This window comes from Helicobacter sp. NHP19-003, assembly GCF_019703305.1.
In the GTDB taxonomy this organism is placed as follows: Bacteria; Campylobacterota; Campylobacteria; order Campylobacterales; family Helicobacteraceae; genus Helicobacter; species Helicobacter gastrocanis.
In genome coordinates this window covers 906,420-964,090 of record NZ_AP024814.1, presented here as the reverse complement: position 1 = coordinate 964,090, position 57,671 = coordinate 906,420, and the positions used below count along the sequence as shown (strand labels likewise).

At 47.9% G+C, this 57,671-nt stretch carries 54 protein-coding genes, 4 tRNA genes and 1 pseudogene (2 of these 59 cut by a window edge); 23 read left to right on the top strand and 36 right to left on the bottom strand.

Annotation, left to right across the window (positions count from 1 at the left end; genetic code table 11):
* Positions 1-45 carry the final stretch of a hydroxymethylbilane synthase gene (hemC, locus tag K6J72_RS05040; RefSeq protein WP_221279046.1) on the top strand. The gene continues 867 nt to the left of window position 1, outside the view, so the window shows 45 of its 912 coding nt (coding positions 868-912); the start codon falls outside the window, past its left edge; its stop codon occupies positions 43-45.
* On the opposite strand, the gene K6J72_RS05035 is transcribed toward hemC, so the two are convergent.
* Together K6J72_RS05035 and K6J72_RS05030 are read right to left on the bottom strand one after the other, a co-directional pair.
* Entirely contained in the window at positions 35-694 is a 660-nt protein-coding gene (locus K6J72_RS05035) for a potassium channel family protein (RefSeq protein ID WP_221279045.1), read from the bottom strand. The two genes, hemC and K6J72_RS05035, sit on opposite strands and share 11 nt — an antisense overlap.
* Before the next feature lie 148 nt (positions 695-842).
* Positions 843-2,168 (bottom strand): TrkH family potassium uptake protein, encoded by a 1,326-nt coding sequence (locus K6J72_RS05030; protein WP_221279044.1) that lies wholly within the window; start codon positions 2,166-2,168, stop codon positions 843-845.
* Positions 2,169-2,769: 601 nt separating this feature from the next.
* On the opposite strand from K6J72_RS05030, the gene K6J72_RS05025 reads away from it, so the two are divergent.
* The 4 genes from K6J72_RS05025 (at position 2,770) to K6J72_RS08390 (ending at position 7,101) form a co-directional block, all read left to right on the top strand.
* Positions 2,770-2,988, top strand: a complete 219-nt coding sequence (locus K6J72_RS05025) for a hypothetical protein (RefSeq protein WP_221281222.1) — start codon at positions 2,770-2,772, stop codon at positions 2,986-2,988.
* A 44-nt stretch (positions 2,989-3,032) separates the two neighbouring features.
* The gene (locus tag K6J72_RS08400) at positions 3,033-6,617 is read left to right on the top strand and encodes an outer membrane protein (RefSeq protein WP_260320517.1); all 3,585 of its coding nucleotides are present in this window, start codon (positions 3,033-3,035) and stop codon (positions 6,615-6,617) included.
* A gap of 161 nt (positions 6,618-6,778) precedes the next feature.
* Entirely contained in the window at positions 6,779-6,931 is a 153-nt protein-coding gene (locus tag K6J72_RS08395; protein WP_260320516.1) for a hypothetical protein, read from the top strand.
* Between the two features lie 11 nt (positions 6,932-6,942).
* Complete coding sequence (locus tag K6J72_RS08390; RefSeq protein WP_260320515.1) at positions 6,943-7,101, top strand: hypothetical protein; 159 nt, start codon at positions 6,943-6,945, stop codon at positions 7,099-7,101.
* Positions 7,102-7,839: 738 nt separating this feature from the next.
* Here K6J72_RS08390 and K6J72_RS05010 read toward each other — a convergent pair.
* The 11 genes from K6J72_RS05010 to K6J72_RS04960 are packed head-to-tail and all read right to left on the bottom strand — an operon-like array spanning position 7,840 to position 18,029.
* Positions 7,840-8,811: an asparaginase gene (locus tag K6J72_RS05010; RefSeq protein WP_221279043.1), complete on the bottom strand. Its 972-nt coding sequence runs from the start codon at positions 8,809-8,811 to the stop codon at positions 7,840-7,842.
* A 55-nt stretch (positions 8,812-8,866) separates the two neighbouring features.
* Positions 8,867-9,100 (bottom strand): hypothetical protein, encoded by a 234-nt coding sequence (locus K6J72_RS05005; protein WP_221279042.1) that lies wholly within the window; start codon positions 9,098-9,100, stop codon positions 8,867-8,869.
* On the bottom strand, positions 9,084-9,467 hold the full coding sequence (gene fliS, locus K6J72_RS05000) for a flagellar export chaperone FliS (RefSeq protein ID WP_221279041.1): 384 nt from the start codon (positions 9,465-9,467) through the stop codon (positions 9,084-9,086). The genes K6J72_RS05005 and fliS overlap by 17 nt, the downstream gene beginning before the upstream one ends.
* A 12-nt stretch (positions 9,468-9,479) precedes the next feature.
* The gene (gene fliD, locus K6J72_RS04995) at positions 9,480-11,555 is read right to left on the bottom strand and encodes a flagellar filament capping protein FliD (RefSeq protein ID WP_221279040.1); all 2,076 of its coding nucleotides are present in this window, start codon (positions 11,553-11,555) and stop codon (positions 9,480-9,482) included.
* Between the two features lie 18 nt (positions 11,556-11,573).
* The gene (locus K6J72_RS04990; protein ID WP_221279039.1) at positions 11,574-11,954 is read right to left on the bottom strand and encodes a flagellar protein FlaG; all 381 of its coding nucleotides are present in this window, start codon (positions 11,952-11,954) and stop codon (positions 11,574-11,576) included.
* Positions 11,955-12,010: 56 nt separating this feature from the next.
* Positions 12,011-13,210 carry a murein hydrolase activator EnvC family protein gene (locus K6J72_RS04985; RefSeq protein ID WP_430886751.1) on the bottom strand — a complete coding sequence of 400 codons (1,200 nt, stop codon included), beginning with the start codon at positions 13,208-13,210 and terminating at the stop codon, positions 12,011-12,013.
* Positions 13,211-13,239: 29 nt separating this feature from the next.
* Positions 13,240-14,049 carry a cell division FtsX domain-containing protein gene (locus K6J72_RS04980; protein WP_221279037.1) on the bottom strand — a complete coding sequence of 270 codons (810 nt, stop codon included), beginning with the start codon at positions 14,047-14,049 and terminating at the stop codon, positions 13,240-13,242.
* Entirely contained in the window at positions 14,036-14,707 is a 672-nt protein-coding gene (locus K6J72_RS04975; RefSeq protein ID WP_221279036.1) for a cell division ATP-binding protein FtsE, read from the bottom strand. Before K6J72_RS04975 ends, K6J72_RS04980 begins: the two co-directional genes overlap by 14 nt.
* A gap of 1 nt (position 14,708) precedes the next feature.
* The gene (gene trmB, locus K6J72_RS04970; RefSeq protein ID WP_221279035.1) at positions 14,709-15,860 is read right to left on the bottom strand and encodes a tRNA (guanosine(46)-N7)-methyltransferase TrmB; all 1,152 of its coding nucleotides are present in this window, start codon (positions 15,858-15,860) and stop codon (positions 14,709-14,711) included.
* A complete protein-coding gene (locus K6J72_RS04965; RefSeq protein WP_260320514.1) occupies positions 15,860-17,110 on the bottom strand; it encodes a fibronectin type III domain-containing protein in 1,251 nt (416 codons plus the stop codon). The genes trmB and K6J72_RS04965 overlap by 1 nt, the downstream gene beginning before the upstream one ends.
* Positions 17,055-18,029 carry an RluA family pseudouridine synthase gene (locus K6J72_RS04960; protein ID WP_221279034.1) on the bottom strand — a complete coding sequence of 325 codons (975 nt, stop codon included), beginning with the start codon at positions 18,027-18,029 and terminating at the stop codon, positions 17,055-17,057. Before K6J72_RS04960 ends, K6J72_RS04965 begins: the two co-directional genes overlap by 56 nt.
* Before the next feature lie 83 nt (positions 18,030-18,112).
* On the opposite strand from K6J72_RS04960, the gene feoB reads away from it, so the two are divergent.
* The 3 genes from feoB (at position 18,113) to K6J72_RS04945 (ending at position 21,732) form a co-directional block, all read left to right on the top strand.
* A complete protein-coding gene (gene feoB / locus K6J72_RS04955; protein WP_221279033.1) occupies positions 18,113-19,987 on the top strand; it encodes a ferrous iron transport protein B in 1,875 nt (624 codons plus the stop codon).
* Positions 19,988-20,083: 96 nt separating this feature from the next.
* Positions 20,084-20,578 carry a ferritin gene (locus K6J72_RS04950; protein WP_221279032.1) on the top strand — a complete coding sequence of 165 codons (495 nt, stop codon included), beginning with the start codon at positions 20,084-20,086 and terminating at the stop codon, positions 20,576-20,578.
* 149 nt (positions 20,579-20,727) lie between these two features.
* Positions 20,728-21,732, top strand: a complete 1,005-nt coding sequence (locus K6J72_RS04945) for a formamidase (protein ID WP_221279031.1) — start codon at positions 20,728-20,730, stop codon at positions 21,730-21,732.
* Here the strand turns inward: K6J72_RS04945 and K6J72_RS04940 are convergent.
* Complete coding sequence (locus K6J72_RS04940) at positions 21,707-22,822, bottom strand: aminotransferase class I/II-fold pyridoxal phosphate-dependent enzyme (protein WP_221279030.1); 1,116 nt, start codon at positions 22,820-22,822, stop codon at positions 21,707-21,709. The two genes, K6J72_RS04945 and K6J72_RS04940, sit on opposite strands and share 26 nt — an antisense overlap.
* A complete protein-coding gene (locus K6J72_RS04935; RefSeq protein ID WP_221279029.1) occupies positions 22,823-24,133 on the bottom strand; it encodes a methyl-accepting chemotaxis protein in 1,311 nt (436 codons plus the stop codon). It lies immediately after the preceding gene.
* Between the two features lie 142 nt (positions 24,134-24,275).
* On the opposite strand from K6J72_RS04935, the gene fur reads away from it, so the two are divergent.
* Positions 24,276-24,731, top strand: a complete 456-nt coding sequence (fur, locus tag K6J72_RS04930) for a ferric iron uptake transcriptional regulator (protein ID WP_221279028.1) — start codon at positions 24,276-24,278, stop codon at positions 24,729-24,731.
* Here the strand turns inward: fur and pseI are convergent.
* Genes pseI through flgH form a run of 5 tightly spaced genes read right to left on the bottom strand, consistent with a single transcriptional unit; the run spans position 24,711 to position 28,593 of the window.
* A complete protein-coding gene (gene pseI / locus K6J72_RS04925; protein ID WP_221279027.1) occupies positions 24,711-25,721 on the bottom strand; it encodes a pseudaminic acid synthase in 1,011 nt (336 codons plus the stop codon). The genes fur and pseI overlap by 21 nt on opposite strands.
* Positions 25,718-26,284, bottom strand: a complete 567-nt coding sequence (pseH, locus tag K6J72_RS04920; RefSeq protein ID WP_221279026.1) for a UDP-4-amino-4,6-dideoxy-N-acetyl-beta-L-altrosamine N-acetyltransferase — start codon at positions 26,282-26,284, stop codon at positions 25,718-25,720. Before pseH ends, pseI begins: the two co-directional genes overlap by 4 nt.
* Positions 26,277-27,221, bottom strand: coding sequence for a hypothetical protein (locus tag K6J72_RS04915; protein ID WP_221279025.1), 945 nt, complete (start codon positions 27,219-27,221; stop codon positions 26,277-26,279). The genes pseH and K6J72_RS04915 overlap by 8 nt, the downstream gene beginning before the upstream one ends.
* The gene (gene pseF / locus K6J72_RS04910; RefSeq protein ID WP_221279024.1) at positions 27,218-27,889 is read right to left on the bottom strand and encodes a pseudaminic acid cytidylyltransferase; all 672 of its coding nucleotides are present in this window, start codon (positions 27,887-27,889) and stop codon (positions 27,218-27,220) included. The genes K6J72_RS04915 and pseF overlap by 4 nt, the downstream gene beginning before the upstream one ends.
* Positions 27,889-28,593, bottom strand: coding sequence for a flagellar basal body L-ring protein FlgH (gene flgH, locus K6J72_RS04905; protein WP_221279023.1), 705 nt, complete (start codon positions 28,591-28,593; stop codon positions 27,889-27,891). Before flgH ends, pseF begins: the two co-directional genes overlap by 1 nt.
* 90 nt (positions 28,594-28,683) lie before the next feature.
* Here flgH and K6J72_RS04900 point away from each other — a divergent pair, with 90 nt between their 5' ends.
* A complete protein-coding gene (locus tag K6J72_RS04900; RefSeq protein ID WP_221279022.1) occupies positions 28,684-29,415 on the top strand; it encodes an outer membrane protein in 732 nt (243 codons plus the stop codon).
* Here the strand turns inward: K6J72_RS04900 and K6J72_RS04895 are convergent.
* Positions 29,412-29,945, bottom strand: coding sequence for a phospholipase D-like domain-containing protein (locus K6J72_RS04895; protein ID WP_221279021.1), 534 nt, complete (start codon positions 29,943-29,945; stop codon positions 29,412-29,414). The two genes, K6J72_RS04900 and K6J72_RS04895, sit on opposite strands and share 4 nt — an antisense overlap.
* Positions 29,946-30,031: 86 nt before the next feature.
* Here K6J72_RS04895 and K6J72_RS04890 point away from each other — a divergent pair, with 86 nt between their 5' ends.
* The 5 genes from K6J72_RS04890 to hsrA all read left to right on the top strand — a co-directional run bounded on the left by K6J72_RS04890 (position 30,032) and on the right by hsrA (position 35,464).
* Complete coding sequence (locus K6J72_RS04890) at positions 30,032-32,137, top strand: hypothetical protein (RefSeq protein ID WP_221279020.1); 2,106 nt, start codon at positions 30,032-30,034, stop codon at positions 32,135-32,137.
* Positions 32,130-32,762 (top strand): guanylate kinase, encoded by a 633-nt coding sequence (gene gmk, locus K6J72_RS04885; protein WP_221279019.1) that lies wholly within the window; start codon positions 32,130-32,132, stop codon positions 32,760-32,762. The genes K6J72_RS04890 and gmk overlap by 8 nt, the downstream gene beginning before the upstream one ends.
* A gap of 2 nt (positions 32,763-32,764) precedes the next feature.
* Positions 32,765-33,001, top strand: coding sequence for a twin-arginine translocase TatA/TatE family subunit (gene tatA / locus K6J72_RS04880; RefSeq protein WP_221279018.1), 237 nt, complete (start codon positions 32,765-32,767; stop codon positions 32,999-33,001).
* 1 nt (position 33,002) lies between these two features.
* A complete protein-coding gene (gene argS / locus K6J72_RS04875) occupies positions 33,003-34,619 on the top strand; it encodes an arginine--tRNA ligase (protein WP_221279017.1) in 1,617 nt (538 codons plus the stop codon).
* 164 nt (positions 34,620-34,783) lie between these two features.
* Entirely contained in the window at positions 34,784-35,464 is a 681-nt protein-coding gene (hsrA, locus tag K6J72_RS04870; RefSeq protein WP_221279016.1) for a homeostatic response regulator transcription factor HsrA, read from the top strand.
* On the opposite strand, the gene dapE is transcribed toward hsrA, so the two are convergent.
* Positions 35,461-36,597, bottom strand: a complete 1,137-nt coding sequence (gene dapE, locus K6J72_RS04865) for a succinyl-diaminopimelate desuccinylase (protein WP_221279015.1) — start codon at positions 36,595-36,597, stop codon at positions 35,461-35,463. The two genes, hsrA and dapE, sit on opposite strands and share 4 nt — an antisense overlap.
* Positions 36,584-38,471, bottom strand: a pseudogene (gene mnmG / locus K6J72_RS04860) (tRNA uridine-5-carboxymethylaminomethyl(34) synthesis enzyme MnmG). The gene dapE and the pseudogene mnmG overlap by 14 nt, the downstream one beginning before the upstream one ends.
* 70 nt (positions 38,472-38,541) lie before the next feature.
* On the opposite strand from mnmG, the gene K6J72_RS04855 reads away from it, so the two are divergent.
* Positions 38,542-39,303, top strand: coding sequence for a hypothetical protein (locus K6J72_RS04855; RefSeq protein WP_221279014.1), 762 nt, complete (start codon positions 38,542-38,544; stop codon positions 39,301-39,303).
* Here the strand turns inward: K6J72_RS04855 and K6J72_RS04850 are convergent.
* The 9 genes from K6J72_RS04850 to K6J72_RS04810 form a co-directional block, all read right to left on the bottom strand.
* On the bottom strand, positions 39,293-40,222 hold the full coding sequence (locus K6J72_RS04850; protein ID WP_260320513.1) for a hypothetical protein: 930 nt from the start codon (positions 40,220-40,222) through the stop codon (positions 39,293-39,295). The two genes, K6J72_RS04855 and K6J72_RS04850, sit on opposite strands and share 11 nt — an antisense overlap.
* A gap of 44 nt (positions 40,223-40,266) precedes the next feature.
* Positions 40,267-41,439 carry an HD domain-containing protein gene (locus tag K6J72_RS04845; RefSeq protein WP_221279013.1) on the bottom strand — a complete coding sequence of 391 codons (1,173 nt, stop codon included), beginning with the start codon at positions 41,437-41,439 and terminating at the stop codon, positions 40,267-40,269.
* The gene (locus tag K6J72_RS04840; RefSeq protein ID WP_221279012.1) at positions 41,436-42,038 is read right to left on the bottom strand and encodes a TerD family protein; all 603 of its coding nucleotides are present in this window, start codon (positions 42,036-42,038) and stop codon (positions 41,436-41,438) included. The genes K6J72_RS04845 and K6J72_RS04840 overlap by 4 nt, the downstream gene beginning before the upstream one ends.
* Before the next feature lie 9 nt (positions 42,039-42,047).
* Positions 42,048-42,626, bottom strand: coding sequence for a TerD family protein (locus K6J72_RS04835; protein WP_221279011.1), 579 nt, complete (start codon positions 42,624-42,626; stop codon positions 42,048-42,050).
* A gap of 44 nt (positions 42,627-42,670) precedes the next feature.
* On the bottom strand, positions 42,671-43,576 hold the full coding sequence (locus K6J72_RS04830; RefSeq protein ID WP_221279010.1) for a tetraacyldisaccharide 4'-kinase: 906 nt from the start codon (positions 43,574-43,576) through the stop codon (positions 42,671-42,673).
* Complete coding sequence (locus tag K6J72_RS04825) at positions 43,573-44,370, bottom strand: NAD+ synthase (RefSeq protein ID WP_430886733.1); 798 nt, start codon at positions 44,368-44,370, stop codon at positions 43,573-43,575. The genes K6J72_RS04830 and K6J72_RS04825 overlap by 4 nt, the downstream gene beginning before the upstream one ends.
* Entirely contained in the window at positions 44,360-45,733 is a 1,374-nt protein-coding gene (locus K6J72_RS04820) for a multiheme c-type cytochrome (protein ID WP_221279008.1), read from the bottom strand. The genes K6J72_RS04825 and K6J72_RS04820 overlap by 11 nt, the downstream gene beginning before the upstream one ends.
* A 38-nt stretch (positions 45,734-45,771) precedes the next feature.
* Positions 45,772-46,374 carry a cytochrome c3 family protein gene (locus K6J72_RS04815; protein WP_221279007.1) on the bottom strand — a complete coding sequence of 201 codons (603 nt, stop codon included), beginning with the start codon at positions 46,372-46,374 and terminating at the stop codon, positions 45,772-45,774.
* 88 nt (positions 46,375-46,462) lie between these two features.
* A complete protein-coding gene (locus K6J72_RS04810) occupies positions 46,463-47,077 on the bottom strand; it encodes an XRE family transcriptional regulator (protein ID WP_221279006.1) in 615 nt (204 codons plus the stop codon).
* Positions 47,078-47,269: 192 nt separating this feature from the next.
* Between K6J72_RS04810 and K6J72_RS04805 the strand changes: the two genes are divergently transcribed.
* From K6J72_RS04805 to putP, 6 genes are all read left to right on the top strand, one after another.
* Positions 47,270-47,347 (top strand) — tRNA-Pro (locus K6J72_RS04805).
* Positions 47,348-47,363: 16 nt separating this feature from the next.
* A tRNA-His gene (locus tag K6J72_RS04800) sits at positions 47,364-47,440 on the top strand.
* 28 nt (positions 47,441-47,468) lie between these two features.
* Positions 47,469-47,545: transfer RNA gene (locus tag K6J72_RS04795), tRNA-Arg, on the top strand.
* A 1-nt stretch (position 47,546) separates the two neighbouring features.
* Positions 47,547-47,623: transfer RNA gene (locus K6J72_RS04790), tRNA-Arg, on the top strand.
* A 122-nt stretch (positions 47,624-47,745) separates the two neighbouring features.
* A complete protein-coding gene (locus K6J72_RS04785; protein WP_221279005.1) occupies positions 47,746-51,291 on the top strand; it encodes a proline dehydrogenase family protein in 3,546 nt (1,181 codons plus the stop codon).
* 99 nt (positions 51,292-51,390) lie between these two features.
* Positions 51,391-52,869: a sodium/proline symporter PutP gene (gene putP, locus K6J72_RS04780; protein WP_221279004.1), complete on the top strand. Its 1,479-nt coding sequence runs from the start codon at positions 51,391-51,393 to the stop codon at positions 52,867-52,869.
* A gap of 604 nt (positions 52,870-53,473) precedes the next feature.
* Here the strand turns inward: putP and K6J72_RS04775 are convergent.
* The 4 genes from K6J72_RS04775 to K6J72_RS04760 all read right to left on the bottom strand — a co-directional run bounded on the left by K6J72_RS04775 (position 53,474) and on the right by K6J72_RS04760 (position 56,099).
* The gene (locus K6J72_RS04775) at positions 53,474-53,755 is read right to left on the bottom strand and encodes a hypothetical protein (protein ID WP_221279003.1); all 282 of its coding nucleotides are present in this window, start codon (positions 53,753-53,755) and stop codon (positions 53,474-53,476) included.
* 103 nt (positions 53,756-53,858) lie between these two features.
* Positions 53,859-54,695, bottom strand: a complete 837-nt coding sequence (locus K6J72_RS08385; protein ID WP_260320512.1) for a hypothetical protein — start codon at positions 54,693-54,695, stop codon at positions 53,859-53,861.
* A gap of 184 nt (positions 54,696-54,879) precedes the next feature.
* Positions 54,880-55,356, bottom strand: coding sequence for a hypothetical protein (locus tag K6J72_RS08380; protein ID WP_260320511.1), 477 nt, complete (start codon positions 55,354-55,356; stop codon positions 54,880-54,882).
* A 41-nt stretch (positions 55,357-55,397) separates the two neighbouring features.
* The gene (locus K6J72_RS04760) at positions 55,398-56,099 is read right to left on the bottom strand and encodes a hypothetical protein (RefSeq protein ID WP_221279001.1); all 702 of its coding nucleotides are present in this window, start codon (positions 56,097-56,099) and stop codon (positions 55,398-55,400) included.
* 288 nt (positions 56,100-56,387) lie between these two features.
* Here K6J72_RS04760 and K6J72_RS04755 point away from each other — a divergent pair, with 288 nt between their 5' ends.
* Positions 56,388-57,671 carry the 5' portion of a methyl-accepting chemotaxis protein gene (locus K6J72_RS04755; protein ID WP_260320510.1) on the top strand. 459 nt of this gene lie beyond the right edge of the window, so only the first 1,284 of its 1,743 coding nucleotides appear in the window; it begins with the start codon at positions 56,388-56,390; the stop codon falls past the right edge of the window.

Here is a 57,671-nt window from a genome sequence, read left to right as displayed (position 1 = left end):
ATTGAAAAGGGCGCGCTGGAGATTTTGGCGCAAATTAGCCCTTAGGCTTGCTGGCTAAAAGAGCATCCACTTCCCTAGCCGCTCCGATCAAGAGCAAAATGTCCCCTTCAGTCAAGAGCGCACCCATAGGGACTTGGTAGTCCCACTGCGCCCCATGCTTGAGGGCCACGGCCTTTAAATCCGCCTTAGAGTTGTCTAAGAAGTCTTGCAAAGTCCTTTGGGCTTGCTCGGGGGTGATGAGTAGACGCACAAGGCGCATGTGCGTGGTGATCTCTATGATGTCTAAATGGGGGTTTAGACTAAGCCCCCTAACCAGCCTCTTAGCTGCATCCCTTTCAGGGTAAATCACCCTGTCTGTGCCGATTTTAGAGAGGATTTTGCCATGGATTAATGTGGAGGCTTTGGCGATCACTTCCTTAACTCCGCTTTCTTTCAGTGCCATCACTGTTAAAATGGAGGCTTCCACATTTTGCCCGATACTCACAATCGCAATGTCCGCCTCACTGATGCCTGTTTCTTTGAGAGCCACGCTGTCAGTCGTGTCTAAAATAAATAAATTGTCGCACACACTTTTAAAGAGCCTCACCCGCTCTTCGTTGACATCGGCGGCGATGATTTGCTCGCCATTTTCAATCAACCCTCTAGCGACATGCCCGCCGAACTTACCCAAACCCAAAACCGCATAAGTTTTCATTGTTGTTGGCCTTTAAAATCGTGAATTTGCAAGCGAGCTCCAAAGCTTAGGTTTAACGAGCGCGCAAAAATGTCCGCCACCCTCTTGCTAATAGCACTTCCATTGATGGCGCAAGCCGTGTGTGGCCACATCAAAAGTTGGTCAATATTTATAAAACCACCTCTTCTTCAGGGTAACGGACATGGTGGGTCTTGCTCTTACCCACTAACGCCATGCTAAAGACCAACACGCCCACCCGCCCCATAAACATTAAAAGCATTAAATACAACTTCCCAAAGCTGCCAAACTGCGCCACCAATGAGAGATCGCCCCCATTGCCTGTGCTCACCCCCACTGTGCCAAACGCCGAACAAATCTCAAAGAACAAATGCAAAAAGAATTTGTTTTGGCGGTCCTCAGTTGCGCTTAAAAACATGGCAGAAATGACAATGTAAAACATGGCGACAATGAAAATCAAAAAGGATTTTTTCACCGCACTTTGGGGGATAGTGCGCTTAAACAACACGACTTCCTGCCCCTTTAGGGCGTGGTAGGCGTAAACCAAAAGGATGGTTAAAGTGGTGATTTTAATCCCCCCAGCTGTGCTGCCCGGTGCCGCCCCGATCACCATGAGCAAAGAAGAGAAAAACAAACTCTCATCGTGCAAACTAGCCATATCAATGGTGTTAAAGCCCGCTGTGCGTAAATTGACAGAGATAAAAAACGCTGCCATCACTTTCGCCCACGCACGCAACCCCCCTATGCTCTTAGGGTTGTCCCACTCAAAGAGCAAGACCACCGCCACGCCAAGCAAAAGAAAACCCAAAGTCGCCCACAATACGATGCGCGTATGTACACTCAAACGGGTGTTTTTGCGGTGGTTGTAGCACTCGCTTAAGACCAAAAAGCCCAAACCCCCAAAAATGATGAGGGCGCAAACGATGAGGTTAATGGGAGCGTTGTTTTGATAGTCCACTAAATTAGAGGCAAAAATGCTAAAGCCGGCATTGTTGAAGGCAGAAATGGCATGGAAGAGCCCCGCCCAAAGGGCTTGCTTGAAGGGTAAATGCAGTGCAAAACACATGCTAAGAAGCACCGCCCCCACGCCCTCAATCGCCAAAGTGAAAATCAAGATTTTTTTAAGGTACAAGATCACGCCCTGCATGTTTGGGTAATCCAGCGACTCTTTAAGCATTAAACGCCCCTTAAAGCCCATTTTCTTCCCCAAAAGCAAGAACAAAAACCCCGCCAGCCCCATGTAGCCAAACCCCCCCGCTTGTATCAGCCCCAACAACACCGCCTGCCCATAGACACTAAAATCTGTCGCGGGGTTTGCCGTGATGAGGCCCGTGAGGCACACCGCAGAAGTGGCGGTGAAAAACAAATCCAAAAAGGCGATGGGTCTAGTGTGCATGGGGGCTAAATCCAGCACAAGTGCCCCCACAAGGGCTAAAAGTACATAACTACCCACAATCATGCCAAAGATTTTACGCAAGCGACCACCGCCTATGCTAGCCTAAATAAATCAAAAGGGAATCATGGCGACATTATAGCACAGCGTGGCGGAGTTTGTCGATATAATTTATGTAAAGCATTAAATTAGTTTTTTGTGCTAAAATGAAAAAAATGTATGGCGTGGCGTTGAGAGCTCGGCCACTTGTCCTCATTTGGGTTTATCCCTTGGGTTTATCCCTTGGGTTTATCCCTTGGGTTTATCCCTTGGGTTTATCCCTTGGGTTTATCCCTTGGGTTTATCCCTTGGGTTTATCCCTTGGGTTTATCCCTTGGGTTTATCCCTTGGGTTTATCCCTTGGGTTTATCCCTTGGGTTTATCCCTTGGGTTTATCCCTTGGGTTTATCCCTTGGGTTTATCCCTTGGGTTTATCCCTTGGGTTTATCCCTTGGGTTTATCCCTTGGGTTTATCCCTTGGGTTTATCCCTTGGGTTTATCCCTTGGGTTTATCCCTTGGGTTTATCCCTTGGGTTTATCCCTTGGGTGATAGGGGGTTTGCTTAAGGGGCGTAAAGCCCCCCCCGCAAGCCCCCCTATGTCTAGTTGCTCTTCGCTTGCCTTAAATCCAACAGCGAGGAGATCCTGTGCGCTTACATTCAATGTTTTTACCTCTCTTAGCCGCTCCGTTGCTTTTAGCTGAAAACAGCGGAGTTTATGGAGAAGCGGGGTTTCAATACTCCAACATGACAAAGGCAACTAAGGATAGCCAACAGGTGCCCACAAACCCACTTTGGCAACTAAATCCACTCAAGGGCATTGAGGCAACAAAGCCCATTTTAGTGCCCCCGCAACCGGATAAATAAGCTCCCTATGTCCAGACACAGCCCGATGAGGGCAAGGGGATTTGATGAAAAGACCTGTTTTTGTTAAAAAAGCCAGACCGCTCTTAAAAAGGTGCACCAAGCGTGCTTGTCCGTTAGGCCTTGTGATCGCTTCTGCGCTTTGCCCTCTAAAGGCTACACCTGTGCTACAGGCGCAAGTGAACTTTGGCATGTTTGTAAGCACCCCTGAGAGTGCGCAAAGCATCGCTAAAGCCCTTTTAGGCAACACGCAAGGCTGGGGTGTGAATCAAATTTTGCAAGACTTAGAGACATTAGATGGAAACTTTGGGAGTACTAAGAGCCGCTTAGAGGGCCTGGGCCAAGCACTATCACAAGTTGACACCAGCACACCTACAGTTCCAGACAGCCTAGATGGAGGTGTCCAAACATCGCAGATAGAAGGTGATTTCACTAGTGCGTTCAATGCGCTTAAAAACTACCCTCAAGCCCTTAAAGACTTGCAAAGCGCTTTGCAAAATGCCTTAAGCCCAAGTCCAGCCCCCGACCCCACAGCACCCCTACAAAATCTGCAACAAAACCTCCAACAACCCCTAGACGACATCAAGGGCATTTTACAACCCACCACCAAAAATGTAACAAGCACAAGTCAAGAGTTGGAACAGACCTACAATAAAGTCAATCAACAAGTGAAGGCTCTCGAGGATTTATACCCCATAAATGGAGCGTGGACTAAGGTGTCCACCGTCAAAAGTGTGGACGACACCCTAAAGGCCTTGGACAACCTCGCTGCCACCGCTAAACAAGATGCCCAAACCCTAAATTTAAGCCCGCAGGCCCAACGAGATTTAGCCAAAGCGCTTGCAAATTTAAACGACCTCAAAGGTGTTACAGACACACTGTGGGGCATAAATGTCAATAGTGCCCTAGTCAACGCAGTCGGCATTGCCGCCTTATTGAAGAAAGTTGGCAGCAATTACCAAGTAGCCCGCAGTGCCCTAGAAAAAGCACAAGTCGCAGCCGCACAAACGGCGAGTCAAGTGGGGCTTTTAAAACAAGTGGGCAACATTGTGGCAGATTTAAAAGACCTAAAGGGAATGGATACAGAGGCCAACAGCGCAGCCAGCGCGGTGCAAAGCATCAATGAGGTTTTACAAAAATACCAACAACAGTACAACGGCTACAATTCTACACTTAAGGGGATCAACACCAGCATTAAGAACATCAGCCAAGAAATCACACAGGCATACAACTACGCAACGGGGCAAACTAAGGGTGTAGATTCGACTCTTTGCGCCTCAGCCGATACCTGCTTAAACAGCGCCATCAAGGCTCTTGAAGGCATCACCGGCAACCAAACAAACCAAAAAGATGTGGCGGGTTTGCAAAACATCGCCAATAGTTTACAAGCCAATACGGATTTAACGCATTTCAATGTCAAGGCTTTAAACGACACCATCGCTAAACTCACTAGCAGCCTAACCCCCCTACAAAACATCAGCACGATCCTAAAAGACATACAGGCCATCAATGCATCTAGCGGTGCGGGTAGCACCGCCACAGACTTGAGCAACACCATTAAGGCCATAGAGGGTGTTCAAGACGCTTTAAACACAATCGATGCTAAGAGGACCACAGACACGACCCAGGACAGAATCAACGCTCTAGACCAACCCAGCGGTGCTTTGGGTCAAGCGGCAAACTCTTATGGTTCTGCAATGCGCTATCTAAAATTTTTGCCACTACAAATACAGAGTATTCTATCTGGCGGATTATTTGGTGGGCCATCGAGCGGGCAAAGCCGGACACAGAATCTTGCATACATTGAGGGCATTATGTCAAGTGCGGCCTCAACAATTCAACAGGTTTACACCCAATACCAAACTGCCCAAACCGCCATCAACACCGCCGCCACAGACACAAAAAACTTCACTAGCCTCCCCGCAACCATCAGCAACGCTCTAAACACAACCATGCAAGATTTGCAAAATTACATCAAGACCCTAACAGGACAGGACATCACCCAAGCCCTGCAACAAGCCAAGGCCAACCAAAGCAGGGCCGATTCTCTCGTGCAAACGGCCTTTGAAAATTACAAAAACGCCGCCAACGCCTTGAGAAATGTGGTGGATGACTACAGTGCTATCACCAACTCCATGCTCCCAACGGCCCAAAGCAACACCACCAGCAGCCAACAAAAATTAGCTAAGGCCCAACAACTCATCAAGGAAATCGAACAAGCCCTCACCGGTTATCAAAATGCCCTAAAGACCACCGCCAATACGCCCCCTAAACCCGCCCCAACGCCACCACCCACACAACCAAATGTCCACAATCAGCCAAACGATCCGGGCAAAGTGGCTAGCCACAATGCTAAGGCAGATCAACCCCTAAGCCCCGATGTTAAAGTGAGCGGTACAAAAACCAGCACAAACGACCCGACACCTCCCCTGCCTATTTACAACCCAACGCCCACTGACACCAGCCCCACAAACAGCAGTCCCCTACAAATCCTATCCAATGCCACAGACCCCGCAGAGCAAAGAGAAAATGCGTGGGAGCTCTATGTCAAAACCCAAAATCAAATCGTGGAGAGTGTCCAAGCAGAGTTGGAAGCCCAAGCCAAAGAGCAGGGCATGGACCTTGCCCAAACCCTCGTTAATCTCATGGCGGGCATGCAACAAAGCGTGGGGCAGAATTTAGGGCAAGGGTCAGAAAACTACATCAGTGCGGTCTTAATCGAGCACTACAACCACTTTTATAACGCCGTGTTAGACAACCCCAACATCAGCTTCTATGCGGTGCAAGAGAGCCTAAATAACCTCATCGGTGAAGTGGCTAACGCCCGCCAAAACTTATTTGACGATCTCAACCCAGACACCCCGCTCATCAGCCCTAAACTGCCTCCACAAACGGCCATGCTTTTAGCTCGAATCGATTTGCCTAAGTTAAACCTTGCGGTTGATGCGCTCCCTGTAGCTAAGAGCATCGGGGCGGCGGTGAAAGAGTTGAATATTCTGCTCGCCTACCTCAACACCATTAAAGCCGACTTGAAGCAGTATTTAAACGCCAGCCGCCAGCCCACCGCCGGTGCGCCAAAATTCATCACCCAAAACCTCAACCAAAGCCAAAACGGCAACATGTACGGCGTAAACGCACAAATGGGATACAAACAATTCTTTGGCAAGCAAAAGCGTTGGGGTGTGCGCTACTACGGGACCTTTAGCTACCAACACGGCACTTTTTACATGAGCGATTCTCTGGCGGTGGACAACTTTGTCTATGGGGCGGGGGTGGATGCGCTCTACAACTTCTATGAAAGTAAGGATGGCAGATACACTTCGGGCGTGTTTTTGGGCTTGATGCTGACCGGCTCGACTTGGCTAGCCAAGGGGGCGAGCAATTATGAAGCCTACATGGCAAATTTAAATGCCCATGGCGGGCATGCAGCGATGCACACAACTTATTTTCAAATCCCCTTAAATGTGGGTTTTAGAACCAATGTCAGCAAGCACAACGGGTTTGAAATCGGCTTGCGTATCCCCTTGAGCACAGACTACTACTTCAGGGGTACAAGCACTAACGGAGATAGCCTAGACATCACCTATAAGCGCAACATCTCGGTGTTCTTTAACTATGTTTACAATTTTTAACCCCCTTACAATCTTCTAGTGGATTTGTGTTTGTTCTTAGGGGCTCTTTGTTGCCCCCATACTCTTTTTTAGTTTTGAACTTCTATTTTAAAAAACCCTCTTGAGTCTGTCTCTCGTTAAAATGCATTTTTTATTTTTAAATTTTTTACAAAGGAGTCCGTGTGTTTATCCAAGATTTGAGTGTAGAACAACAACAAGTGTTCTTATTTTTGGCTAGGAAAGTCATTGAAGCCGATGGGGTCTTGCACGAGTTGCAACTAGTGGCTTTAGCAAAATCTTTAACACCAACCACGCCAAACACGCCACGCTTTTAGAATTGGTGTCTGTGGCACTCGCTGATAGCCGTTGGCATGACAATGAAAGGGACACCATTTATGCTTATGCTCAAGAAATGGGTGTTTCCACACACAAAGTGGATCAATTCAAGGATTGGGTGGTGAAAAACTTTATGCTCTATCAAGAAGCGGTTAAGATGTTGGATTAGGGGGAGAAAATGTTTGGATTTTTAAAAGCTATGGTGGGGACAGTGGGAACTGTTGTGGCCGGATCTAGCGTAGCAAAAGCTCGTGATGAGGAGGGTTTAGTGAGGGAGAACCTATTTTTGTTTCGTACAAAAATAAAAAGGCAGTTGGATATCCAAAAGCTACCGAGTATGCCAAGGATCACGATGGAGAAGAGAGGGATTGCAACTTAGCCACAAATAACTGCCATGGTTTTACTGCGGAGTGTTTTACAGGAAACGAGCAAGATGAGGTTCGTATTAGAATACCTAGCGATATTAGTGAAAAATTGAGCATGGACTGCTGGCAGTGGTGGCGGTATAAGTAACCTCAATGCCCACGCCTTAGTGTGTGCGTGTGGGTGATAGACTAAGTGCAAAATTTTACAAAGGAGTGAAAATGGGCATTTTGACTTAGTAAAAGAGTTCAATGGGGGCGCACAAGCCAACCAAGACACCACAAGACCATCACCATTGATGAGGAAATCGCTAAACATGTTAGGTGGAGTGGGGACTTTAGGGCGAGCGATTTTAGCTACACTTCTTAGATTGCCCACTACAAAGAAATACGCTGCCCTAAAAAAGATAAGGACGAGTGCGCAAATATGAACATCCCATGCCGTCAGTTTTGGTGTTCCAAAGATGCCGATTGTGGAGCGCATGTGAATCGAGGAGTGGTAAAAAAATAAAACTGCCTCAATGGAGGGGCTTTGCCCCCTATCTCTAATGCGTGTTAAAGAACTCTTGGATCGCTTGGGGAGTGGTGCTCTTGAGTAAAGCTAATTGCAACAAAACCCGGGCTTTTTGGGGATTTAAATCCCCAGCACGCACAAAGTGATAGCGGGCATCGTCCATTTCGCCAAGTTGCACCTCCCCACCACCCACACGGCTGGAGCGCACCACGACCACGCCCTGTTTGACCGCCTCGGCCATCGCTTCTAAGAGCGTGTGGCTCACATTGCCATTGCCCATGCCCGCCACCACCACGCCCTGCACGCCCGCCTGCAAAGTCGCTTTAAGGAGAAAATCCCCGCAATCCACATAGGTGTAAACCACTGCCACTTTAGGCAAGGGCTGGGTGGAGTCCCCTAAGGCCAATTGGCTTTGCAAAGTGTGCTTTGTAGTGGGCTTGGCGTGGAAAGACACTTGGCCGTAGTAGACATGCCCGATGGGTCCCGCATTTGAGGCTTTGAAAGCACCTAGGTGGCTGGTGTGGGTCTTGCTGACATGGCGTGCGCTGTAAATGTTTTCATCCATCGCCACCAAAACCCCAAGCCCTGCACTTTTAGGGTGGACACACACGGCTAGGGCATTATGAAGGTTCATCGGCCCGTCTGGGCTAAGGCTCGTGGAGTTGCGCATCGCCCCTGTCAACACAATGGGCTTGTGGGTTTGTGCGTTTAGGTGCAAGAAGTAAGCGCTCTCTTCCATCGTGTCTGTGCCATGCGTGATGACAAAGCCTTTGATGTCCTCCCTTGCGCTTAGGGTATGGATGCATTCTAAGAGCTTGCGCCAAATGTCAGAGTCCATATCCTGCGAGCCGACATTAGCCACCTGCACACTCTCTAACTCTACACCCTTTGGCACAACGCCCTTGAGCAAGTCGTTTACACCCACCTGTCCGCTGACATACGCCCCCCCCTGGCCTATGCCCGCAATCGTCCCCCCTGTCGCTAAAACCATAACTTTATCCACGAAAACCCCTTTTTTAGGGGCATTGTAACGCCAAAAATTTAACGGCGTTTAACGCCTAAGAAATTTCTAAGAATTTTTGAGCGGCCTTAAGTTGGCGCATTTGTGCGCCTAGGGCGCGTTGTTGCTCTTGTAGCTGTTCGATGGTGGTGGCAATGAGGGTTTTTGCGCTCTGCAACACTTCCAAATCAGTGCAAGGCTCGCTTAAGAAAGGGCAAGTTTCGACCAAAAAGGATGCACGCTCTAAGTTGTTCTCCACGAGCGCAATCTTCAGCTCATCGACCCAGTTCATTGGGGTGTATCTCTCTCCACGCCTCTAGCAAGCCTCGCGCTACACGCATGACCAAATCGATTTTAGTGCTGTTGTTCTCCACATTGGCTTGGGTGAGTAATTTGATTTGGTGGGTGTAAAGCCCGGTCAGATACACGGCGACTTCTCCGCCCCGTTCATAGTCCAAAATGTTTAGCAACTCGGTAAAAATATCTGTAACTTTATTGATGTAGGTGATTTTCCTCTCGATGTCCTCAGCCTCCATGTGGCGCTTAGCTTGGGCGGCAAATTTTAAAATCCCCTCATAAAGCATTTCAATGAGCTTCGCGGGCGACTCCACGGTCACGGCGTTTTGCTGGTACATATTGTAGGCGTTGGCTTTAAACATTCTTTCCCTTTCTTAGTTCTTTTTTGCGGCCGCTTGGTCGATCATCATCTGCACCGCATCAAAGGATTTGTTCGCTTTTGAAATGCGCTCATCGTAGGCAGCGAAGCGTTCTGCCATCGTGTCGTAACGGGTTTTAAGCATCTCCATCGCACTTTCCTTGTCTTTTCTAAGGTCTTTAGCATCTTGCTCGAGCGAATCCTCGTATAACTTCAAACGCGCATTTCCACCATCGACCAAACCAGCCAAAACTTTATCCAAGCGGATAAAAATCCCATCTTGGTGGATTTCTTTACCCCCCATGCTCTTGACATCGCTGCCATAAAAGAAGTCCTGGGCGGCTTGGGGGTCGGTTTCAATCGCGTTTGTGAGTCTGGCCTCATCCAGGCTCATTCTGCCATGCTCATCTAGACTAATGCCGTATTTCATCAAGCTATCCACCCCTTTTGCGCTCGTGATGCTAAAAGCGATGGCGTTGTTGATCGAGGAGCGGATGGTGCGGATGTCGCCCACACCGTTAAACACCCCGGCGATGTGGGTATCGGGGTCGTAGCGGGTGGTTTCGTCTAATTTGGGCATCAACTCGTTGTAGGCTTTGACAAAGGCTTTGATGTTATCCACGATCGCCTTGCTGTCCCTGGTAACACTCACAATGGCAGGTTTGCCCGGATCGGTTTTGGCGAGTAAGGTTAAAGACACTCCATTGATCACATCGTTGACCTCATTGGTGGGGCGGGTGATGGTCGCGCCATTGTAGGTAAACTTGGCGTCTGATGCCCTTTGCAGGTTTTTAAACCCAAAAAGATCATGGATTTTGGCGTAGGATTGGCTCAAGCCCTCTGTAAGCCCCAGGTTAGACACCGCCGCCTTGCCCGCTGCCCCCACGCCCGAAATGCGCAACTCCCCGCTGTCGCTGTTTAAGACCAACTTACCATCTGCACCCAGCGAGGCATGCAAGCCGCTGATGGCGTTGATGGCTTTGGCGATCGCCTTGCCATTGTCATCGCTGGAGCTGGCCACAAAAGTGATTTTAGAAAGATCGATGGCGTGTCCATTGAAGTTCACCACCCCTTTTATCTGCCCGGAGGGGATGCCTGTGGTGCCCTTGACTAAATCATCGGTGCTAGAAGTCGTTTTGACAAAGCCCAGCTCAACAGCCTTGGCCCCGCCCACCTCTATACCAAACCCCCTTTTGTCATTGAGGATCAAGGACTTGCCATCGTTGATGAGCCCCACATTGAGATCTCCACTCTCTAGTAGAGATTTTGTTTCAGGGTTGGCTTCTAAAGCTTTTTTGATCGCCTCTTGCAGGGCTTGGTTTTTGTTCTGCACAGGAGTTTTTGCACTGATGTTTAGAGTGATGGAGATTTTCACCTCTTGCCCATGTGCATCCTTCACCTTGATGAAAAAGTCGTCCTCGGTGGTTTTGCCCGTGGCTTGGTCTGTGCTACCCGCTGCCAAAGTGATGGGCGCATCGCTGCTTAAATGCGAGATCACGCTGGCACCAAAGTAAATGCGGCTATTTGCCCCGGGGTTCTTGCTGTTTAGCATGAGCTGGTAGGGCTTGTCTCCTCCCGTTTTCATCACAATACCTAAAACATTGCCATCGGTCGCATCCGTGATCGCTTGCGCCACATCGCCTAAACTCATCCCGGCTTTAATGTCAATGGTGTAGTTCTTGCCATTGGTGTAGAAGTGCAACTTGGTGTTGGCTTGGCTGAAGGCATCGTCTCGATCCCTAAAGTGGGTGGCCACCTCGTTGATGTCGCCTTGCGCTAAGTCTTCTACCTCTATTTTAATGTTTTGCACGGGGATGCCCGGACTCACCGTGGCTTTGAGGGCACCACCGCTCACACTGCTGTTGCGGCTCGTGTAAGTGGAATAGTCGGTGAGCGCACTCACAGGGGCTTTGAGATTGGAAATGAGACTTTTGATTTCAATGAGGGCTTTTTGTTTTTCAACATTAGCCTCCATTTTTTTCTCAATGGGGGCGACCATCATCTGTTCATCAGCTTTCTTGAGCTTGTCGATCACATCGTAGTTCAAGACCTTGCTGCCGATCCCTAAAGAACTAAGTTTTCCAATTCCCATGTGTTGCTCCGGTGCGCTCTAGCCCTTTTTGTCAAAGATGATCCCCAAAATATCGCGCATTTTCTCGGTCAACTTAACGACCTCTTGCGAAGGGATCTCGCGGATGATCCGATCCCCATTGCTGTCCTTGATTGTTACAACAAGGCTGCGTAAGACATCGTTATAGCTGAAGGTCAACTGCGACTCGATGCGCTTCATCTTTTCGTTGAGCTCTTTAGCCAACTTCTGCAAATCCTGTTCCTTTAAATGGGCTTCTTCTTCGGTTTTAGGGTGTTCGAACTTGGTTTCATTGACCGAAGATGCCTGCTGCGAGGGTTTTGGATTTTGGGTGTGGGTGTGGGGTACATCTAATTGTGTTGTGCTGATGTGTGGGGTGACGCTTGCAATCTCTGTAGACATAGGCAATCCTTTACCCCTAAATCGGCACAGCCTTGTTTTTCTTTATATTTTAGGGATTATTGGGTGCGGGCAATGATCTCCAAAGGGTTGATGTGTTTGTCTTTTAGAGTCACTTCAAAACTCAAGCGTTGATCTATACGCCCGATCACATAGCCCTTTTGTACCCTCAAGCCATGCCGAATTGTGGGAGCGATTTTGTCAAGCTGGGAGTAAATGGTGTGCATGCCATCCTTATGTTCTATGATGATGACCTTTTTTAAAATCGGCACTTCCTTAGCATACACCACGCGCCCATCGAAAACACTACGCACCACCGCGTTAGGCTTGGTAGAAATCAAAGTTACCGACTCGTTAAAGACTTTGAGCTTATACACGGGATCAAAATAGGGGCCGAATTTTTGTGCGATTTTATAGCTGGCTAAAGGGGCTATGGTCTTTGGCCCATTGTAGGCAATGGTTGTGATGTCCCTATAAGAGCTCGCCACTTGGCGCACTTCTAGGGGGGCTTGTAAACCACCTGTAGTCGTGGGGGGCTCTTCTCTTTGGGGGTGTCTTTGGCGCTCTAGCTCCTTTTGCTTGACAATGTTTAAGGACGCTAAGAGCTGGTCTAGCCCCTTGCGTTCCTTGTCTAAATTCTCTAGCTTTTTATTGTAGATGGCCAACTCGGCTTGCATGTTTTCAATCAACTTTTGTTGCGTGGCGACCATGTTTTGTAAATTGCGCTTGCGGTCCTTTTGGGCGGTGATGGTTGCACTCATTTGGTCAATGTTGCGTACAATTTGGGCGATTCGTGTGCTGATTTGCTCTTCTTGGGCGTTTAAATTCGCTAGGCGTGAGCGTGAATCGTGATTGAGGTACTTAAAGGTGGTTTGGAGCATGATGTCTTCGGTCGTGGCTAAATCTTGCTTGTCTAAGAGCATGACAAATAAAATGTCTTTTAAAAGAATAGCCGTTACTGAGTCTTGGATTTTGCTGCGGCTCTTTTGCAAACTCTCCAAAAAAAGGCGGTTTTCTTCTAGGGATTTTTCTTGGGCTTGGTTTTGGGCCTGGTTCTTGTCAATGTCCCTTTGGATGTTTTGTATTTGTCTAGAGATCTCTTGACTTTGGCGGTATTTTTGGTTAATGGCGTTGCCTAAGCTGCTTAAGTGGTTGCTGATCTTGTTCTTTTCTAGGGCTGTGGCTTTGAGCTTGTTTTGATTCAAACTGATGTTTTTGTCAATGTCTGCAACCGACTGGCCGTTTAAAACCCATAGCATCAAACAATGCCCTAAGAGCGTTTTTGTTTTCATGCCACTCTCCTTTGGATGACAACAATCCAAACACAAACTAAGGATACCACAACCGAAGTTAGCAAAAAGATCAAGGTGTCCTCTTGCCACACAAACAAGTGGCCATTGATCTCCAACACTTGGGCAATGGTCTGAAAGCGGTCCTGCAACGACAAATACAAACTCCCCACAAACACCATTGCGCTTGCAATTGCCGAGTCAATCAAGGCAAGTCTAAACAAAAACCCGTTTTTAATCCGCATGGGTGCACCCAAAAGATCCATGATCTCTATGCGTTTGGCGTATTGCAAATGCCACACGCTGATTTGCTTCACTAAGAGCAAGACAGAGAGTACACCCACAATGGACGCGAAAATCAAAGTGTTCTTTTTGAGTAAGAGCAATAGGCGGTATTCTTGATCGTGGGTTTTGCTAAAGACTTCTACTTTTTCCACGCCCGGGATTTTTAAAAGCCTTTGGTTGATTTGGCGTAACTGCTCTAAGGTGGGGAACAAGGACAACTTGAGCGAATAAAAAAAGGGGAGATTCTTCTTAAGATTGGCAATGCTGGCTTGGCTTAAATTCTGCTTGAGCCGCTCTAAGAGCGCATCGGGGCTGATGAGGTCTAAAGATGCACTGCTTGGGATATTTTGGCGGATGAATTGCAAAGACAGCCGTTGGTGGCTCACAATAGTGATGGCGTAATTCTTAGACAATTTTTCTTCTCGGATATGCACAGCCCGCTGTATGAATAAAATGCTCTCTAGGCTAAACAGAAGGGCGATTAAGGGCAGTAAAAAAGCCAAATGCTCCTTAAGTGTATTCATGCACCTCTCCATCCTTGATATAAAGCTTGCGGTAGGGGATATTAAAATTACTAGGGATTCTGTGTGTCACGACCACAATGGTGATGTCTAACTGTTTGTTCGCCCCCTTTAGCAAACTCCAAATCATGTCGCTAGAGTAGTCATCCAAATTGCCTGTGGGCTCATCGGCTAAAATTAAAAAAGGCTTGTGGGCGATGGCTCTAGCCATGGCAACTCTTTGTTGCTCCCCCCCACTCAGCTCCAAAGGGTAGCGGTTAGATTTATAGAGCAAATCCACATGCGCCAAAAGCTTCTCGGCTTGGATATTGCACTCCTCTTTTTTATAGCCATTGATGATCATAGGGAGTTTAATGTTCTGCTCCACCGTCCACTCTTCAATGAGTTTATAATCTTGAAACACCACCCCGATGTTGCGCCTAAGCTCGTTGATGAAACCCTTAGAAGCCCGATTGACACTGATGTTACACACCTCTAAATCCCCTCCCAAAATGGGTAAATCCCCATACAAAGAGCGCAGCAGCGTGCTTTTACCGCTCCCACTCGCCCCTGAGATGAACACAAAGTCTTTCTGCTCGATCTTAAAATGCGCCCCCTTGATCACCCACTCGTCTTTTTTATAGCCTAAGGACAAATCCCGCGCAAAAATGATGCTACCCAAACTAAACCTCCCGTAAAAGGGCGCACAACGCTTCGTGGGCACGGTGTTGCGCCCTCGTGTTGAAAGGTGCACCCCCACATACTCCAAGTCCCCCCTTGCGATCCCAACAAAGGACCTTATTTAAGGGGGAACGCACATCGCCTAAACTCACTGAAAGCAACCATAAATGCCCGTATTCTAGCACATCTTGGATATTTAAAAAATAATTCTCCCCCATTTTGGGCTTTTCTTGCCATAAACTAGCGGCCTTTACCCCTTTGTATTTAATGTTTTGGCCGGCTGACAACAACAAGGGCAATTTAGGGCGTGTGCTGGGGGTTGTGGGTTTTAAGCGCAAGTCGTAAATGTCTTTTTTTTGGCGCACCCAACGGGCTTCATACTTGCTAACCACCCCTTCTTGTGGGGCGTTTTTGGCGATTGTGGCGTGGCAAGTGGGGGCACTTATGGCCAACTCTAGGCTGGCCTTAAAATACTCTAGGCTGTCCGTCCTTAACCAAATCTCCCCCTGTGGGCGCAACACAGCCAGCATGTTTTCTAAAGTGTAGGGGGTGAAAATGCGCCGATTTGGGTGCTTGGGCCATGGCACGGGGAAGTGTATGTCTAACCTCTCACAATTTGGGGGCAAGACCTCTAAAATTGTTCTTGCATCGGCACGGGCGATGTAGAGATTTGTAAGCCCCAAGAGTTCGATTTGGCGCAACACTTGCTCGATGGAGGGGGTATGCACCTCTAAGCCGATGTAAACTTCTTTGGGGTTTGCCTGCGCCTTTTGGAGCAAAAAACGCCCCGAGCCAAACCCGATTTCAAGGTAAAAACGCTCAAAATTGAAGTTGTTAAAATCCACTAAATGCGCCCCACTCGGGCAATGGCTCAAGGCTAAATTGCCCTTAACTTCCTTGCCATAATGGCTTAAAATCTTCAGAGCGTGTTGCAAAATCCCCACGGGGATGGGGCGGGTGGACTTCTCTCCCTTGCATAAAACCCCCCCTTGTTGTTTGATTTTTAGCAAACAAAAATCGCCAAGACGGTGTTGTACGCAAATGAGGCTGACTTTAGAGTCTCTTAAACTTTGTGCCTCGTAGCAAAATTTAAAGCCCTCCTCTTCAAAGGGCATGGGGGGCGTGGCTAAGTCTTTGGTGTAAAAATGGGGCATCAGCGGTCTAGGCGCAATTCCACTTCTTTGCTCGGGCGCGACTCTAGCCCTGCGCTGTCGATGCTCACCACTTGGTAGCGGTATTTTTGCCCACTTGCCATGTGCTTGTCGATAAATTGGGTAGTGGTTAAATTGCCAAAGCGCAAGGGACTAGAATTAGAATTGCCATCAAAGCGATAAACTGCGTAGGATTTCACCCGCCCATCGTTTATACCTTGCCACTCAATGATCGCTTGCCCATCCTCAATCGTACCCTTGGTGATGATGGGCGTGGTTGGACGGGGCAAAGTCATGCCCTTAGCTGCCTCAGTGGGCAAGACCCCCTCCAAACCGCTGCGATCCACTGCCACGACCTTATAAAACCGACTTGCCCCATCCATATCCACATTGTCTGTAAAGTGGGTTTCTTTGGTTTCGCCGATGTTTTTAAAATGCCCGTCTATGCTGTTTGTGGCGTAGACCTTGTAGCCCACAATGCCGCTTTGGTTTGTTGGACTCCACGACAACTCCACCTTACGGGTTAGATCTGTGCTGGCTTGTAGATTAGATAGGGGCAGAGGCAAAGGCTTGGTTTGCCCCTCCACCACAGCACTGGGTAGGGACTTCGCCCCATCGAAGTTTTCGGCAATCACACGGTAGCGTTGTTTCGCTCCATTGGGTAAATTTTTGTCGAAATACTCCACATACAGGCGGTTTTTCACCACCCCGATGTTAGAAAACTTGCCATCAGCATTCTCTCTTTGCACAATGTAGCGGGCGATGCTGGGGTTGGGATGCGGACTCCAAAAGATTTTGATCTCTTGGGGGCTGGCTTGGCTGGCAAAGACCTTTTCAACGGGGTTAATGTAGGAAGTGTGTACGGGGATAGCCGCCGACATTTGCGAAATCCCGCCATTCTTACCAATAGTGGCGATTTCGTAGGTGTAATCAGTCTGGGGGGTCAGCCCATCGTCGTAGTAGTGCGTGGCTAGGGGGTTTTTGATCGTGGCGACTCGTCTATAAGTTTGGTCCTTTTGCATGCGGTAAATCGCAAAGCCATCAATCAAAGACGGGTTAGTTACCTCTTGCCACTCAAAGCCCACAGACTCCACATCGTTGATGGTTCGAATGCCTTGTACGATGGGCAAACTCGCATTAGTGGTCTCTTGTTGCTGGTTGAAAGACAAGGCGTCGTTTTTTCGGGTGTGGGCACAATTACTCAAAATCAGCCCTGAACAAATCAAAAATATGGCATTCCTGTAAAAGTGCATCCCACGAAACCCCTTGAAAATTAATGTCTAGGTATTCTAGCATATCAGGCAAAATTTGGGCTTTAAAAAGCAATCTTTGACTCGTGCTAGGGTGTGTGCAATAGAGCAAATAGGCGTGGAGCAAAATCCGCCCTTTGTAGTTGTCGGCTTGTCCATAAAGGGGGTCGCCCACAATGTGGCGGTTTAGGCTCTCCAAATGCGCGCGGATTTGGTGTGTGCGCCCGCTATAAAGCTTTACGGCGATGAGTTGTTGCCCTTTGGGGTTGGTGGCAAGAGGCATAAAAACACTTTTAGACCACTTCCCCCCCTTGATCTCTTGGCGCAGGGCGTTTAGGTTTGTCATCTTCAAGCGGTTCTTGGGATGTCTGCCTAAGTTACACTCCACCTTAGCGGGCGCGTTTAAGGGGGTGCTTAAAATGGCTAGGTAGTAGCGCCCCATTTCTTTGCTCTTTAGTTGCTCGGCTAAGTGGGCGTGGGTAGCGTTGTTTTTAGCCACCAAGATCGCTCCGCTCGTGTCCTTGTCTAAGCGGTGTACGATCCCACAGCGCAACTCTCCGTTTAAGTTAGACAAGCTGTAGCCCTTTTCCCTTAGATGATCTAATAGAGTCGGCGCACACACACCCTTAGCAGGGTGCACCACCAAATTTGGCGGTTTATTCAACACCAAAATGTCCGCATCCTCATAAATCACCTCAAAATCTAAAGGCGTACAAGGGGGCTTTGCTTGTGCCTTTGGGGGAGTAAAACCCACTAAATCACCCGCTTTTAACTTCACCCCCCCCTTGTTGCAAGCCTTAGAGTTCACACGCACACACCCCGCCTTGATGCATTGCAAAACTTGGTTAGACGACACGCCTAAATGCGTGGCTAAAAAGTGATCCAAACGCTCCATTTCTGTTACGCTAAATTCTTGTTCCATGATATCCTTTCGCCGAATTTCCAATTTTAGCAAAACTTTAGATATAATTTAGGTTTTCATTTTCATAGTCATTAAGGTCAACCATGCAAGAAATCATTGTTGCCCTAGTGGGGCAACCTAATGTTGGCAAAAGTGCACTCATCAATGCCCTCAGCGGAGCACATTTAAAGGTCGGCAATTTTGCGGGCGTGACGGTTGAAAAAACCCAAGTGCAGACCATCCATAAAGGTACACAAATCACCATCATAGACCTACCCGGTATTTACGCTCTAAGTGGCTTCACCCTAGAAGAAAAGCTCACAAGAGAGTTTTTAGACACCGAGCATTACGATTTAATCTTAAATGTCCTTGATTGCACGAATTTAGAGCGCAACTTAGCCCTAAGCATGCAAATTTTAAAGTTGCCCCACAAAACCTTGCTCGCCTTAAACATGTTTGATGAAGCGCAAAAGGAAGGCCTAGAGATAGACACCGACACTTTAGAGCAAAAGCTAAACGCCCCCTGCATCCCCACCTCCGCCTACAAACGCACCAACATCACCGCCTTGCTCGATGCCATCATTGACTTACACAACGCCCCCCAGCCCACCAAAAGTGCCGACCACCCAAACCTAAAACCCACTCAAGCCGATTTGCAATTTTGCAAGCAACTTGCCAAGGAAGTGAGTCGACAAACCAAGCCCACCCCCACCAGCAAACTCGACCGTCTCTTTTTACACGAATACTATGGCTTGCCTATTTTCTTAAGTTTGATGTTTCTTGTCTTTGTCTTAAGCTTTTTTGTGGGTGGATTGGGGCAGGACTTGGTGGATCGTTTCTTTGCTTTTTTGAGCCAAAGTTTAAAAGAGCACATCTCTAACCCGCAAATCGCCTCCATGCTGAGCGATGGTGTGGTGGCGGGAGTAGGGGCAGTGCTGTCCTTTCTGCCCCTCATTGCCATTTTGTATCTAGGCATCGGACTTTTGGAGGGCACGGGGTATATGAGCCGTGTAGCCTTTCTACTCGATGGGATTTTGCATAAGTTTGGCTTGCATGGCAAGAGTTTTATCCCCCTTGTTACAGGCTTTGGCTGTTCTGTGCCTGCCTACATGGCAACCCGCACCCTGCAAAACCAGCACGAAAGGCTCATCACTTTATTTGTCATCGGCTTTATGAGTTGCAGTGCAAGGTTGCCCATTTATGTCCTTTTTGTCGGCTCGTTCTTTCCCCAAAAATATGCCAGCCTCGTGCTCTTTGCCATTTATGTTTTGGGGGCTGTGGTGGCTTTGCTGATGGCAAAATTCTTAAACTTGAGCATCTTTAGGGGTAAACAAGAGTCCTTTGTGATGGAAATGCCAAAATACCGCATGCCAAGTGCTAAAGTGCTTTACTTTGGCATTTACACCAAAAGCCTTTCTTATATCAAGAAGGCGGGGACTTATATTTTGGCTGGCTCGCTTTTAATTTGGTTTGCCTCCAAATACCCCAAGCCCGACTTAGCTCCCTACAACACCGCTAAGACGCACCTACAAGCAAGTCCTTTAAGCCCCCAAGCCAAAGAGCAAGCCTTGCAAAGCTTGCAAGAAAAGCTAGACAAAGAGGGCCTGGAAAATAGCTTTGTGGGGCGAGTCGGGCGGGGCATTGATGGGGTGTTTAAACCAATGGATTTTGATTGGCGTTTATCCGTATCTTTAGTTGCGGGATTTATGGCTAAGGAAGTGGTGGTGTCCACTTTGGCGGTGCTGTATGCGGGGGAGAAAGAGCCTAAACTCGCCCTAAAGCAGAGCGTGAGCCTGCCCTCTGCCTTGGCTTTCATCGTCTTTGTCATGTTTTACATCCCTTGTTTCGCGGCGACCATCACCTTTGGCAAGGAAGCAGGGGGTTTTAAATTCGTGGTCTATCTCTTTGTTTTCACCACAGCGGTGGCTTATATCTTTGCTCTGATTGCCTATGGACTAACCAGACTCATAATTTCTTAAAGTTCTAGGTATTTTGAGAAATTAGGGGCTAAAAATCTTGACTTTATTTTCTCATTTAGGCTATAATAATGATACAAACCAACAAAAGGAGTTTTTATGTTGCCTCAAGAAACTGCGAAATTACTCAACGGACAAGTGATGGACGAGTTCTACTCAGCCAATCTTTACATGAGCATGAGCTCTTGGTGCTACACCCATGGCTTTGATGGGTCAGGGTTGTTCTTATTCGATCACGCCAGCGATGAATATGCACATGCGACAAAAATCATCACTTATCTCAACGAAAACGAAGTGGGCGTGCATCTAAAAGAAGTTAAGGCCCCCGAACATGAGTTTAAAAGTTTGGTGGAAATCTTTGAAAAGGCTTATAAACACGAGCAGCACATCACCCACTCCATCAACAGCCTAGTGGACCACATGCTCGCCCACAAAGACTACGCAACCTTTAATTTCTTGCAATGGTATGTTGCCGAGCAACACGAAGAAGAGGTCTTGTTTAAAAACATCTTAGACAAAATCAAACTCATGGGTGAGAGCGGCCATGGGCTTTATCTTGCCGATCAATACATCCGCAACATCGCCAAGAAGTAACGCCTATGGGGGAGGGAGGCATCGCCTCTCTTTATAATATCCCCCCATCCTCCCTTTTTTTCACATTTACCCAACGTTAAAGCTCCAAGTCTACCATATACCCCGTGTTGCAAAACACAATAAAATAACAACAGCAAAAGGAGCATCTCATGGGAAGCATCGGAAGTATGGGTAAGCCCATTGAAGGTTTTTTGGTCGCTGCAATCCAGTTCCCTGTCCCCGTTGTGAATAGCCGCAAGGACATTGATCACAACATTGAAAGCATCATTAGAACTTTGCACGCCACTAAAGCAGGCTATCCGGGCGTGGAGCTCATCATTTTCCCCGAATACAGCACGCAAGGCTTGAACACCGCTAAGTGGCTTAGCGAGGAGTTCTTACTCGATGTACCGGGCAAAGAAACCGAGATGTACGCCAAAGCGTGTAAAGAGGCCAAAGTTTATGGGGTGTTTTCTGTCATGGAACGCAACCCCGATGCCAACAAGAACCCTTACAACACTGCCATCATTATCAACCCCCAGGGCGAGATTATCCTAAAATACCGCAAACTCTTCCCGTGGAATCCCATTGAACCTTGGTACCCTGGGGATTTAGGCATGCCCGTGTGCGAAGGCCCTGGGGGTTCAAAACTCGCCGTGTGTATCTGCCACGATGGCATGATTCCTGAGCTCGCTAGGGAAGCTGCCTACAAGGGGTGCAATGTCTATATCCGCATCTCAGGTTACAGCACTCAAGTCAATGACCAATGGATTCTCACCAACCGCTCCAACGCATGGCACAACTTGATGTACACCGTGAGCGTGAATCTCGCCGGCTATGACAATGTCTTTTACTACTTCGGGGAAGGGCAAATCTGTAACTTCGATGGTACAACTCTAGTACAGAGCCATCGCAACCCTTGGGAGATCGTTACTGGCGAAATCTACCCCAAAATGGCAGACAATGCCCGCCTAAGCTGGGGCTTGGAAAACAACATCTACAATCTAGGCCACCGCGGATATGTGGCTAAACCGGGCGGGGAAAGCGATGCGGGCTTGACCTACATTAAAGACCTAGCCGCAGGCAAATATAAATTGCCTTGGGAAGACCACATGAAAATCAAAGACGGCTCTATTTATGGCTACCCCACTACAGGTGGCCGCTTCGGCAAATAAGTTCTTGCAAACGCCCACACAGGTTTTTTAAAAGCCCCATAGTGTTTGTGGGTTGGACGTTCAAGCCCACACGCAGCAGGGGCTTTTCCGTTGTGGGGGGACGGATTGCCCCGCAAATGAACCCCTCTTTTAATAGATTCTCTTGTGCTTCTAGCAAGCTTTGGATATTGGCAAAGGGCAAGGTTAAAATACAGCTCTTGGTCTGCCAGCCAAAGCCCCCCACACAGCCACGCATTTGCTCTAGTAACGCCACAAAGGGGCTTGAGTCTTGATAAACCTCCTCCATATTCACGAGACTTAAAGCGGTGTCGAGTACGGATAGGCTTGTGGTGTAAATGATGCTTTTAGCCCGGTTGCATAAGAAGTCTATAATTTCTGGGCTCGCCCCGATGAATGCCCCATAACTTCCATAGGCTTTAGAAAAAGTGCCCAAAATGATTGTTGTTTCTGTGGGCTTGAGGTTGTAATGCTCTAAAACCCCCTTTAAGTTTGCCCCGATCGTGCCTAAGCTGTGGGCTTCGTCTAAAATTAAATGAGCGTTGTGCTCTCTAGCACACTCTAAAATTTCTAGGGGCACAATGTGGCCATCCATAGAATACACCCCCTCAATGGCGATCAAAACCCGCCCCTTAGGTTTATGCTGTGCTAACTTAGCTTGCAAGTCTTTAGAGTCATTGTGTTGAAAAAAGATGGTGTTTTTGGATTTTTTGGCGATGAACTGCCCGCTGGCGTGGTAGTGTGCATCCATGAAGAGTACATCATTAGGGCGCACCAAAGCCTCGATCAGCGCCACATTGCCTAAAAACCCACTCCCCACCAACACGCAAGCCCCAAAGCCCAAGAGCTGGCATAAATAGCTCTCTAACTCGTGGTGCAAAGGGTGGTAGCCATTCACAAGCATAGACGCCTTAGGGGCGTGGGGGTGTTGCCCTTGCAAAAGATTAAAAGCTTTTTGCAATAAGTCCTTGCGGCCGCCTAAGCCCAAATAGTCGTTAGAGGCAAAGTCGGCCAAGTTTGGGGGATAGAGGCGACGCTCTCTATGTAAGCCCGCCCGCTTTAAGGCCTTGAGTTCAAAAGCATAGCTGGGCAACTACTGGTGTTGTCCTAAAATATTTGTAATCTCTTTCTTCAATTCTTTTTGTTTTTCGTCAAACATTTTGTCAATGGTGTCTCGGACATTTTTAGAGCACTGCTCGATCGCACTAATGGATTTTTCAACGGTTTCTGAGGCTACGCTAACACGGTCTTTGAGCATATCCACCAGCTGGTTAGCGTCGTCGTGCAAACTGTTGTGGAAGGGCTCTAGGGAGCGGTAGCTAGGCGTGTTGCTGAAGCGTGTCTTGCCATCGCCCTCGTAATACCACTTGCCTAGGCGGCAATTGTGCCCATCCACAATTTTAAAGTTGTTGGGGATGTTGAAGATCACGCCGTATAAATTTGCCTTGTAAACGACATGGTCGGTCTTGGCTAAACTGCAAAAGGCTAGGTTGTTTAGGTTATCGATCGAATATTGTGCAGCGTCTGCGCCGATGAGGCTGGTTTGGGCAATGCTTTTGATGTCATCCACATCGTTTTTGATCACTTCGGCGGTGGCGTTGGTGTCGTGGGTGTTTGTTTGGATGTCGCTGGCTTCTTGTTGCATGGATTTAACCACCACGGCGATCTCTTTGGTCGCTTTTTGGGTTTTTTCGGCCAACTTGCGCACTTCATCGGCGACCACAGCAAAACCCCGTCCGTGCTCGCCCGCCCTGGCGGCTTCAATGGCCGCATTTAGGGCTAATAAATTGGTTTGTTCGGCGATGTCGTCAATGAGAGAAATCACCTGCGTGATCTCGCTGCTGCGTTGGTTGAGCGAGTCGGCTAAAGTTGTGGCGTTTTGCATTTTCTCGTAAAGACTATTGATGTTGCTGCTGGCTTTAGTGAGCTTCTCGATCATCTCCTGAGAGTGTTGGCTCCCATCTTTAGCCGCCTTAGTGAGGCCGTCTGTACTTTTAAATATATCTTGCATTGTGCCCTCAAGCCCCTCAAGCCCCTCACACATGCTCGTGTAGTAGAGATTAAAAATGCGATTTTTGCCGCACTCTGTAAACAAGTCCATTGTTTCTGTAATGGAATGGTAAAGCGTGTCATCAATGTGCTTGCTCTTGGTTTTATACAAGCGGTTATTCAAACTAAAATCTTGGTTGGGGGTGCTAAGATCGCTGGTTTTGCTGTCGATCCCGACTAAGTCCACGACATCGCCGTTTTTAAACACAATTTTATGATCTTTAATGCCGATGAAGCCCATATGGCTGCACAAATCCAAGAGCTGTTGGTAAAAATCCAACTTCTTCTCTAAAGTCTTGATCTCTGCATCTTTATTTGCCAACTGCTTTGCCAAGTCCTTATTGCCAAAAAACATACCACAACCTTTCAAAACAAGTGCCCTTGATTATACCCCAAATTTTCAATTTTACGCATTTAGGCGACCAAGCTATATTCACCACATTTTGTGTATAATGGTGCTTTTCGTTCTTCATCAGGGGGGCATTAAAGGAGTTAGCATGAACCGACTAGAAACTTTAGAATCCATTTTAGAACGGTTGCGTTTGGCGATTCGTAAAAATGGGCTTAAAAACTCTAAACAACGCGAGGAAGTGGTGAGCGTGCTGTATAAAAGTGGGACGCACTTAAGCCCTGAAGAGATCACGCAAAGCATCCGTCAAAACGACAAGAACACCAGCATCTCTTCGGTCTACCGCATCTTAAATTTCTTAGAAAAAGAAAACTTTATTTATACACTCGAAACAAACAAAAACGGCAGACGCTATGAGATCGCCGCCAAAGAGCACCACGACCACATCATTTGTTTGCACTGCGGGGACATCATTGAGTTTGTAGACCACGAGATCGAGGAGCGGCAAAACCAAGTCGCCAAAAGGCACAAGGCTAAATTAGTGAGCCACGACATGAAATTATTCGTGGTTTGCTCTAAATGTTTAGCTGAAGGGGTGGAGTAAATCTTGCCAGCTCAAAGCATGCCCCACTTCTAAATCCCTTAGCACCCTTTGCCCTAAAACTTGATCTAAATATTTGGGGGCAAGGCCGGCGTTTGGGCGCAGGGCTTTAATGTGCTCTTTAGTGAGAGTTTCGCCCTTTTTAAGGGCTTTAACCACAAAGAGAGAGCGCGCAAACTGCGCTCCCTTTAGCTCTTTTTGAGGCGGATTGGGGCTGCCTAGAGCTTCTTTGGTTTGGCGCACAGCTTCTACTAACGCGCTGAATTCCTCAGTGTCTAAGCTAAAGGCGCTGTCTGGGGTTTTTAAACTTTTATCCAGCATAAAATGCTTTTCGATCACGCTTGCACCTAGAGTGGTGGCGATGATGGCACTAAGATGCCCTAAAGTGTGATCGCTTAAGCCATAATCTGTGTTGTAAAGCTCTTGTAATTTAGGCATGGCTAGTAAATTCGCGTCTTGCAGTGAGGCGGGGTAGGCACTGGTGCATTTTAAAAGGGTAATGTCTGCATTGCCCACCTTGTGGCACACTTCTAAAGCGTCTAAGATATTTTCATGCGTGGCGATGCCTGTGGATAGAATTAGGGGCTTTTTGGTGCTGGCAACTTGGCGCAACAATTCTAAATCCGTGATCTCAAAGCTGGCAATTTTATAAATGGGGCAGTCTAGGCTTTCTAACAACTCCAAGCCCTTAGGGCTAAAAACCGAGCTAAAGAGGCACAAGTCTAGGCTTTTAGCGAGCGCAAAGAGGGGCTTGTGCCACTCTAGGGGCATGGCGGCTTCTTGATAAAGCGCATACAAGCTTTGCTTGTCCCAAAGCGTACCTTGAATGATGAAGGGGGGTTTATCTAGGGGCAAGGTCAGGCAGTCTGGGGTGTAGGTTTGCAGTTTTGCCGCCCCCACGCCCATATTTTTAAGTACAAGCAAGGACTTCTCGGCGGTGTCTAGGGAGTGCGCGTGGTTTGCGCTGAGTTCTGCCACAACTAAAGGGATCATTTTAAGCCTTTGTCCAGAGGGGAGATTTTGGAAAACAGCCATACATCGTGGTAGTTGTCTTGGCGGCGCACGAAGTCGCGCAACAATCCGCCCTTGCGGTAGGCGTGGCGTTCATAAAAATTGATGGCGCGGGCGTTGGTTGCCATCACCTCTAAATGCAACGCGTGCAAGCCAAACTTCAAAAAGGCGATGAACTCCAGCCCATCTAAGATCAACGCCCCGACCTTGGCAATCTCTGGGTTTTTATAAATGCCTAAAAAGGCGTGGCTGTGGGCAAAGTCTATGCGGGTGAGTGAGCCCACACCCAGCAACTCTTGCTCCTGTTTAAAGAGGTAATAGGCGGCGTTTTGGCTGAATTGTAATTGCTCTATGAAGTGCAAATGCGCCTCTTTGGAGATGTGCTGGGTGTACATCCACGCGGTGGTGGCCGGGTGGTTGCGGAAGGCCAAGATTTGGAGTTTTTCGGCTTTGGTGGTGTGGCAAAAGTGGCAAGCGTGCAGGGGGGGGCGGTTTTTAAAATCTTGGCTGGGGATGTCAAAGTTCTGGGTGAGGGCATTAAACATGGGCTAAGATGTTTTGCAAGGCGGGTAAAAGTCGACCCCCTAGATGCAAACGCCTTTGGGCAGCTTGCATGCGCTCTCTTGCCTTGAAATCCAATAGGCTTTGCAGGGCAGCTAAGAGGGTGTCTAGCCCCACTTGCAATAACGCTCCCTCTTGTGCTAGGGCCTCTACTTGTGGGAGCTGGTTAGGGGCGATGGGTAGGCTCACTAAAGGGGTTTGGCTTAAGATCGCCTCATAGACCATTTGTCCCCCACTGAATAAAGCAATGTCGCTTGCAAATAGCCGTTTGGCCAACTCTTGGGGGTTTAAGAGCGACTCAAAGGTGAAGTTAAGCCCACTATGCACACTTTGCAAGCTGTGTAACGCCGCCATGGGGGCTAGGGTGTGGACTTTGAGCGGAGTGTACCTTAAAATCCCCAGCACACTCTTTAGCGGGTCTAGGGCCAAATCGCTGCCCCCCAAACACAGCAAAGTCCTTTGGGGCGTGGGCTTTAAGGTCTTTGCCACACAAAATCTAGGATCGATGGGTAGATATCCGCTCCCTAAAAAATAATTCGGGTGGGTTTGTAGCTCTTTAGGATAGGCGTTGTGGGCGTTGTGGCTGGGGTTAAAAATGTAAGTAGGGCAAGAAGCGTGGCTTTTTGCTGTGAAAGCGGCGTTTTCTTTGCAAAAAAAGTCTTCAAAGATCACTAAGGGGGTTTGGATGTTAGCGTAATAGGCGGGCTTGGCTAAATAGCTGTCTATGATCGTCAAATCCGCCCCCACAATTTTGGTTTTCAGCCACTCTATGGCCTCATCGGCTAAGAGATGGGGGGCAAAGAGACGCACTTTTGCGCTAGGCCTCATGGACTCTAAAATGGCCTTAAGCTTTTGCATGCGCCTTAAATGCCCCAATCCACCCTGTGGGTGTGCGTCCGCAAAGAGGTGAATCGTTTTCATAATAGAGCGGTGTACTTCAAGGCGGCAAGTTTTAAATCTTCTAGACTGTCTATATCTTGCACACAACTTTGGGGCAAAATGAAAGGCAGAGAGTGGGGGGCTAGTAGGGGCTCTTTGGCGATAAAATGTTTAGCCTGCCCTAAGTAAAAAAGCCCGGCATCGTGATAGAGGGGGGGCAAATCTTGTGATCGTTTGAGCATGTTGTCTTTAAAAAGTGGCGTGGGGGTGTTCTCTTGGATAGAAAAGCTGCGGTAAGGCGAGGCGCTGTAAGCACTGCAAGCAAAGGCGTATTTTTTATGTGGGTTGATTTTCAAGGCTTGCAGCGCTTCTTCAATGTATTTTGCTTTGGCGAGCACGCTTGTGGCGTAAAGTACGCAAAGATAGGTGTCCGGCTCAAGTTCAAGCGTTAAAGCGGCATCGTTAGCCACTTCTAGGGTCGTGCTAAAATCCCCCGCTAAGTGGGCGGGGCGCGCTAAGACCTGTGCCCCATTTTCTTTGGCGGTTTGGGCGATTTTCGCATGGTCCGTGGATACAAAGACTTGGGTAAAAAGGGGACAAGCGCACGCCATTTGCACCACATAGCTTAAAAGGGGCTTGCCTAAAAAAGGGGCGATGTTTTTAAGCTCAATGCGCTTAGATCCCCCACGCGCCAAGATCAAAACAACCATTAGTAGGGGAAGCTCGAATCGAGGACATCACTGCCCACTTTTTTCTTATTGCTGGCACTCAAAGCCCCTAAATTCGTGTAAGAAATCTTAGCATCCGCAATGTATTTAGACTGAATCGTATTGTCCCGACCAATGTCAAAAGGGCGCACCACACCACTGATTTTAATCACTTGCTTTTCGCCATCCACGAGGACTTCGCGGCTACCATAGATAAAATAATTGCCATTTTCTAGGACTTTCACGATTCTAGCGGTTAAGGTGAGTTTTAAATCCTCGCTTTTCTTTTGCGAGCCGCCACCCTTAAAAGTGTTATTGGTCGCCGATTGCGTGAGGCTGTAGTTGGCGTTGTCGTCTAAAAACTGGGCTTGGTTGCGCTTGTTGGGGTTTGTGCCATTGTAGGTGAGGCGGGGGGCTGTGGCTGTGCCATTAGAGGTACTGGCGTAGTTTTTGGCGGTATTGTAATTGGCACTAGAGTTTTCCACCACAATCACGGTGATGAGGTCGTTGGGCTTCATCGCTCGTCTGTCAGCAAATAGGGGTCTTTCACCCTGTCCAAACAGGCTGCCCGGTTTGGCGATTTGGGGGATGAACTCTTTAGAGGGCATGTCCTCCACATAGTCGGGGGGGTCGAATTTCATGCCAGGCTCCACAGCACACACTAGAGAAATACAGAGTCCGAAAATTGCCAAAGAAACGCGCACCATAGAAAATCCTTAAAAAATGACTTAAAACTTTACCCCAAATTATACTATAATAGGGCTTATTCAAGCACCAATAGAATTTTAGGGAGTGATATGGCAACACGAAAGGCGTTTAGATGGGTTTTTGGGGTGTTTTTGGGGGCTGGGTTTATACAGGCACAAAATAGCGATCAATTCAGGCATCAAGATTCTTGGACAGATGGGTTGTTTGTGGGTGCAAGCTACCAAACGGGTACGGTGACCGTCCTCACTACAAACTCCACAGCGATGAGTACTTACCGCCCCGGGCGCGATGACATGAATGTTGGGGCAAATGGGCTAGGCTTTAATGTAGGCTACACAGGCTATTTTAGAAAAGACCAAATGTTTGGGGCGCGCTACTACGCCTTTTTAGACTGGCAGGGTTTTGGGGCACGCTATCCTAAGAGCCCCTATGGCGGGGGGCAGTACTATGGAGGCAATAATTTACTCACCTATGGGGCGGCGGCTGACTTTTTTTATAACTTTTTTCAAGGGGCGTTTTACCGCAACGACATTTCTTTGGATTTGGGCATTTATGTGGGAGTTGCCATTGCTGGGACCTCGTGGCTTGTGGGCACAACAGGGCAAAACGCAATGGGCTTACCTAGTTACGCTAACCCAAGCGTGAGTGCATTTCAATTCCTCTTCAACATCGGGCTTAGGGCCCTTGTGGTGGGGCAACACGGGATCGACATTGGCTTTAAGATCCCCACTATCAACCACATTTACTACAGCGGTGGGGATTACAGTGTTACTTTCCGCCGTACCTTCGCCTTTTACATTGGCTACGATTACCACTTTTAGTGACACTCACTCCACATTTTTTTGTAGTAGCTTTGGGCTTTTTGGATGATAGTGGGGTCGTTGTCTTTGAGGAGCAGTTCGTAATTGTTCTCAAAAGCGTTTTTGCTCCAATTCGCCGAACCTAGAAAAATCGTGTTGTTGTCAATAATGGCGAGTTTTTGGTGCATGATCCCCTTGTGCTCTTTGCCTCTGCCAAAGTAGCGGGCTTCTCTGCCGCTAAGCGTACAAGTGGAAATCCCCCTGTATTTAGCCAAGTAACCCATCGTGGAATATTTGCTGTGTGTCCCGCTGGTGTCGTAGATGATGTGGATCTCCACGCCTCGCGCAGCCGCGTCTTTTAAGGCTTTGGCAATGTCCTTGTGTGTAAAGCTGTAGATGGAAATGTTGATTTGGCTTTTAGCGGCATTGATTCCACTAACAAGACTCTTTAAGGCCTCGTGTTGTTCGTAGGGGAGCATGTACAAGGTGGGGGTGGCTTGTAAAGCGGTGGCGAGCAAACAAGGGAGTAAGAGAGATTTTAAGTGGCGCATGTTAATCCTTTCAGCGGTCATTAATCCAAAACAAGGGAAGTTGTATTATAATCCACAGCTTAGGTAGCCCAGCTTAAGGAGTGTCCTTGAAAATTCTGTTAGTGAACCAAAACAAAATGGTGGGCAAACTTTTTGAGAACATCGCCAAGAAGCTAGACATAGAGCTTGTGGCTGAAGAGCATGTAGACGAGATTTTACCCGCCCTCAAAGAAAACCCCGATTGTTTCTTTTTCGCCGATGACACGGCGGTGGATAACGAAGAGTATGGGCATTTAAAGCCCTATTTAGGGGCTGTGCAACTCAGTGGACTGCTGTTGCGTAAGGGTATTGAGGAGTTTGGGGGGTTTACACACTACATAAAAAAACCTTTCTTGCCCACAGACATACTCCATATTTTGCAAAGGAGCATGGGCACTTCTGCGCCCACAGATGCAGTCAAAAGTACACAGCAAATGGATGTAGCGGCATTTGCGCCCGATGAGGATTTCTTCAAGGACATCGATTCGAGTCTAAGCCAGCTAGAGGGGTTGCTAGACCCCAAGACCTCCCAAGAGCCATCCAAACAGGAGAGCAAAGAAGAACCCCAAGCCACACCACAAGAAGCCGCCCCCACAGAGTCTGCCCCAAAAACCCAAAGCACAACAGAAGAACCCCCCAAGGCAGAGCCATCCACAGCAACAGAAACTCCAAAAGAGAGCACACCCCAACAAAAAACCCATGACCCCTTAGCTTTAAATTTAGACGACCTACTACCCGTGGACGACAGCGAGGATGAAACCCATGCTGGTCTAGAGCATGACGAAATGCTGGAAGACTTGGTGCAAAAGGACTCCCCTAAAGCACAGGAGTTGATGGACAGTGTGCAAGATGTGGGCACTCTTATGCAATCTGCCGAGCAAGAAATTGATGAAGCCAAAAAACCCGATCTGCAAACACCTGAAGAACCCCAAGCCCCCAAAGAGAGCGATTTAAACCAAGATCCCATGGGTATGCTCGAGGAATTAGAAGCCCTAGGGTTAGACTCTAACAAAAGCACAGAATCCGAGCCTGAACCCGCAGAACAAGAACCCCAAACGCAAGAGAGTACACAAACCCCAGAGTTAGAGGATTTAGACAATCTGGGATTAGAGTCAACCACAACCGAATCGCAACCCGAATCTACAGGCACAGAACTTACAGAAACACAAAACACCATCTCTAAATCCGCTCGAGAAAACTCTATAGAACAAGAACCCCAAACCACAGAAAACGCACAAGAAGGTTTAGAGCAATCAGAGTTAGAGGATTTGGAGGGCTTGGGTGATTTGGGGTTAGAATCCACGGAAGTCAAAGCCAAACCCGTAGCCCAAGAAACCCCACAAGAAACTGCACCTATAGAGCAAGAACTCACAGAGCCCACAGAATTAGAAGTACCTGCACAAGAATCACAAATCCAAATCCCTACAGAGCAAACACCCCAAGCACAAGAGGAGGTACAAGCCCACGAGCCAGAGACCAAATCCCAAGTGCAAGAAAGCCTAGAGCAACCCGCATTAGAGGATACAGAAAACTTAGAAAACTTAGAGCTGGAGTCCACGCAAGCCGCAGAGAAGCCACAAGATGACTTAGAATCAAAGCTTGAACCCCAAGAAAGCCACAAAGAAACCCTAGAGCCAGAATCCCAAGAGGCGCAAACACAGCTCCAAGAGCAAACCCCCCCAACAACACAACCCCAAGAGGACATGGTAGAGCTAGAGAAAGACCCTCAAGAATATGAACACATTGAAGACATCCCAGCGCCTGTGATGTCTAGTGTTGTGGATGGCTCTTATGAAGCCCCCCAAGCCTCAAGCCAAAAAGAAACCCCACAGCAAGCCAAAGAATCTCCGCAAGCGCAGGCAGAACAAGAAGCCACAGAGCCCGAGCCAGAATTAGAGTCCCTAGAATTAGAAAATCTAGCACCCACAGAGGTGGAAAATCCAGAAGTTGCAATTACAAAGGACCCTAAAGCCCCCAAAGAGCCAGAACAAGAAGCCCTAGAGCAAATCCAAGAAGCCCCCCAAGAGAGCGCACCCACAACAAGTCCCCAAGCAAAGCCCTTGCATTTGAATCTTGATTTGCGAGATTTGTTGCAAGATTTATCCATTGACCCCAAACTTTTAGAGGGCAAAACTTTACAAATACAAGTCAATTTAGTGGATAAAGATGTCTAACCACGCTTACCGCATTTTGGTGTTGGCAGGTCCTAGTGGTTCTGGAAAAAGCACTTTGATCAGCCACTTACTTGAGCATTGCCATGACATTTATTTTTCCATCTCCACCACCACCCGCCCTAAGAGAGTGGGCGAAGTGGAGGGGCAACATTACTATTTTGTGAGTCAAGAAGTGTTTGAAAGGGGCATTGGAAACAAGCAATTTTTAGAGTGGGCCAAGGTGCATGGGCATTACTATGGTACTTCGCTAGAGCCGATCAACAAAGCCCTAAAGGCGGGTAAATTAGTCTTGTTTGACATTGATGTGCAGGGGCACCGCAGTGTGAAAGAGCTTTACAAAAAGGCGACTTCTATTTTTATCACCACAAAGAATATCCACATTTTAAGACAACGCCTAGAGCAAAGGCGTACGGACAGCTGTGAAGTGATTGAGCGGCGTTTGCAAACCGCCCTGCAGGAAATCCAAGAAGTTGAGTTGTTTGACTATGTATTGATCAATGAGGATTTGGAGTTGTCTAAAAAAATGGTTTTAGAGGTCGCCCACACTTTGGGCTATAAACAGCAAATGTTCCCCAAGGAGGCATTTTGTGAGGCATGGGGTGGTTGCATGAGAGATAAAGGATAAAAATGGGTACTTTTAGTGTTTGGCACTGGTTGATTGTTTTGGCTGTGATTTTGCTTTTATTTGGGGCGAAGAAAATCCCCGAGCTGGCCAAAGGGCTAGGCAGCGGGATTAAGAACTTTAAAAAGGCGATCAAAGAGGATGAGGAGGAGGGTAAAAAACCTGAGAGCGTAGGCATGCAACCCCCACAACAGCCCACACAGCCCACCCAAACCACCCCACAGAAAGAGCAACAAAGCTAGCATGCACCGCAGAGTCAAAGATCTATTAGAGAGGATTTTGCAAACTGAAGTGGTGTTGGAACACCCCAAAGATCGCTCTTTGGGGCATTATGCAAGCGTGGTCGCCTTCCCCTTGGCTAAGGTGCGTAAAAAAGCCCCTAAGCTCATTGCTGAGGAATTGGCACAAACGCTAAGTGTACACCCCGAGTGTCAAGCTGTGTTTGGCCAAATCACCCCGCTCAATGGCTACATTAACTTCACACTCAAAGAGGTGTTTTTAGACAGTCTTTGCAATGAGGCTTTGGCTTTGGGAGAGGATTTTGGCAAACAGCCTAGCAAGACAGAAAGTTACTATGTGGAGTTTGTGAGCGCAAACCCCACAGGACCCTTGCATATCGGGCATGCACGGGGGGCGATTTTTGGGGACAGCTTCTGTAGATTAGCCCGATTTTTGGGCTACAAGGTGCATAGCGAGTATTATGTCAACGACATGGGTGCACAGATTAAAACTTTGGGGCTGTCTGTGTTTTTAAGGCTCAAAGAAAAATTAGGTTTTAAAGTGGACTACCTCGATGGGTGCTACAAAGGCGATTATGTCTATGAGCTAGCCCAAGCCGCCAAAGAGCATTTCCAAATAGAGGGCCTAGAGGGGATCGATGAGGGGGTTTTGAGCGCAGAATTTGGGGTGTTTGCCAAAGATTTAATGATGCTTGAAATACAAGAAACTTTGGCAGATGTCGGCATCAAAATGGATTCGTATGTGAGTGAAAAGGCGGTGTTTGCTAAGAGTGCTGAGGTCTTTAGTCGCCTAGAGGCAAATCAAGGGGTGTATGAAAAGGAGGACAAGTTGTGGCTGCACTCCAGCGTTTTTGGAGATGAAAAAGATCGGGTGGTGCGTAAAGCCGATGGGGATTTCACTTACTTAGCCCCCGACATTGTCTACCACGACTACAAGTTTCAGCAGGGTTACGACCACTACATTAATATTTTTGGAGCGGACCACCACGGCTATGTCCCCCGTATTAAAGCGTCCTTGCAATTTTTGGGCTATAACTCGTCTAAGCTGGAGGTCTTGTTGGTGCAAATGGTCGCCTTGCTAAAAGAGGGGCAACCCTATAAAATGAGTAAACGGGCGGGCAATTTCGTTTTGGTGAAAGATGTCTTGCAAGACATGGGCAAGGATGCTTTGCGCTTTATATTCCTGTCTAAAAAGCTAGACACGCACTTGGATTTTGATGTGGCGAGTTTGCAAAATACGGACAGCACCAACCCCATTTTTTATATCCACTACGCCAATGCCCGTATCCACACCATGCTAGAGAAGTTTATCAACAAGGGAGGGGATTTAGAAAAGGTGCGCCAAAGCCAGCTATTAGACCTGCCCCCCGCTGGACAAAACCTGCTCTTCAACGCCCTCAACTTACCCAAAGTCTTGCAAGGGGCGTTTAACGATCAAGAATTGCAAAAGATTTGCGACTATTTAAAGGCCCTAGCAGCGGATTTACACAGCTTTTACAATGCTTATAGGATTTTAGACACACCTCAGGAGTTGCCCTACTTGAAACTGTGCCAAATGGTGAGCTTGAGTTTGACAATCGGGTTAGGACTGCTAGGGATCGAAGCCAAAAAGAAAATGTAGAAAGGGCGGGCGGGGATAAGGAGGGGGAGGTTACCCCGCCCATACCCGGTTGGGAAAACCAACCGAGGGGCATTATATCCAAAAAACTTATATCTTTCTCTTAAACTTTACGAGAGCTTAAAAACTTATGTTATAATTCTTTAAGTTTAAGGTAAAGGATTGGAATGCGTGTTTTATTAGTCGAAAACGATGGGGATTTGAGTAAAGAGGTCGGTACCTATCTCAATGAAAAGGGTTTTCAGGTTGATGTCGCCGAGAATTTGGAGGATGGGGAGTATTACATCAGTATCCGCAACTACGATTTGGTGTTGATTGGACTAGAACTTAGCGATGGCAATGGTTTAAGCCTCGTACCTTATGCCAAAGCCAAACACCCCTCAATCGTGAGCATCATTTTAGCCGAGCAAAACTCGAGCGAACAAGAGATCAAGGCATTTAAAGAGGGCGTGGACGACTTTATCGCCAAGCCCTTTGACATGGGGGTTTTGGTGGCAAGGATTGAAGCCCGTTTGCGTTTTTGGGGCTCTAGTATCATCGAGATTGAAGACTTGATCATCAACCCCGATGAGGAAAAAATTGTTTACAAGGGCAAGGAAATAGAAGTGAAGGGCAAACCTTTTGAAGTGCTGACTCACCTTGCTAGGCATAGGGACCAAATTGTGTCCAAAGAGCAACTCTTAGATGCCATTTGGGAAGAGCCCGAGCTTGTAACGCCCAATGTCATTGAAGTGGCGATCAACCAAATACGCCAAAAGATGGATAAACCTTTGGGCATCTCCACGGTTGAAACCGTGCGCCGCAGGGGCTATCGCTTTTGCTACCCCAAAGGCAGCACAGACAGCTAGGACTTTAAACCTTTTTGGGCGATCAGCTCCAAGAGCTTTGAGAAAATAAGGCTCAGGGTTTCGAGTTGTTTGATTTTTAGGCGTTCATCAATGGCGTGTATGCGCTCGTTGGTGGGCCCAAACTCCACGACTTCCACCCCAAAGGCGTGCAAAAACCTTGCATCGCTGGTCCCCCCATTTGTGTTGAACACAGGCGTGGTTTGCAACACTTCAGCGATCGCCTGCTCCAAACACCCCACCAACAGCGAGTCCTTAGATGAGAGGAAGGGCATGGAGTTTTGCTTGAGACTCAGGTCGTGGGGGACTTTCGCCAACACGATTTCTAAAAAGTTTTCAAGGTCTTTTAAGGTTGTGGCGGGCGAGTTGCGGACATTAAACACAATCTCCAGAGTTTGGGGGGTTACATTTTCTGCCCCCGAGTGGCTTTGCATAGAAGTGATCACAAGCCTAGAAGGCTCAAAGAGATCATCTCCTTCATCTAAAAATGCCCCCGCAATCAAGCCCAACTTATCGGCGATGACATCGATGGGGTTGAGGCAAGTTTCAGGGTAGGCGACATGTCCGGAGACACCGTGTATGGTGAGCTTACCCGCAATCGAGCCACGCCTCCCGATCTTCACACTATCGCCTAACTCTTGCACGCTCGTGGGCTCAGCCACAAGCGCAAAATCGGGAAGTAAACGCTTTTTTTGCAACACTTCGAGCATATACTTTGTGCCAAACTCGGCAGGGCCCTCTTCATCGCTCGTGAGCAAAACAGAGAGTCTTAAAGGCGTGTTAGGGGCAACTTTGGGACAAAACTCTTTAAGGGCATAGATGAACGCCGCAATCCCCCCTTTCATGTCTTGCGCCCCCCGTCCATACAAAAACCCCTCTAAAATCTCCCCCTTAAAGGGGTCAAAGTGCCATCCCTGCCCCACAGGCACGACATCCACATGCCCCACAAAGCAAAAGTGCAAGGGGTTCTCTCCCCCAAAGTTTTTTGTCAAAAAGAGGTTTTTTACCCCGTTTTTATCAGCATTTAGGGGCGTAAAATCGGGCAAGAGCGATTGTATATAGGTGTAGATCCCCTCTTCTTTGGGGGTGACTGTGGGGTAGGTGATGAGTTTTTGGGCAATTTCAACGGGATTCATGGGGCATTTTCTTAAGTTTTTGGTGTAAGTGTAAATAAAGTTGTAAGACCTCTAAATTTGCGGGGGTGATCCCACTGATTTGGGAGGCTTCAAACAAGCTTTTGGGACGGAACTTCTCTAACTTTTCACACGCTTCTAGCCCCAAACCCGTGCTCTTCTTGTAATCGAAGTCTAGCGGTATGGGAGTGTTTAGCATTTGCGCCATTTTGGCAATGGACACGCTCTGTTTGGCAATGTAGTCGTGGTACTTACACTCAATTTTAATTTGTTCTAAAATGAAAGGTTCTAGCGTATTTAAAAAGCCTAGAAACTCGGACAAAACATCGGGACTAAAGTTTTCACGCCCCATTAAAAACACCCCATCACATTTGTCATTGATGGGGGTTTGGTTTGCGTCCTTTAGGCGTTTTAAGACCTCTTTTGTGGGCGTGATGGCGGTTTGTTTTAAACGCTCTAACGCCCCCCTGATTTGCTCTTTTTGGGCGCAAAGCTCTGTATACTCTGTGTCGTCCATCAGCCCTAAAGCGTGGGTGTGTGCACCTAGTCTTAATCGGGCATTGTCCTCTCTTAAGAGTAGGCGGTACTCCGCCCTTGAAGTGAACATCCTATAAGGCTCTTGCGTGCCCTTACTGACCAAGTCGTCCACCATCACCCCGATATACGCTTCATCGCGGTGCAACACCAGCTCGGGCTTATTTTGTAAGCTTAAACATGCATTGATGCCTGCCATAAGCCCCTGTGCAGCTGCCTCTTCATAGCCTGTGGTGCCATTGATTTGCCCGGCCAAGTAAAGATTAGCCATTTGCCTTGTTTCTAAGGTACGCTTGAGCTGTGTGGGGGGGATGAAGTCGTATTCAATGGCGTAGCCATAGCGGGTGATTTGGGCGTGCTCTAATCCCTTAATGGAGTGGATCACCTGCTCTTGCACCTCAAAGGGCAGCGAAGTGCTTAAACCATTGACATAATATTCGCTGCAACTCCTCGTTTGCGGCTCTAAAAAGAGTTGGTGGCGTTCCTTTTCGTGGAAGCGATAGACCTTGTCCTCAATGCTTGGGCAATAACGCGGACCCACACTTTCGATTTGTCCGCTAAACATGGGGGCTAAATGGAAGTTTTGACGGATCAAGGCGTGGGTGCTCTCATTTGTGTAAGTGATGAAGCAAGGCAGCTGCGTGGGGTTAAAGTCTTTGGTGTAGTGGCTAAACTTGGGGGGGTTTAAATCGCCCCCGTGCGCTTCTAGCTGGCTAAAGTCAATGCTCGCCCCCGAGAGTCTAGGGCAAGTGCCCGTCTTAAGCCGCCCCATTTCAAATCCCAAATCCGCCAAATTTAAAGACAGGGCCACCGATGCGCTCTCGCCAAAACGCCCATTTTGGCTTTGGTGCGTGCCAATATGCACCAGACCTTGTAAAAAAGTCCCTGTGGTTAAAATGACCTTCTTGGCCCTGTATTCCTTGCCAAGCGCGCTTTTTACACCCACCACAGCCCCCCTCCACAAGCAAGCCCTCCACCATTTCCTGCGACACGCTCAAGTTCGGGGTGTTTAGCACCAAATTGCGGGCATTGATGCGGTATAAATCCATGTCAATTTGCGCTCGAGTACCTCTAACCGCTGGACCTTTGGACGCATTTAGGGTGCGAAATTGCAACCCGCTCATATCCGTCAACACCCCCATAACCCCGCCCAAAGCGTCCACTTCTTTAACCAGGTGCCCCTTGCCAAGCCCACCAATGGCCGGGTTACAGCTAGCAAGCCCGATATTTTCAATCAACAAGGTGAGTAAATGCACTCTTGCGCCCATTTTCGCCGCCACAACGGCGGCTTCAATGCCGGCGTGTCCGCCACCCACCACAACTATATCAAAATGAGTCAACATGCCCCTATTCTATTGTGAAACCTTTTAACACTGACTTAACCCAAAAGGGCTTTATGCTAGAATCTAGGCTATGTTAAACCCCATCAATGCGCTCCAACAGCTCGGCTTGCTCCAAGATTTATTAAAAGACCACCCGCAGGCGCGAAACTTCAACGGGACTTTGCCCCTGCTTTTAAAGGTGCTAGAAAAAAAGGGAGCGGATCAATACCTCTTGCAGCTAGGCAACCAAGTGCTCGAGAGCAAGAGCCAAAAGAACCTTGTTTTAGGCAAAACCTATTGGGCTTTGGTGCATAAAAGCTCGGTGGGTGCGACCATGCTCTCTAATTTGATCCCCCAACCGCCCATCCTAGCAGAACTGAAAAACGCCCCGCTCAAACTAGACCTACAAGAATTGCACAAGATTTTAAGTCAAGAGAGTAAAGAAGTGTTGAAAGACTACCAACAGCAAATCCTACACCACTTCACCCATGCCACCACCCGCCAAGACTTTTTATTCTTTGGCAATCTCTTGCTCTCTTTGCAGCACGAAGTGGCAAGCTTTGTCATCACAGACGGGCATAAAGAATCCCTTGTGCAGTTTAAAAAGGGGGGTAAACAAGAAAGGCTCGAGTTTTACGCCCTTTATCCGCATTTAGGGCCTTTGCAGGGCGTGCTTTATAAACAAGAGGGAATTTGTCTGTCTTTGGGCGTGGCGTATGAAAGCGTGGCAACCCTCTTAAAAGGACAAACCGACACGCTTAAGGGCTTTAGCCGCATAGAAATTTACACCGCTAAACCCTTACCTGAACCGCTCTTTAGCTTTGAAGAAAATTTGCTAGACACTAGGGGCTAGGGAAGCCATAGGGGTTTAGGGGAGTGTGGGCTTTAAGGAGGGTGTTTTTTGCTAGGGCGTGCGCTTGCATTGCCATCGTTTCGTTTAAAAAGGCTAAATGGCGAGAGAGTTCCAAAAGCAATTTCAGCTCCAAACTTTGCGCCTTTTGGTTATAGGTGGCGTAGGCTGAAGCTCTTGCGTTCGGGTCTTTAGCGTCCTTTAATTCTATAGCTAGGTTTGTGTTTAGAGCGTTGATTTGCTTTTCTAAAGTGTTGTTAGCAAATCTGACTTGCAACTCTTCTAGGCGTTTTTCTAGGGCGTGTGTGGGGGGTTTGGGGGCACTTTCTTTAAAATTTGCAAGCTCTTGAAAGTCTTTGGTTTGCAACTCTTCATAGTGGTTGAAGTCGCCCCTAAGCAGGGCTTCTTGCATGCCCTTTAGCCGCTCTTTGTGCTGTGCTTGGGCTTCTTTGGCTTGCACCTTTGTGCAAAGAAGGGTGCTTAAGGGTTTGGGAGCTAGAGGTGGGTTGTGGGTTTTTAGCTTGTTTAAAATCTCTTGAGCGGTGTTATTAGGGCTTTTGAGCGTGGCGGTGTCAAAGTCTAGCCACGGGCAGGCGTGCTTTAGGCGTGCCATTTGGGCCATTTGGGCTTGTTTGTAGGCTTTCAAGCGCTCTTGCAGTTCCAACTCTTGCGCCTTGGCCTGTTTGATCTCTTGCTCCAAATAGGCACGCATCGGCTCTAGGGGGGCAATGTGGGCTTGCTCTAAAGTGTGGCTTTGCTCTAAGATATTGCGCATGCTCTCTAGGGTGGCGGCTTGGGCTTTTGCCCTTTCTATGAGTTGTGCAAAGAGGTACAAATGCTCCTGCATTTTGGCAATCATTGTGCTTTCATTGGCGTTAGAAGTGGCAAGCCTTGCATTGGCTTGCACATCTAGGGTAATCACCGCCGCTGCGTGCAAGAAGCCAAAAAGGCAAAAGAATAAAAATTTCAGGCAAACTCCCCGAACAACGCCCCCAAATGCACCCCTTGTAAAAAAGTGCTTTGGCATTTTTGCTGGATTTTCTTCGCCCCATTCACCAAAACATCGCTTTTAATGCCATGCGCTATGGAGATTTTAGCTTCTAAAAAGGCGCTCAATTGGTCGCAAAACTTCAACAACCGCCCACTCACCCCATTGAATTCATTTTTATTGAAGCACTCCCAAAGAGCACTCTCGCTCTCTAGACTCATGGCTTTTTTGCTACTAGGGTCTATGTAGCGGTCGTCAAATTCTTTTTCGGTAAAATAGCGCAAATCTTGCGCTAAATCTGCATCAAGATAGCGCCAAATGTGCTCTTGCATCACCTCCGCTTCTAGAGTTTTTAAATGGCTGTCTAACCCCTTCACGCCGTGCTTGATGGGCGAGATGATGTCTCGTGTCAGCACTTCAGGCAGGTCATGCAACAGCCCGCCCAAAAAGTGGTTTAAGCGCATCACAGGGCATGCCTTTAAATCAAAGCTGAGTAAGAAAGCACAGAAGGCGACAAAGAGCGCATGCCCCAGCACGCTTGTGGGCGGCACTCTAGGGGTTTGACTCCAGCGCTTTTGCAAGCGCAGCTGTCCGAACATGGAAGTGAGCAGCTCCAAATGCTCTACTTGGTCTAAAAGTGGGGCGTGTCCTTTTAACGAAGTGTCAAAATGCGCCTTGATCTCTTGCACCCCATAGCCCTCTGGGTAAAAGCGGTGGATGAAGCCAAACTCCCACGCCGACACATAGTCATGGGCAGCCTTAAGCAATTGGCTTTCTAAATTCTTAGGGGGGTTACAAAAGTAATCTTGCAAGGTGTCAAAAATGTCATAGCCCTGCACTTCGGGTGCGAGTACGCCCCACACATAGGCGGCTAGGTCCATGCGGTGCTTTTCTAAGAGCTTGTAATAAATGGGAGGTTTAATGTCGGTCAGCACCACACGGCTTAAAAACTCAAAGCAAAAGTAGTTCAACAACTTGTCCCAATCCACGCCCGCATGGTGTTTAGCCAACAAGACAACCACCATCGCCTTGTGGGCTTGTTTGTCTAATTCGCTAAACTCAATGGGGCAAGCTTGGTCGTTCCAGCGGCGGATAGATGCAGCGACAAAGAGTCGCTCTAAGAGTGCCCGACTTAAGTGGGGGGTTGTCATAGATACTTTGGCACAGATTTTGACAACAAGTCCTCTAGTTTGGAGTCGGCGGTGGGCTCGCCAATCGCGCTAAACTTCCACTCCCCATTGTGTTTGTAGAGCTTGCCTAAAATCATGGCTTCTTTGCCCGCAAAAGTGGCATCGTTAGCCACATTGTAAGTGGCAAAAATGGAGCGCACTTGGCTAGGCGTGCCTTCATACAAGCGGATACTTGCAAAGGGGATCGCGTCAAATTTGATGTGGGTGTAGGAACTCAACACAAAGACCAATTGCGTGATTTCCGGCTGTAGGCTGTCTAGCGCAATGCTGATGACCTCATTGTCTAAGCCATCATCGCCCCCCACATCGCCCGTGCGGTCATCCCCGCTGTGTTTAATCCCGCTTGCCGCCTGTTTGCCATAGTACACACAATCCACGAATTTTTGATCGGCAAAAATCCCCACGCTCAAATCCAAATCCACCGCTTCGGTTTTGTTGTTGCCAAACCAGCCCTTTTTGCTAATCGCCCCCCAATTTGCCCCCACACAAAAGGCACTCAACTTTTCCCCGCTCTCTTTTTTAAGCGAGATCTTCTGTCCCTTAACTAGACTGACCGCCATTCACCCCCCCTAGACATTGACCCCAAATTGCTTACAAAAGCCCGCCAAGCCCTCTTTAAAGCCCGTGCCCACAGCGGCAAATTTCCAATCTGCTCCATCTCTATACAGCCTGCCAAACATCAAAGCCGTTTCCACCGAAAAATCCTCTTCTAAGTCGTAGCGCAAGATTTCTTGGTTGTCGCTCTCATCGACAATCCGTACAAAGGCGTGGCGCACCATGCCAAAATTTTGTTTGCGGCTGTCGGCTTCGTGGATCGTTACAACAATGTGGATTTCTTGCACCCCACTATCTACATGGTTTAAGTCCACCTTGATTTGTTCATCATCGCCCTCTCCGGCTCCTGTGCGGTTGTCGCCCGTATGCACCACAGCCCCATCTTTGCTCTTGGGATTGTTATAAAACACAAAGTTGGCATCATCGCTCACCTTGCCATTGCTTGCGGTTAAGAACACCGAAGCGTCTAGGTCAAAATCTCCCCCGGTGTCTGTGTTGTTCACATCCCAACCTAGCCCCACAATGATCTTAGACAATCCAGGTTTTTCCTTGCCCAAGGATACCCGCCCACCTTTGACTAAACTGACAGACATAAGCACTCCTTTATGAAAATAAAAGGCATTCTAGCAGATTTCGGCTAACGGGCGAGATAATCTAAAACACTTTGGAGGATTTTGGGCGCAATCTCTAATCTTAAATCTAAAAGGCTTAAGGGCAGGGGGCAGTTTGTGAGCTTGACTGTGTCTTTAGCCGTAACTAATAAAGAGGTGGCGTTGTGTTGTGTGTAGGCTTGCTCTAGGCGTTTTAAAGAAAATCTCGCGTGGTCTTTGAAGTAAAGCCTGCCCACAACGGGGGGCAAAAAGGGATCTAGGCGTGTGGGGTTGGCAATGGCTGTAACTAAGAGCATACGCTCTGTGGGGTTTAACACCTGTGTGTGTCTTGTGTAGTCCACGCCTTCTTGCACCACAAGGTCGGCTAGGGCGTAACATTTGGGACTTTCTCGATACACCCCACTAGGCAAACAAAAGTCAAAATAAGGCTGGAGCTGGGGCTTTAATAAAATGTTGAGTTTTTTAAAATTAAAGCGAAACCCATCGTCTAAGAGCACCACCTGTGCGCCCATCTTCTTAGCCTCAAGCACCCCCTCTTTGCGCTTTTCGCTCACCACCACGCCACAGGTGTCTAACTTGCTTGCCAATAAAAACGCCTCATCACCCGCCATGTTTTGCTCCACCAACACCTTGCCTCCCTCGCTCACCACTACAAGCCCCCTAGAAGCGCGCCCATAGCCCCGACTAACAACCGCCGTTTGATAAAGGGGGGCTAACACCTGTGCCAACGCCAAAATAAAAGGGGTCTTGCCACTGCCCCCTGCCACCAAATTCCCCACGCTGATAATGGGGATTTTGAAATCCTCAAGGGGGGCGGCTTGGCGTTTGATCGTGGCGATTTTTTCATACACGAAAGACAGCGGGCTTAAGGCGTAGGCTAGGGCTTTTTGGCACAGAGTGGGGGCGTAAAAATAACGCTCAAGCCAAGTCATAGGGCGCAGATTGTGGGCATTTCCAACTTGAAAGCGTTTTTTGCCATGCGCTCTTGTACACTAGCAACGAGCTTAGGCGCAAAGCCCAAAGCCACAAGGGCATTGAAGTCTAAATGAGGGTTTTGTTCCATTGCCAAAAGCAAGGGGTCGATTTCAGCGTAGCTAAAGCCCAGCTCACCCTCATCGCTTTGCCCGGCGTAAAAGTCAGCACTCGGGGGCTTGTTTAGAATATTTTCAGGCACTTGTAAAAGACGGGCTAAGGCGTAAATTTGGCTCTTATATAAGTTGCCTATGGGATTAATGGCGCATGCCAAATCTCCAAAAATCGTCCCATAGCCAAGCAGTCTTTCGCTCTTGTTGCTCGTACCGATGACTAGGGCGTGGTGTTCTAAGGCGTAGTCGTACAGGGTCGCCATGCGTAACCTAGCGCAAAAATTGCCCTGCCTGATCAAGTTTGCGTCTTTGTGCCTATCTTTAAAAAGGGCGTGGTGGGGGGCTATGGGGTGGTGGCTAACGGGGATCTGAAACGCCTTGCAAAGTTCTGTGGCATGTTCTAGTGCGCTCGATGGAGTGCTTAAGGATGGCATTAGTAGGGCGTGGGCGTTGTTTTGAAACACTTTTTGGCATAAAAGCGCCACCACTGCGCTATCCACTCCTCCGCTCAGACCATAGACCACCCGCCTAAACCCCCTTTGCGTGGTTTGGGTTTGAAAAAAGTTCACTAAGGTGTCTATGATGTTAGGGGGCAGGTCTAGCCCCCTTGTGGGGGGGGTGCTTTGGAGCTCAGTCCTCAATTTGGTTGGTTTTGAGCCGTTTGGCGTAGATTTTTCTGAGCTTTCTAATGTCTTGTTGGACCTCAAAGACTCCATGCCAGTGTGAGTAGTCGGGCGCGCCCATGATGCCACCTTGACGCATGCGCCGTCCCTCGTGGTGCCACATGTGGTACATCGTGTTTTGGAAATCATCGCTCCACATGTCTTTGCCTAGTAGATGTTTTTTGGCGAGTTCATCACGCATTTTAACCGCCTCTTGGTAATATTCGTTGTAGAGCATGATGTTTTTATCCGCCATGACAAAGAAGTTGTCGACATGTTGCTTGTTGTGGCAGTCCACACAACCCGCCTTCATCTCAGCGCGCGCCGCCTCGGGACCCTTGGGATTGCCCGCTAAGGGGTTGCCGATGGTGATTTTATTTTCATATTTGAAGTCATCGCTTGCGGTTTCATACCCCCCGGTGCGCAGTTTGCTAAGGGGCATGAAGAGATTCCATTTCAGGCGGCGGCTCACATTGTGTGTAACAGCACTTTTGGCGTTTCCGCTCATGTGGCATGTAGCGCAAGTGGGGGCTCTAAAGTCGGGGACTTTCCAAGTTCCCGGGGCTGAGTTAAAGTTCCATTTTGCGCCCTCAGCGTTGAAGACATGCCCGTGCATGGAGTTGTTGTAAATTTCAATGTCGGGGTGATCAGGGCCTAAGTGGCAGCTTGCGCATGCAGCAGGTTTTCGTGCTTCCTCTAGACTGAATTTATGCGCGCTGTGGCAGCTGGCGCAATTGCCCACTGAGCCATCGGGGAAGGCGGTGCCGATACCATAGGTGGGCCAAGTTTCTGGGGTGGGGCGGTGGTTTTTATTCAGCTGGATGATGGAGCCGTGGCATTGTTGGCAACCTGTAGCTGCGGGGGCGTGTTTTAAATCGGGGTGGTTTCTGCCCTCCACCATCACCATCAAATCGCGCATGTTTGCCTTCGCCCAAATTTGCACCGCTCCTCTCACATGTCCGCTGTGGCGAAACTCGGTCACTTCTTTTTCATGGCATTTGGCACAAGTGTTGGTGGACACCAGCACAGAGATGGGCACTTTAGAGCCCTCATGCCCATCCATCGTGAGCATGGGGCTGTCTTTGGTAACGCCGTGGCAGTCAATACAACTTACCCCCGCATGGGCGTGTTGACTCATTCTCCAATCCGCCACAATGCCCGGATTTTTCTTGGCGTGGCACTCAATACAGCCCTTTGCCTCCGCTTTCATACCCCTGAAAGTCTTTAGGGGCAGTTGCGTGTCCATCGCATTGTCTATGCTCGTCCCTCCCTTGGGCGGGTGTGCGCTAAGCCACCCTAAACACAACACAAAGGCCAAGAATCTAGCCAAGCTAACACGCATGCTTTTCTCCTTTAGGTAAAGTCAACATTTTCACTCCTTTATTTTTGGCTCGTGCTGATCAAGGCACGCACACTTGGTTTATAGTCATCTTTTAAGAACTTCCTTAGGTGTATGCCTAAGTTTTGATGTCCCACCTCATCCAAGTGGCATTCCACGCAATGCTTTTTGGTGAGTTTGGCGAAGTAATCCCTGTGGGGCAAGAAGGCTTTCATGTTAGATTGCGTGGCATCTTTTAGGTTAGTGTGGCAACGCAAACAGCCCGAGTCAAAGACATAATCTTTAGCCTCGCGGCGATTCATCTCCCAATCGAATTTGCGCGGGTTTTTCATGGTGTTGCCATAAACATCTTCAATCCCGAGCAAGGTTTTTTCCACGAAATAGTGCACGATGTTGTCATGCGGCAAGTGGCAATCCACACACTCTGCCTTCACCCCGGTGCGGTTATGTCCCCCATGCTTGTCTAAATGATAGGCATCCAACTCTGGAGTCATGATGTGGCACATGCCACAAAATTTATCGTCCCCCGTCCACTCCACTGCTTGCACAGTAAAGACCGTCAGCGCCACGCCTAGCACACACCCTCCGCAAAAGAGCCAAAACAAAAAGAAACGCTTTTCTTGCAATGTACGCAAAAAACCCATCACAACCTGCTTTAAAATGATAAAATGGCCTATGCCTCCGGGTAGCATGGCACATAAAAGTTAATAAAACCCTCCTCCAAAGATAATATTAAAGATTAAAGGTGTGTAACACACCCACAACACGCCCTAAAATTGTCAGCTCATTTAGGTTATCCACTACAATGGGTTTATACACGGGATTGTCGCTGATTAAATAGACCTCGGGGCGTTTGCTTAGGCGGCGGATGTAATACTCTCCGCCCAAATTCACCACATACACTGCCCCCTCATAGCGTGTTCCATCGCTTTGGAACAGCAAAAGGTCGTTCTCTTTAATGCGCGGCTCCATAGAATTGCCCACCGCCTGCACGAAACCTAAATGCTCGGTAGAAGTGAGCCCAAAACGCCGAATCAAAAACGACTTGCTTTGGGGCAGGAAGGTCATGGTTTCAGCGTTGTGGGACTTTTTATTCACGCTCACTTTAATGTCCTTGAGATAAGGTACCATGATGATGTCTTCCATTTCGTGGTGCGTGGAAGTGAAAAAGTGCAAGTCGGTGTTTAACGCACTGGCGAGCTTTTCGAGGGTATCTAGGGTGATGTTGCTCTTTTGCTCGCTTTCATAACGCTTGATGCTCTGCAAACTCACGCCACACTTGATGGCAAGCTCCTCTTGTGTCAGGTTGTTGGCACTTCTTAGCTGTTTTAGTTTTTCTTTTAGCATCCAAGCTCCTTTTTTTGGATTTAAAATCCCATAAATGCACTTTTACGGGGGAGGTTTATATACCATAATCTAAGTAAGATACGGCTAAAACAGCCTTTTGGGGCTTTTGGATGGTTAGTGCCATGGCCACTTTTGGCACACCTTGACAATTAACATAGTTTTGGCTAAAATACCCGTTTTCATTTGAAGTAGCGGGGCGTAGCGCAGCCTGGTTAGCGCACTTGGTTTGGGACCAAGGGGTCGAAGGTTCGAATCCTTTCGCCCCGACCAGCGAAAGTTTTTTATGGTGGGTGTAGCTCAGTTGGTTAGAGCACCAGATTGTGGTCCTGGGGGTCGTGGGTTCAAGCCCCATCACCCACCCCATTTTCCCCATTACTCTTTTACACCTTAAGCGCTTGTAGCTCAATTGGATAGAGCACCAGACTTCGGATCTGGGGGTTAGGGGTTCGACTCCCTTCAAGCGTACCACGCGCTTGTAGCTCAGCTGGATAGAGCAACGGCCTTCTAAGCCGTAGGCCACAGGTTCAAGTCCTGTCAAGCGTACCACTTTTTCATTGAGATGCGCCCTTTTTGCACTTTGTGGACATTTTTTAGTCCATTCTTCTCATTTTATTAACTTAGTTGCTCTATACTTCAGGCTCATTTAAGTTTTAAGAAAGGGGACTTGCATGCCAGTCCAACCCGATCAGGAAGTGATCCACTCCAGCCTCACCCTAGCCCGTACCTTGCAAAGTAGAATCAGCGACCACTTGAGCCTAGAAGAGCGCTCGTTTCACAACAAGATGCAAAAGCTCTTAGCCAATGCCGAGAATAAAGTCATGTTGATTGAATTGCTCGATCGTTCTTTCCGCTGTCAGGACAACCATGCCCGTTTTAACTTGATCGAGCACACCCTCAAAAAATACGGCATTGCTGACTTTTTTAGCGGCTTTGAAAAGTTTTTGCTCTTTGGTTTTTTGAGCGTGGGTAAGCTCGCGCCTTCCGTGAGTGTGCCTTTCTTTGTGCGTAAAATCCGCCAAGACACCCAAAGTTTGGTCCTAGATGAGAACAGCGATAGCTTGCGGGATAAAATTGAAAAACGACAACAGGCCCAAATCACGCTCAACATCAATTTAATCGGGGAGGAAGTGTTGGGCGAATCTGAGGCATCTTATCGCATGCACAAATACGAGGAAGCGATCAAGTCCAGCTACATTGAGTACATTTCTATTAAGATCACCACGATTTTCTCCCAAATCAACATCTTGGACTTTGAGCAATCCAAAGAGGAAGTCGTCAAAAGGTTAGACAAACTCTATGGCCTTGCCCTTGAAGAGCAAGAAAAACAGGGCATGGATAAATTCATCAACCTAGACATGGAGGAGTATAAAGACTTAGAACTCACCGTGGCGGCGTTCAAAGAGTCCATCTCTAAATTCCCCTTAAGGGCAGGTATAGTCCTACAAGCCTATATCCCCGAATCTTTTGGATATTTGCAAGACTTGGTTGCCTTTTCTAAAGAGAGGGTTTTGAGCAATTTGCCCCCCATTAAAATCCGCTTTGTCAAGGGTGCAAACATGGAAAGCGAGGAAACCATTGCATCCATGCGGGGGTGGCCGCTCCCCACTTTCAGCCGCAAACAAGACACCGACTCCAACTACAATAAGATGTTAGATTATGTGTTGAGCGATGAGAATTACAAATACATCCACATCGGGATCGCTTCACACAATCTTTTTGAGATCGCCTACGCCTACACAAGAATCCACACCCTAAACGACCCCATCGCTTTAGACCACTTCACCTTTGAAATGCTCGAGGGCATGAGCTTGCAGGCCAGCTTTGAGCTCAAGGAAATGCATAAACTCATCTTATACGCCCCCGTGTGCGATGAAAAGCACTTCAACAACGCCATCGCCTATTTAGTGCGCCGTTTGGACGAAAACACTGCAGAAGACAATTTCATGAAAGCGTTCTTTAATTTAAAAGTCGACTCGCCTGCCTGGAAGGATCAAGAGGATCGCTTTTTAAAAAGCATTGCGGGTATCGAGAGTTTAGACAACAGCCCCAGACGCATACAAGATCGCAACACCCATCAGCCCGCGCAAAGCACCTACCCCAACCACGCTTTTAAAAACGAGAGCGACACGGATTTTATCCTAAGAGCCAATCGCGTGTGGGCGGATCAAATCGTCAACAAGACGAAAAACGCCGCCATTGTGGAGCTCTTCCCTGTGATCGGGCGTGGCTATGACAAGGAGGGCTGTAAAACTTTGCAAGTCTTTGACAAAATCGCCCACCAAAAAATCGCCACCATCGCCCAAGCCAATGAAGTGGTGATGCAACAAGCTCTAGAATCTGCCAAAGCTAGTACCTTCGGGCACCAGAGCTTTAGCCAAATCCACGCCATTTTAAGCAAGGTGGCACAAAATTTTAGGGACAGGCGGGGGGATTTGATCGGGCTTAGTGCGTTAGAAGTGGGTAAAACTTTTACAGAGAGCGATGCTGAGGTGAGCGAAGCGATCGACTTTTTGGAGTTTTACCCCCACAGCCTGCAAAAACTTTTAGAGCAGCACCCTGAAGTGCGCTTTAAACCTAAGGGCGTGGGCGTGGTGATCGCCCCGTGGAACTTCCCCATTGGCATCTCCGCAGGCACCATTGCCGCCCCTTTAGCAGCGGGCAATAGCGTGATTTACAAACCCTCCAGCCTTAGTGCGGTGGTGGGTTACCGCCTGTGTGAGTGCTTTTGGGATGCGGGCGTGCCAAGAGATGCCCTGATTTACTTGCCCTGCAAAGGCGAAGATGTCAGCAAACATCTTTTAAAAAGCCCAGACATCAAATTTGCAGTCCTCACTGGCTCGGAGGACACCGCACAGCGCATGCTAGAGGCGAGCCCCACTTTGGCGCTGAGTGCTGAAACGGGAGGCAAAAACGCCACGATCGTGACCAAGATGGCAGACAGAGATCAAGCGATCCGCAATGTCGTACACTCTGCTTTTAGCAATTCGGGGCAAAAATGCTCGGCGACTTCGCTCTTAATTTTAGAGGAGGAAGTCTACAATGACCCCGACTTTAAGCGCACTCTCGTAGACACAACTCAGTCTATGAGTGTGGGCGATCCTTTGGCATTGTGGAATAAAATCGGGACTCTCGCCGACACGCCCAGCCCCAAAGTGCAAAAAGCTTTGGAGCACATCGAATCGCACGAAGAGTGGGCAATCAAGCCTGAGTTTTTGAACGACAATGTCTATTTAATGAAACCTTGCATTAAGTATGGGACCAAAAAAGGCGACTACACCCACATGACCGAGCTGTTTGTGCCTTATTTGTCTGTGATGAAAGCCAAAGACTTAAAAGAGGCGATAGAGATCGCCAATGCTACAGGCTATGGCCTCACGGGGGCTTTGGAATCCTTAGATGAAAGGGAATGGGACTATTACATCAACCACATTGAAGTGGGCAATCTTTACATCAACAAGCCCACAACAGGGGCGATTGTCTTGCGCCAGCCCTTTGGCGGGGTGAAAAAATCGGCGGTGGGTTTAGGGCGCAAGGTAGGGATTTACAACTACATCACGCAATTTGTCCACATTGAGGAAATCCCCACAGAGAACACCCATAGTGGGAACACGCCCTTCATCCAAGCCCTAGAGTCTTTCAACCAGCACCACAGCGACACACTTAAAGAAATCGTGCAAATGGCACGCAACTACGCCCACTACCACGCCACAGAGTTTAGCCAAAAGAAGGACTTCGTACAGATTAGAGGTGAGGAAAATTGGTTCACCTACACTAAAGTGTCTAGCATTGGTTATCGTATGCGTCCAGAGGATAGCCTCATCGACATTTTTAGTGTGCTGATGGCGGCGGCCGTGTGCCAAATCCCGCTCACCATTAGCTTGGTGAGCAAAACCGACAACCCCCACGCCCCGCTCTTGCTGGAGTGTATCGACTATCTCAAACACCACTTTGCCCCCAGCGTGGTTTATGAAAGTTTGGAGGAATTTAGCGCAAAACTTGGCAATTTTGGACGGGTGCGCTACTTTGGCCAAGAATTAGACACACTCTATGAATCCAGCAGTGCCTTAGGGATTGTGGTGGCAAGTGCTAAGGCCCTGTGTTGTGGGCGCTTTGAGCTCTTAAATTACCACTTGGAAAAGTCCATCAGCATTTCCTACCACCGCTATGGCAATTTGGGCGCAAGGGGGCTTAAAGCCAAAGCACACGCAGAATAAAGGCCATGATTTTTGGAGGGGATTTAGCGGTTGTGGTTTTGACTTTTGTTGTTTTTATGGTAGTTTAAATGCAAGGACTTAAAAAAATCAAGGAGATCCATGCAGATCAGTTACCAAATTGTGATTGTTTTCGTTCTTTACTCGTTATTGATGCTCGCCATTGGGTTTTATTTTTATAAAAACAACGAGACCACAGAGGATTATTTCTTGGGAGATCGCTCGATGGGTCCTGTGGTGAGTGCTTTGAGTGCCGGGGCCAGCGATATGAGTGGGTGGCTTTTAATGGGCTTGCCCGGGGCATTGTATGTGGGCGGGCTCATCAACACCCACATCGCCATCGGTTTAACCATTGGAGCAACCATCAACTGGATGTTGGTGGCAAAACGCTTGCGGGTGTACACCAGCGTGATCGACAATTCGATCACCATCCCCGATTACTTTGAAACCCGCTTCAGCGATGACAAGCACATTTTGCGTTTGATCTCAGCCGTGGTGATCTTGATTTTCTTTACATTTTATGTGTCTTCAGGGCTCGTGAGCGGGGCAAAGCTCTTTGAAGCGACCTTTGGGGTGAAGTACAACCACGCGCTCATCACGGGGACTCTCATCATTGTTACCTACACCTTTTTGGGCGGGTATAAGGCGGTGTGTTGGACGGATTTAATCCAAGGGCTGTTGATGATGGGGGCGTTGGTGGCGGTGCCTTGTATGATGCTTTACCACTTGGGCGGGTTTCAAGAGAGTTTTAGCCTCATCGCCCAAATCAAGCCTAGCAACTTGACATTTTTTGAGGGCAGCTCTATTGTGGCGGTGATCTCTAGCTTGGCGTGGGGGCTTGGCTACTTCGGACAACCGCATATTTTGGTACGCTTCATGTCCATCCGCTCCATTAAAGAAATCCCCCAAGCCACAAGTGTGGGCATTGCATGGATGGCAATTAGTCTGGCCGGCTCTTGTTTGATTGGGTTGCTCGGCGTGGCGTATGTGGCGAAGTTTCACTTAAGCCTAGCCGACCCTGAAAAGATATTCATCCACATGAGCGCGACCTTGTTTAACCCGTGGATCGGTGGAGTGCTTTTGAGCGCAATTTTAGCCGCCGTGATGAGTACTGCTAGCTCACAACTCTTGGTCAGTTCCTCAACCATTGCTGAAGACTTTTACTCTAAGATTTTCAATAAAGAAGCCCCGGTAAAAACGGTGATGGTGGTGAGTCGGGCTTCGGTGTTGGCGGTGGCACTCATTGCCTTTTTTATCTCCACCGACCGCGATGCCAGCGTGCTTAAAATCGTGTCCTATGCGTGGGCGGGCTTTGGGGCGAGCTTTGGCACGGTGATTTTGTTCTCCCTGTTTTGGGCGCGCATGACAAGGCTTGGGGCAATTGGGGGGATGGTTTTTGGGGCAAGTACTGTGATTTTATACGATAAATTCGGCAAGGGTTTTTTAGACATTTACGAAATCGTGCCCGGCTTTTTAGCCAGCTCTTTGGCAATTGTATTTTTAAGTCTTTTAAGCTCGGTGCGCCCGGGGACTAAGGATGCTTTTGATTTGGTGATGCAAGAGGTCAAAAAAGGGGGCTAAAGCTCTAACTTACGCACCCGGCCACTTCTTAGCGTACTTTGGGTGATGACGCATTTGAACCCCGCGAAGTCCACCAAATCAAAGCGCAAAGGCATTAAATGATTTTGTTCTTTAAACACGCTAAGGGGCAAGTGCAAATGGGAGATGAGGGTCCATAAAACAGAATCTTGTAGGCTCTTAAGAGGCTTGTTGCCAAAAGCCTTTGTGAAATCCTCAGCTTGCTTCAGGCTTAAACGGCCAATAACTCTTCTTCGATGCCCCGACTTTCTATAGAGCCGTTAAAAATCGCCAGCAACCGCTCAAATATCCACATGGCCAAGACTTGCTCCATGTAGTAGTGTTTCTGCCGTTCTTACAGACCTATAAAATCCTATAAAACTTTGTAAAATTCTACAAAGCTAGAATTTCTGCTGTATTCCTAGTTCAACCATGCCTGCCACACTCTTGGTTTTCGAGTGTTTGGCTTTTCGCATGTCCGTAGGCGTTAATTCGGTAGGAACTCTACCTACTAAAGACAACGCCTATTTTTTAGCAAAATTTCGGGCTTTTGTGGCAAGAATAAACCTATAAAAAACTTATAGTATTTTATAGAATTTTATAGATTTTATCTTGATGTTTCTAGCCCTTGACACATGAATCTGTACGCTTCTAAAGATCTGTTTTTGAGGGGCTGGTCTAGTCTAAATTCTGCAAAACGCTCAAGGGGCAACACCCCATAAAATTTTTTTAGGCAAATTTTGGCGAGTTGTTTGCGTGCCTTGCGTTTTAAAACGGGTTCTCTTTCAGGACGCGCCAGCCGATCGGCCACACCGGCTAAACTCCCTTGCCACAGCTTTAAGGCTTGGGTTAAAGTCTTGCGTAAGATTGGGCGGTTAAAGGGGGGCAAATTTTTAGGGGTTTCGTATGTTTCGTTAAAAACATAGGCGCCTTGCCTTGGCGGTATTTCTCTAAAGCTAGAGAGGCTTCTTTAGGCAAAAAGGGCAAGTCTTTTAAGGGAGTTCTGTTCCAAACAAACCTTCTTGTAAAATCTCATCTAATGTCGCAATAAACTCCGCCCCCCATATTTTGACAATCTCTAAATATAAACGCCGCCCAAAACGCTCGTTGGCTATCTCAACGCTTTGCAAAATGTCGTGGGCCTCGCTGAGATGATAGACATGGTTGGGGTCTTGGAGGGCATAGGGCTTAAACAACTCCACTAAAAAGCTGATGACCTCTGCCTTGTCTTTAAAACTGATGGGGTTTTGAGCCCTCTGCCTCTCAGTGCAAATGCCCGCAAAGAAGTAATGGGCTTCTTTACCCCTATAAATTTGGTCATCCGTGATGTCCCCCCACGCAATGTGTGCGCTTTGGGCTTGGTGGACTTCATTTAGGCACACCCATCCAAAGTTTTTAAGGGCATACTCGGCGATCCAAGACAAACAGCCTGCCTTGTGTATGATTAAATACGCCTTGAGATCGTAAAAGCCCATGTGTGTTTTAGCCGGATCCATGAATACTCCCTTATGAGCGTGGATTTCTCGCGCACTTTCTTGGTTTATAGAGATTGTGGTCTTATCTTCATCTTCTGTAGGGTTGGTTGTTGTCTTTGTGGGGGTGTAGGTGGGGATTTGATCTTTGTTAGCTTGGAGCAATTCTTGGATATTTTCTTCATCTAGCACCCGTCCAAAAAAGAATAAAATGCGTAAAATGTCGTTGCGATGTGCATTTTTTGTTAAAAACACAGCAGGTTTAAAATCAGGGTTTTTGGCGATGATGGGCTGGCCATTGTATCGCAAAATCATGAGCGGGAGGGACAAATGAGAGATGAGAAACCACCAAGCCAAAGTCTGTCCATCCTTGACATTTTCAAAAAAGCCTGTGTGAACACTTGGGCTTGCACGGAGTCTAGACGGGATAAGAGCTGGTCGCGTGCTTGCCTTGTCTCTAAAGAGCCGTTAAAAATCTCTAATAAGCGTTGATGAGTCCAAACCCACAAAGCCTGCTCCATGTAGTGATGCTTTTGCCCCCCTACAAAAAACGCCTTAGAGCAAAATATTCATCCTCTTCAGGGATTTTAATTTTTCCTTTGAAACTAGGTGGATTGCTGTCAATATATTGTTTAGCAACCGCCCTAATCGCCTCGGAGTCTTCGGGGTCGTGGAGTTTAAAATGTTCGATATACTCGGGTGTGATCAAACCGTAATGCTGTGCAAAACAAAGTTTTGCGAGTTGTCGGCGTATTTCACGCTTGAGAGGAGATTTTTCTAGGGGCGGGGCTGAGTTGCCCATCGCTTCGTCTAGGTTGTATTGCCATAGGTGTAGGTTTTTCAATAAGACAGCGCGCAAAATGTCAGGGTTAAACTTGGGCAAATCATGCGGACATGTGTAGGTGGTTTGGAAAATGTAGACATCGCCTTGTCGGTATTGTTCAAGGGCTTGGGCAACACATTTGGGGGAAGTGGCAAAGACACTTTTGTGTATTTTTACCCAGGTGTCATGGCTCACATGGCATGACAAAACATAGCGGAAATGAGACTTCCATTGTTCTAAGGCTTGAAGTGCCGCATAGTCCTCGGGGTGTTCGCCTTGCAAAGCTCCAACCTCTCCTCTTCCTTGAGCCCCGCAAGGTCTTTTGTGGCACTACGCATACACTCCAAATAATAGGGATCGTAAGCTGCAAAAGGGGTGCACACATCCAACAGGAAGTTTTGGATTTCGAATAGATGATTAAAACCAAAGCAGGGTTGGTCGGCTCTCCTCTCAGCATAAATCTCTGCAAAAAAGTAGTGTGTTTCGCTCCTTTTTGGATCATAAAACACTTCATCAGCGATTGCATCCCAAGCAAAACGATCGTGTTGGAATAACCCTTCTAAAACAAGCCAGCCAAAATTGCGGTAAGCTTGTTCGGGTGCCCACTTTGCTAAATCGCCTCTGCCTTGCATGATCAGATAGTACTTTAATGCATAAAATCCCATATTGTTGGAAGCTTCTTGCATAGGGGTTTCTTTTGTTGAGGGGTTAGGGATGGTTTGTGTAGTTTGTGGGGATTCTTGTGTGTCTTGTGTATCGGTATTTGTCTTTGTTGTATTTCTCTCTGTTGCTTGGGTGTTTGCCTCTGTGTTATGTGATGCTTGCTTGGCATCTGCCAAATCGTTGGCGATCGATTCTTCTAAATCTTGGAGTGTAACTTTGCCATCAGGGGATTTAGGCTGGGGTTTAGGTTTGTTTTCTGTGATGGCGGTGAACATGGCTTAACAATCGAAAAAACCACATGGATCGCTACGATTGCCAAGAATAACCCCACTTCCACGCACAACCAAATCAGGATATAGTGCATTTTTTCCCCTTGTCGAACCTATCCCATTAAACTAATTTTTTCCAAATATGCCACCACTCTAGCCACTTTCGCCCATTTTTGACTCTCCTTTGCGTAAAAAAAAAGTAACTAGGATAGTTTTTTGCTTAACTTAATTTTAATCCACTGCTAATTTATCCTGCTTGGAGTGTTATCATTGACAGATGAGAAAGGTTATTGTATGAGAACATTTAATATTGGTCCAAAAATCTTATATCTTTTGTTGGTGAATGCCCTAGTCTTTTGCACCATGTTGTTTTTGTTTTGGCAAAGCAATAAAGCACAAATCAAGCACGCCGAGGACATTTTCACGCAGAATTTTATGGAGGGTGTCAAAGAGCGCATCAAATTGCCCACAGATGCGCTGGCGCACACTTTAGGCAATTTGCTAAAGGGGGTAACAGACCCCAAAGAAAAGCAGCAGATCATTAAAACTGCCTTGCAGGGTTTTAGATACGAGGAGGACAAATCGGGCTATTTTATCGTGCATGACAACTATGTTGGGGTGTTCCATATCCATGAAAAATTCATCGGCGTGAACATCAAGAATTTTCAAGACAAAAATGGCAAATACATCGTACAAGACCTCTACAAGGCGGCGATGAGTGGGGGAGGGTTTGCCAACTACCCCTTTGACAAACCCCTTTCCGATGGCCGCTTAGTCAGCATGGAAAAAATCGCCTATGCGCAAGCCATCCCGGGGCAACAAGGCTTGTGGATCGCCACAGGCGTGTATATCGACAATGTTAATGCCAAAACCAAGAAAGTGGTTGATCAAGTTGAAATAGAACTCTCCAAGAAATTTTATTCATACTCCCTGATCTGCATCGCCTTGATTGTCTTTATCATCATTCCCTTGTATTGGATTTTTTATAAAAATATCACCTCCGCCATCCGCTCTCTTCAAGATGGCTTAGGGGGTTTCTTTGCCTTCATCAACCACGAGAGCGCAACCACACCGACCATCAACACCAACACCAAAGACGAACTAGGCCAAATGGCGGCACAAATCAACGCCAATATCCAAAAAGCCAAAGACTTCATACAGCGCGACAAACAAGCCGTCAATGAGCTTACGGCGGTTTCTAAGCAAATTGAAAAAGGCGACTTGCAAGCAAGTGTGGCAAGCGAGCCAGCCAGCCCGCAACTCATTGAGCTAAAAAGTGTGCTCAACACCACGCTTGGCATTTTGCAAAAGAAAATAGGCACAGATTTAAATGTCATTGAAAGGCTTTTATCCTCTTACAAAGCCCTAGACTTTCAAGAAGCCATCCCCCAAGCCACAGGCGATATAGAAACTTCCATCAATGCGGTCGTGGCAGAGATCAAAAAAATGCTCATGTCTTCGCTGGATTTTGCCAATGCACTGGATAAAGAAATGACGGATTTAAACGCCGCCATCGCACACATGCAAAGTTCTTCGGCCAAACAAGGCATTTCACTGCAACAAACAGCAAGCGCGCTA

Bases quoted from the DNA above. Each gene is read 5' to 3' on its own strand.
- K6J72_RS04845 (WP_221279013.1), bottom strand. From the start codon at position 41,439: ATGACAACCCCCCACTTAAGTCGGGCACTCTTAGAGCGACTCTTTGTC.
- K6J72_RS05005 (WP_221279042.1), bottom strand. From the start codon at position 9,100: ATGAACTGGGTCGATGAGCTGAAGATTGCGCTCGTGGAGAACAACTTA.
- K6J72_RS04950 (WP_221279032.1), top strand. From the start codon at position 20,084: ATGTTGCCTCAAGAAACTGCGAAATTACTCAACGGACAAGTGATGGAC.
- K6J72_RS04990 (WP_221279039.1), bottom strand. From the start codon at position 11,954: ATGTCTACAGAGATTGCAAGCGTCACCCCACACATCAGCACAACACAA.
- fur (WP_221279028.1), top strand. From the start codon at position 24,276: ATGAACCGACTAGAAACTTTAGAATCCATTTTAGAACGGTTGCGTTTG.
- hsrA (WP_221279016.1), top strand. From the start codon at position 34,784: ATGCGTGTTTTATTAGTCGAAAACGATGGGGATTTGAGTAAAGAGGTC.
- K6J72_RS04760 (WP_221279001.1), bottom strand. From the start codon at position 56,099: ATGTTCACCGCCATCACAGAAAACAAACCTAAACCCCAGCCTAAATCC.
- K6J72_RS04785 (WP_221279005.1), top strand. From the start codon at position 47,746: ATGCCAGTCCAACCCGATCAGGAAGTGATCCACTCCAGCCTCACCCTA.
- K6J72_RS04980 (WP_221279037.1), bottom strand. From the start codon at position 14,049: ATGAATACACTTAAGGAGCATTTGGCTTTTTTACTGCCCTTAATCGCC.
- K6J72_RS05035 (WP_221279045.1), bottom strand. From the start codon at position 694: ATGAAAACTTATGCGGTTTTGGGTTTGGGTAAGTTCGGCGGGCATGTC.
- K6J72_RS04945 (WP_221279031.1), top strand. From the start codon at position 20,728: ATGGGAAGCATCGGAAGTATGGGTAAGCCCATTGAAGGTTTTTTGGTC.
- gmk (WP_221279019.1), top strand. From the start codon at position 32,130: ATGTCTAACCACGCTTACCGCATTTTGGTGTTGGCAGGTCCTAGTGGT.
- K6J72_RS04985 (WP_430886751.1), bottom strand. From the start codon at position 13,210: ATGCTATGGGTTTTAAACGGCCAGTCGGTTGCAGACATTGACAAAAAC.
- K6J72_RS04895 (WP_221279021.1), bottom strand. From the start codon at position 29,945: ATGCGCCACTTAAAATCTCTCTTACTCCCTTGTTTGCTCGCCACCGCT.
- K6J72_RS04960 (WP_221279034.1), bottom strand. From the start codon at position 18,029: ATGGAACAAGAATTTAGCGTAACAGAAATGGAGCGTTTGGATCACTTT.
- trmB (WP_221279035.1), bottom strand. From the start codon at position 15,860: ATGCCCCATTTTTACACCAAAGACTTAGCCACGCCCCCCATGCCCTTT.
- K6J72_RS04935 (WP_221279029.1), bottom strand. From the start codon at position 24,133: ATGTTTTTTGGCAATAAGGACTTGGCAAAGCAGTTGGCAAATAAAGAT.
- K6J72_RS04915 (WP_221279025.1), bottom strand. From the start codon at position 27,221: ATGAAAACGATTCACCTCTTTGCGGACGCACACCCACAGGGTGGATTG.
- K6J72_RS04900 (WP_221279022.1), top strand. From the start codon at position 28,684: ATGGCAACACGAAAGGCGTTTAGATGGGTTTTTGGGGTGTTTTTGGGG.
- K6J72_RS04840 (WP_221279012.1), bottom strand. From the start codon at position 42,038: ATGGCGGTCAGTCTAGTTAAGGGACAGAAGATCTCGCTTAAAAAAGAG.
- K6J72_RS04810 (WP_221279006.1), bottom strand. From the start codon at position 47,077: ATGCTAAAAGAAAAACTAAAACAGCTAAGAAGTGCCAACAACCTGACA.
- dapE (WP_221279015.1), bottom strand. From the start codon at position 36,597: ATGAATCCCGTTGAAATTGCCCAAAAACTCATCACCTACCCCACAGTC.
- K6J72_RS04830 (WP_221279010.1), bottom strand. From the start codon at position 43,576: ATGACTTGGCTTGAGCGTTATTTTTACGCCCCCACTCTGTGCCAAAAA.
- pseH (WP_221279026.1), bottom strand. From the start codon at position 26,284: ATGTTTAATGCCCTCACCCAGAACTTTGACATCCCCAGCCAAGATTTT.
- K6J72_RS04965 (WP_260320514.1), bottom strand. From the start codon at position 17,110: ATGCACTTTTACAGGAATGCCATATTTTTGATTTGTTCAGGGCTGATT.
- K6J72_RS04820 (WP_221279008.1), bottom strand. From the start codon at position 45,733: ATGCGTGTTAGCTTGGCTAGATTCTTGGCCTTTGTGTTGTGTTTAGGG.
- fliD (WP_221279040.1), bottom strand. From the start codon at position 11,555: ATGGGAATTGGAAAACTTAGTTCTTTAGGGATCGGCAGCAAGGTCTTG.
- tatA (WP_221279018.1), top strand. From the start codon at position 32,765: ATGGGTACTTTTAGTGTTTGGCACTGGTTGATTGTTTTGGCTGTGATT.
- flgH (WP_221279023.1), bottom strand. From the start codon at position 28,593: ATGGTGCGCGTTTCTTTGGCAATTTTCGGACTCTGTATTTCTCTAGTG.
- feoB (WP_221279033.1), top strand. From the start codon at position 18,113: ATGCAAGAAATCATTGTTGCCCTAGTGGGGCAACCTAATGTTGGCAAA.
- K6J72_RS04815 (WP_221279007.1), bottom strand. From the start codon at position 46,374: ATGGGTTTTTTGCGTACATTGCAAGAAAAGCGTTTCTTTTTGTTTTGG.
- K6J72_RS04835 (WP_221279011.1), bottom strand. From the start codon at position 42,626: ATGTCTGTCAGTTTAGTCAAAGGTGGGCGGGTATCCTTGGGCAAGGAA.
- fliS (WP_221279041.1), bottom strand. From the start codon at position 9,467: ATGTTTAAAGCCAACGCCTACAATATGTACCAGCAAAACGCCGTGACC.
- pseI (WP_221279027.1), bottom strand. From the start codon at position 25,721: ATGATCCCTTTAGTTGTGGCAGAACTCAGCGCAAACCACGCGCACTCC.
- pseF (WP_221279024.1), bottom strand. From the start codon at position 27,889: ATGGTTGTTTTGATCTTGGCGCGTGGGGGATCTAAGCGCATTGAGCTT.
- K6J72_RS08400 (WP_260320517.1), top strand. From the start codon at position 3,033: ATGAAAAGACCTGTTTTTGTTAAAAAAGCCAGACCGCTCTTAAAAAGG.
- argS (WP_221279017.1), top strand. From the start codon at position 33,003: ATGCACCGCAGAGTCAAAGATCTATTAGAGAGGATTTTGCAAACTGAA.
- K6J72_RS04855 (WP_221279014.1), top strand. From the start codon at position 38,542: ATGTTAAACCCCATCAATGCGCTCCAACAGCTCGGCTTGCTCCAAGAT.
- putP (WP_221279004.1), top strand. From the start codon at position 51,391: ATGCAGATCAGTTACCAAATTGTGATTGTTTTCGTTCTTTACTCGTTA.